Raw genomic sequence first — 57,671 nt, 5'->3', positions numbered from 1 at the left:
AATTAATTTTTAGATACTTTTTAATTAATTACAGTGTTTTTGGTTAGATGATTAACTAATTGTAAACTTCTTGGTCTACAGTACTTTTATTATAAGCTTTAAAAGCAAAAAATATAAATATTAGCGTAATAACACTACCAACAATAAGACTATTTGTAGCTCCTAAAGACTCAGAAATAGATATGAGTATTCTTTTTAAACCTCTTCTAGAGCCAGATACAGTTACATTTTCGCCAGCTTCTATTTTTAATGCACTATCATATAAAGCAAAAGTTAATAATGCAGCTACCAAACTGTATAAAGCAGGTTTAATCCAGGTTTTTGTTTTTTTCTGAACTTTGTTTTTAGAAAAGCTTGTTTTAGATACAAGTGTATTTAATACACTTTGGTATTGTTCTTCTGAGCTAAAATCTAAGTACGCTTTTTCATTTTTACCCTTTTCCGTAAAAAATACCTGAAAACCTAAATCTTCCTTAAACGGAACAATTTTTTGAATAGCAGTATAGTTAAAAGTATGCTGTGTATTAAGTAATCCTTTTTTATCAGAATCTAACTCGGTATTAAAAGCCTCAAGCGTTTTATAATCCTCATCAGACAGTCTAACTTTAGCGTCTGTTAAAAGGATGTTTTTAATGTATGTAGCCTTTGTATTAATTATAAACTGTTGCATTAACCTAAATTTTCAATTTAAGTTAAAGGTATTGTTTACTACCTACTAACAATAGTACCAGTATATATTTGGAGGGTTTTAATATATATATGTAATTATTTTAAAGCAATTTTTACGTTTTCCTTTTCTAAAGAATCTAAAAAATCTTCTACTTTAAAGTTAGACGACTCAAACGTGTTACTTCTTTTAAAAGCTTGTTCTTTACGTCTTATACTACGTGCAAACCTACGTATGCCTTGTTTGTCTTCTACTAATAAGCCAGGTACAACAAGACTTTTTCCGTGTGTATCTTTAGCAACCATTGTAAAGTATGATGAGTTACAATGTTTTTTTACACCAGTAGTAATATTTTCGGACTCTACTCTAACACCAACTACCATAGATGTTCTACCTGTATAGTTTATAGATGCTTTTAAGGTTACTAGTTCACCAACTTCTATAGGGTTTAAAAAGTCTACCCTGTTTACAGATGCAGTTACACAGTAGCTTCTAGAGTGTTTAGATGCGCAAGCAAATGCAATTTGGTCCATAAGGTTTAAAATATAACCACCGTGTACTTTACCACCAAAGTTAGAATGTGCCGGTAGCATTAATTCTGTAATAGAAACTTTAGATTCGTTTACTGTTTTAAATTCGCTCATACTTTTAATTTCTAACGTGTGGAGATTGTTCTTTAGTTACTTCTGTAATAAAATATTTAGTATCTCCTAACCATGCAAAAGTAGCGTAACGCTCTACATAAGTAACTTTTACATAGTTCCCTTGATAATCTTTAAGTTTTTCTATAATATCTTTATCCTTGTCTAATACGGAGAAAGTAAATATTTGAGCTCCAGAAATACCTTGACTAATTTCTCCTTCCCACGTTTTTACTACAACGCCTTTATGGCTAAACTTAATAAGTTCTCCAGATCTATAACCCTCACTAATTGGAACATAGTAAATAAACGCGTAAATAGCGGCAAACACGGCTACAATTATTAATAAGGTAATTGCTAAAGCTTTTTTCATTAGGTATAATTATAATGGTTATTTATTATTAATTGTCTTTGTGGTTATCTATAGCACGTTTTAAAATTGGCTCTGGAATAGATTTTTTTGCTTTTGCCCCCATTTTTTTCAGTTTTTCTATAGATGTAATAATGTTTCCGCGCCCTTCTACCAGCTTGTTCATAGCGCCTTTGTATTCATTTTTAGCTTCGTCCATTTTTTTGCCAACCTTGGTTAAGTCGCCAACAAAACCTTCAAACTTGTCATACAAAGCACCAGCTTGTCTAGCAATTTCTATGGCATTACGTTGTTGTTTTTCATTGTTCCACATTGTATCTATAGTACGTAGTGTAGCCAATAGCGTAGCAGGAGTAACAATTACAATGTTTTGCTCAAAGGCCTTATTGTAAAGGTTGTTGTCGTTATTAATAGCAACGGCAAAAGCAGGCTCTATTGGTACAAAAAGCAATACAAAATCTGGACTTTCCATTTCGTACAAATCTTCATACTTTTTGGCAGATAATTGGTCTACGTGCTTACGTAAAGATAGGATGTGTTCTTTTAAAAACTTCTCTTTTTCTGTTTCGTCATCAGCATTTACAAAACGCTCATAGGCAGTTAATGATACTTTAGAATCTACCACCATTTTTTTGTTATCTGGTAAATTTATAATAACATCTGGTAGTACTCTAGAGCCATCCTCTCTGGTAAAACTTTGTTGTACGGTGTATTCTCTGTCTTTTTCTAATCCAGATTTTTCTAATACACGTTCTAGTACCAATTCTCCCCAATTACCTTGCATTTTACTATCACCCTTTAAGGCTTTAGTTAAGTTTTCTGCTTCTTGGGTAATTTTAAGGTTCTGACTTTGTAAGTTTAATAATTGTTCTTTTAAGGCAGAATGTATACTAATGTTTTCTTTTTGACTTTCATCCACTTTTTTCTCAAACAACAGAATTTTTTCTTGCAACGGATGCAAAATATTTTTAATGTTTATTTGATTTTGTTCTGTAAACTTAGTGCTTTTTTCATCTAAAATTTTATTTGCTAAGTTTTCAAATTCTTTAGTAAATTTTTCCTGAAGCTGTTCTACCTCTTGCTTTTGCTCTGTGTTTTTAAGCTGAAGATTTTCTATGTCTGCTTGGTACCTAGTAATTTGGTTTCCTAAATGTTCTTTTTCTTCTCGTAAAACATTTTTTTCGTCTTCTAAAGACAAAATTTTATTTTCTAAAGTACTCAGGTTTTGGTTTAAAATAGATTCTCTTTCTAATATAGCACTTTGGCTAGATTTAGTTTTTAGGTTCTGAATGTAATTTCCTAAAAAGTAACCAGCAACTAGGCATATTACAGCAACTAAAAAGTAAATTAAAAAATCGGTCATAATGTATATAATGTCTATAAAAAAGTAAAGATAAACGTTTTGTTTGTTGTTTTCTTTGTTCGTATTTAGAAGTAATTAACATCTAATAGTAAAAACGTTATTTAAGGTTTTATAAATTATTATTTTATATCTATACAACCTTAAAACTAGCGGTATTTTCATCAAAAACAATAGTGTCTTTAGGAAACAGCGCATTAAATTTTTTAGCAGCTATTAAATCTGTTGGTGTTCCAAAATGATTAGTATTTTTATCCAGAATTAAAATTTTATCGCATAGTTGCAAAGCAACTTCAATTTCGTGCGTTGTAAATAATATTGTCTTTTTGGTTTTGTGCGCTATATTTTTTAATAGTTTTAAAATAGTTGCTTTGTGGTACAAATCTAGGTGAGATGTTGGTTCATCTAACAAAATAATAGAAGTGTCTTGCGCCAAAGCCCTTGCAATCATTACTTTTTGCAGTTGCCCATCACTAAGTTCATAACACTTTTTATGTTGTAACTCTTCAATTTGCACCAAAGAAATGGCTTCTGTAATTTTATCTTTATCTGTAGTTGTAAGCGTACCAATCCAATTGGTATATGGCTGTCTTCCTAAAGCAATAATTTCTATTACAGTTAAGTTTTTAGAAGCTATTTTTTCTGTTAACACCACACTTATTTTAGAGGCAAGTTCTGTTGGTTTATAGTTTTCTAAAATAATATTATCAACAGCAATAGTTCCGTTTAATTTAGCTTGTACGTTAGCTAGCGTGCGTAATAAAGTAGATTTGCCAATACCGTTTGTACCAACTATAGCAGATAACTCTCCTTCTTTTAACGCAAAATTAATATCCTTGCAAATAATATTTTGCTGTTTTTTAGAGCTGTAACCAACACTTAAATTTGTTACTTGTAGGGCTATATGTTGTTTTTCTTTTTTGATGCGTTTTGTTTTTATTTTTTTAAAATACCATTTTCTTTTTACGTACCAATAACCATATTACCACAGGCGCACCAATTATAGATGTTATGGCATTTATAGGCAAAACATAAGCGCTAGATGGTAATTGAGCAATAGTATCGCACAAGAGCATTAAAATAGCACCATATAAAAGTACGGCGGGTATTAATATTTTATGATTTGTTGTGTTAAAAATTTGCTTGGTTAAATGAGGTACAGCCAAACCTATAAAGGCAATAGGACCTGCAAAAGCAGTAACGCCACCCGCTAACAAACCTGTAGCTAAAATAATTAAAAAGCGTTGTTTTTTTATGTGCACTCCTAAACTAAGTGCATAGTTTTGGCCCAATAAAAAAGCATTTAAAGATTTTATGGTAAAGATGCTTATAAAAATTCCTGTACAAACTATAGCTCCTAGCAAACCTAATTGTGACCAGGATAAGTTGCCAAGACTACCAAAAGACCAATAAATATACTGCTGTAATTGCTCTGCATCTGTAAAGTATGACAACACACTAACAATAGCAGCAGTAATGCTCCCAAACATTAAACCAATAATTAAAAGTGCCATAGTGTCTTTTACTTTAGCGGCAACAACCATTACGGCTAATAAAACAAGAAAACTGCCTGTGCTAGACGCTATGGCTAAAGTTACATTATTTACAACGCCAAATGTAAAAATACCAGAGAGTAAGGAAGCTCCCATAATTAAAATAGCAGCACCTAAACTAGCACCAGAGCTTATACCCAAAACAAAAGGCCCAGCAAGCGGATTTCTAAACAATGTTTGCATTAACAAACCACTTAAAGCTAAACTACCGCCGGTTAATATTGCTGTTATTGCTTTTGGTATTCTGTAGTTTTTTATAATATAACCCCAAGATTCTTTTTGTAATTCGCCTCCAAAAATAGCACTCATAGTATCTGTAAAAGGTATGGTAACAGACCCAAAACTAATGCTAATGCAAAAACATATTACAAGTAAAACAAGTAATAGTATAAATGCTAATGTGTATTTTTTTTGATGCAACACCTTATTGTAGTGGTTTAAAAAATGTAGTCTTATATTGGGGTAAAACGTCTGGATGAAAAATAGAAATTAGGTCTTTTAAAACCAAGTCTGGCCTATTAGGAGCAAGTTCAAAAAATAACACGCCACCAGTTTCTCCTTTAACCAAAGTAATGGTGTATATTTTTTTATTCTTATAGGCATCAAACTGGGTGTAATGTTCGCTAGATTCTGCTACTTGTTTGTAACTAGAGTTACTAGATGGTGATATCCAAAAATCGGCTTTGCCAGCTTTATCAAAAACACTTTCTATACTTAAGCCTACACCGCCAGTTTCCTGCAAATCACTCCATAAATAATTAGCGTTTGCATCCTTTAAAAACTGAGCCATCCAACTTTTTCCTCCAGCTACGTGCCATAAATCTTTATACAAGCCACCAGTTAAAACACTTGGTCTGTTAGTTGCTTTTTTTGCTAGTGCTTTAGCATCATTATAGTTGGTTTCAATAGTTTTAAAAATTGAATCGGCTTTAGCCTCTGCATTAAAAAACGGAGCAAAAAACTTAATCCATTCTGCTTTGCCTAATGGAGTTTCTTCTGTCCAATCGCCATTAAAAACAACGGGTATATTAGAGCGTTGTAAAGTACTGTATGTTTTATTATTGTTATCTATACCAAAACCAACAACTACATCTGGGTTTAATGCAATTACCATTTCTGTGTTTAAAGATTGGTTAACACCTAATTCTTCAATTTTACCTTGTGTTATTAGTGTTCTAGCAGCAGTAGAAGAGATGTAATCTGTATTAGGAAATCCAACTAATTTATCTAAGACACCTAATGACTCTAACGCAGGTATGTGCGTAGTAGATGTTACTACTAATTTTTGTACCGGAACAGTTACAATAGCATCATAATCATCTTTATTCAAGGTAATTGTGGCTGCTTTATCTTTAGGAATTAAGGCATATGTAAAAGCAGATTTTGCTTTTGGCCAAGGGGAGGTAATTTTTAAAATAGTAACACCATTTGCCTGCTTTTCTATAGTAAAACCTTTTGCGTAACTAAGGTCTACTTTACTAGGTTGTACAATAGTTGTAGGTAATGGTTGCTGTGTTTTTTCTTTGCAAGAAGCAAGTATAAAAAAACAACTTAAAAGAACAATTTTAAAAATTTTCATTGGTAGCGAATTAAAGTCCAAAAGTAGTGTAATTTAAATTTGAATGAAAAAATTGAGTAAAAAGGATTACTTTTGCGCCGAATTTTGGTTCTACTATATAGCGTAGTAAGATTAAAAGGGAATTTGGTGAAAATCCAAAACTGTTCCCGCAACTGTAAGCTTAGTTTACCAAGGGTAAATGCTTTTTGTAACTACAGATCCACTGTCTTGTATTTTATTAAGATGGGAAGGAGAGCAAAAAGACGCAAGTCAGGAGACCTGCCATATTCAAAACAACTAATGTTAAACTTTCGGGATAAAAGTTTACGTATGGGTACAGACATACGCAGAAATTAATATAATTTCTACTCCCGTTTTTATTAATGAAACACAAAATGAACAAAAAAATTATTGGTTTATGTGCGGCTATATTGGCTAGTGCAACTGTTGTAGCACAACAAGAACAAGAAGAAGTAAAGGTTCAAAAATTAGAGGAAGTTGTAGTAAGTGATTCTCGTTTTGAATTGAAAAGAGAAAACTCTGGTAAAACAGTCATAAAAATTACTGCAGAAGAGTTAAAAAGAAATCAAGGTAAAACGGTAGCCGAAATTATAAATACAAAAAGTGGATTTTCTATTGCAGGTAGTACAAGTAGGCAAGGTACTGTTTTAGGTGTATTTGCACGTGGTGGTAGAGGAAGACAAGTATTGGTTATTGTAGATGGTGTTAGGGTGTCAGACCCATCTTCTGTAGGGCAAGAGTACGATTTAAGATTGCTTACCGCTGCAAATATAGAGTCTATAGAAATTATTAAAGGAGCGGCAAGTACACTTTACGGTACAAATGCGGCAACTGCAGTAATTAATATTACTACTAAAAAAGCTGCTAAAGATGCTATTTCTGGTAATTTTCAGGCAAGTGTTGGTACAAACCAAACAGCAGCAGACCAAAATTTTGATGTTAATGATTTTGCCAATAGTGCGCGTATAAGTGGTACTTTGGATAAGTTTACATATAAAGTTGGTTTTTCTAATAGGTATTCTGATGGTTTATCTGCTATAGTTACTCCAGAAAATGAAAAAGATGATTTCTCTAACTACAGCACAGATGTAAATTTAGGATATGCTTTTTCTGATAAATTTTCTGTGAATGTTTATGGTAACCAAACAAAAAATAGTGGTGAGTATGATGAGTCTTTTGGGATGTTAGATGCTCCTTATTCTTTTATTAGCGATCAAAAAAGAGCAGGCTTATCATCAACTTATAAATACAATAAAGGTTCTGTTGTTGTTAATGGAGCTTACAGTGAGTATAGTTCAGAAAACCAATCTGCTTTTCCTAGTGCTTATGAAGGTAAAAACATAGTAGTAGACGTATATAACAAGTACAATTTTAATGATTCTTTTTATACAGTTTTAGGATTAAATTATATTAATGATGAAACTGAATATGCAGAGGTACAAGATTTTTCTATTGTAGACCCTTATGCTAATGTGGTATATGTATCAGATTTTGGATTAAACTTAAATGTAGGTGCTCGTTTAAATAACCATTCTGAGTATGGTTCTAATTTTGTTTACAACGTTAACCCATCTTATGTTATTAAAAATGAAAATGGTTATGTTAAATTGATGGGGTCTTACGCAACATCTTATATAACTCCAAGCTTAAACCAGTTATTTGGTAACTTTGGAGCTAATCCAGATTTAGATCCAGAAGAAGACCGTACAATTGAGGGTGGTTTAGAATATGCAGTAAACGGCAAATTAAGAGTTAGTGCTTTATATTTTAATAGAAATGAAGAAAATTTTGTTTTTTACGGTGCAACAGGTTATGACAATGCAGAAAATAAAATTGAAGCAAAAGGGGTAGAAGTAGAGTTAGACTATACACCAGTTAACGCCTTAAACATTGGAGCAAATTATACATTTACAGAAAGAGAAGGTGATGCAGGCATACGTTTACCAAAGCATAAGGTAAATGCTTTTGCAAACTACAATTTTTCAGACCGTACAAACGCATCTTTAAATTACACAATGGTAGGTAATAGATCAGATTCTGATTTTGCAACTTTCCCAGCTACAAATGTAAACCTACACGCTTACACGCTTTTAGATTTATATATTTCGCATACACTTATAAATAATAAATTAACTGTATTTGCTAATGCAAGTAACTTGTTAAATGAGGAGTATACAGAGATATTAGGTTTTACAACAAAAGGAGCTAACGTTAGATTAGGGTTAAACCTTACTTTATAAATTAGATGTAATACAATATAAAAAAGGCTCACTATTTAGTGAGCCTTTTTGTTTTTAATACCGAGTTAGCAAACCTAAGTTATTTACTAGTAGGCTTAATATCATTTGGCATTATATACATTTCTGAGCTAAACTTAGGATATGTAACACCTTTTGTAACTTTAGCTGCGTCTGTATCTTTCTGTAAATCAAATTTACCAGCAGTACCAAGCATATCATCTAAAGCAGCACGTAATAAAGGGTCTGTAGTATCACCGTATGGTTTAAGGTTTTTGTAATACTGAAATTCTACAACTTCTACGTCCGGTACAAAACCATCACCATAATCATTTTCTCCTAATTTGTTAAATATCTGAAAAACAATCGGCTGCATACCAACAGTGTGTTTTGTACTTCTGTTATCGGTATCTGTGTATGGTTCTGTGTTAGAATTACCTGGTGCATCTACAACAGTAATAGATCCTTCATTTTTACCAGTTGTTTTTTCTCCAATAACCTTAACAGGTATGTATGGTCTTAATCCGTTTATAATCATTTCACTAGCAGAAGCTGTTCTTTCTGTGCCAATAACATAAAGTCTGGTAATGCCTGTTAACCTATTCATATCAGTTGCTCCAGAATATGCTCCTGTTGTTTTATCATATAAAAAAACATCTTCAAAAAATGGGTAAGTACTACTATTAGCAGCATCTCTTTTAGTATTGTATTTTAACTCTGCAAAAATTTCGCCGCTTACGGTATTTGTTTCTGCAGTTGCCTCACCATATATCATACTAGCCAATAAAGCAGAAGATAAAACAGAGCCACCACCATTGTATCTAAAATCTAAAATAAGTTCATTAACGCCAGCTGTTTTTAATTCTCCAAAAGCATCGTTTAATTCGCCATTATATGTACCACGGAAACCTTCGTAAACAATATATCCAATTTTACGTCCACCTTCTTCTATAATACTTGTATGTAGTACAGGGTTTATAGATAGGGTTGCAGCAGTAATTGCTTTTTCTTCGGTCTGTGTTAACTCATCATTCTCAGAAACAGTAGCTAAACCTAATGTTACATTTTCTTGGGTGTATAGTTTGTTAATAATTAGGTAATTGTCAATAGTCATAACCTCACCATCAACTTTAGAAATAATATCACCTCTTTTTAGCCCTGCAGTTTCTGCAGGTGAATCAGCTGCAACAGAACCTATAACTTGTACAACATTGTCTGTTGAACCAACTCTTACTAAAGGCCCTCTAGTAATACCGTAAGTAGTACTAATACCATTAAAACTCGCTAATTGCTCATCTACATCTTCAATATACCATGAAAAATCATCTTTTTCCTCGTATTTTAAAGCCTTAAATAAATCTTCAGGAGTGCTATAGCTATTCAAATATGTATAAAAAGCATCTTGGTCATCATCTTTAGTATCTGCTAAGTTAGTCACATCTGGTTGCCAATAGTACCAATGGTTTAATCCTTTCCAAATAAATTCGTTTATTTCATTGTTAAGTGTAACTGCTTGTGGTGTTTCTCCGCCGCCATCATCATCGTTTTTATCACAGGATGCTATAAATAAAAACAACCCAGATAATAGTAATACTGTTTTTTTCATAATAGTTATTTATTTAGTGTAAGAACATAGTTGGTTGCAACTATTGTTCCATAATTTTACACATATATTAAGTATATGTTACATACGTTATATATAGTGTGTCGGTTTACAATGCTGTAAATTACTGACAACTTTTACAAAAAAAAATTTTTTTGTAACAAAAATCATTCTATGTCGTCTTGCTTATATAAACCTAGTAATAGTGTTTGTAACAACAACCAAACTAAAAAATGAAACAATCAGAATTTCTAAATGTGGTAATGCCTTTTAAGGATAAACTGTATAGACTAGCCAAAAGATTACTAGTCTCTACAGAGGAGGCAGAGGATGCCACCCAAGAAATACTGCTAAAATTATGGTCTAAAAACGACCGGATGAAACAGTATGCTAGTGTAGAAGCATTTGCTATGACAATGACCAAAAACTTTTGTTTAGACCGTTTAAAATCTAAACAAGCAAACAATTTAAAATTGGTGCATAGTAATTATACAGATAGTAATGCATCTTTACAACGCCAAGTAGAAGCGCAAGACAGTGTTAATTGGGTAGAGAAAATAATGGAGAGTTTGCCAGAGCAGCAAAAAATGGCACTGCAGTTAAGAGATGTAGAGCAGTACAGTTTTGAAGAAATTGGAAAAATGTTAGAAATGACACCAGCAGCAGTTAGAGTTGCGTTGTCTAGAGCAAGAAAAACAGTAAGACAAAAATTAATGGAAAAACATAATTATGGAATTGCATAATATAGAAAAATTATTAGAAAAGTATTTTGAAGCTACCACTACGGTTGCCGAAGAAGAAGCAATAAAAGCCTATTTTTTAAAGGGTGATGTTGCTCCGCATTTACAAGAGTACACAACAATGTTTACATATTTTTCTAACGCCAAAGAAGAAACTTATACCAAGCAGGTACCATTAAAACCTAGAAAAAGAAATTATAAATGGTTATCCGTAGCAGCAGTAGCAGTTTTAGTATTAGGCATATATTTTGGTAACGATTACCGTGAGCAAAAAGAGGCAGAATACGTTTTGCAAGAAACTGAAAAAGCATTTAGCCTTATAGCTCAAAACTTAAACAAAGGCACCGAAAAATTGGTTTACCTTAACAAATTTGAAGAAGCAACAAACAAGATTTACAAAACAAATTAAAATTAAATTATGAAAAAATTATTAATTATAGCAGTACTTACTGCACTACCATTTACAGGATTTTCACAGTCAATTTTTGACAAGTTTGAGGATTTAGATAACGTATCATCTGTTATTGTAAATAAAAGTATGTTTAACCTATTAACAAAAATAGATGTAAATGTGGATGATAAAGAAACGCAAGATTTTATAGATATAGGGAAAAGTATAAGTAGCCTAAAAGTGTTTATTACAGAAGATAAAGCTATTGGTGCAGATATGCTTACCACAATGAAATCTTATTTAAAAACAGCATCTTTAGAAGAGTTAATGCGTGTAAAAGATAAAGATGCAAACATTAAGTTTTATATAAAAAGTGGTAAAGATGAAGATCACGTAAGTGAACTTTTAATGTTTGTAAGTGATGTAAAAGGGGCTAAAATAGATAATCGTAAAATAGAAACTGTTTTAGTATCTATAACAGGAGATATAGATTTAAATAAAATAGGCTCACTAACAAGTAAAATGGGCTTGCCAGAGCAATTAAACGAAGTTAAATAATAAAAAATAAGACAATCATCAAGGTTAAAAAATAACCTTGATGATTTTAACAACTAAACATCAATCAATATGAAAAACAGTATTAAATATTTAGCAGTAGCATTAACTTTGTTAATTACTTTAGGGTCTTGCTCTTCTAACCAAAGTTTACAAGAATATTATGTAGATAGTAATGAAAATGAAAATTTCATTTCTTTTGATATTCCTAGGAGTATTTTAAATATAGCATCGGCAGATTTATCTCCTGAAGAGAAAAAAGCAGTAGAGTCTATTAAAAAAGTAAATGTTTTAGCATTTAATAAAACCACAGATAATGTTGCGTCATATAAAGTAGAGAAAACTAAAGTGAATGCAATTTTATCTAATAAAAAATACACTCAGTTAATGAAAATTAACTCTAAAATGGCAAAAGGTGTAGTTAAGTTTACCGGAGAAGAAGATGCCATAGATGAGGTAATTGTTTATGGTTATAAAGATGATAAAGGTTTTGCTTTAATACGCTTAGTAGGAGATAAAATGAATCCTGCTTACTTGGGTAAATTTATTAGTGCTATGGAAAAGTCTAATTTAGATGAAGGGGCATTTAAAGACCTAGGGAAATTGCTTAAAAGTTAATTTTTAACACTTTTTATTTGTTACAGACCTGCTTAATTATGTTAAGCAGGTTTTTTTTGTTATAAAATGGTAAAATGTTAACAACTGTTAATGTGTTTAATTTTTTTTTAGAATACATTTTATATCTTGTACCCAACATTAACTATTTAAACATTAACAATTATGGAGAATCCAGAAAAATGGATGAATTTAGCAATCGAGAAAGTAATGGATTATGGCCCAAAAATTATTATGGCTATAATTATTTATCTTGTTGGTTCCTGGCTTATTAAAAAACTAGTAGGTGTTGCTAGAAAAGTAATGTCCAAAGGCAATTACGATGAATCTTTACAAAAGTTTTTACTAAACCTAGTAAGTTGGGGATTAAAAATCTTTTTAATCATTACCGTTATTTCTACATTAGGAGTAGAAACTACAAGTTTAGCAGCAGTTATTGCAGCAGCAGGTTTAGCTATTGGTTTAGCATTACAAGGCTCTTTAGGTAATTTTGCTGGAGGCGTTTTAATAATGATTTTTAAACCTTACAAAATTGGAGATTTGGTAGAGGCACAAGGCGTATTAGGTTCTGTAAAAGAAATTGAAATTTTTACTACCAAGCTAATTACACCACAAAACAAATTAGCAATAGTACCTAATGGTGCAATGGCAAATGGTAACATTATTAATTATACTGCGGAAGGTAAAATGAGGGTAGATACTACCGTTGGTATTGGTTATGGCGAAGATATGAAAAAGGCAAAACAGGTGCTTTTAGAAATGTTACAAGCTAACCCAAAAGTATTAAAAGACCCAGCACCATCTGTAAATGTAGAAGAATTAGCAGACAGTTCTGTAAATTTAGCAGTGCGACCTTACTGTAAGCCAGAAGATTACTGGGATGTATTTTTTGCTACAGTAGAGGGTTCTAAAGTAGCATTAGATAATGCTAAAATTGAAATTCCTTACCCACACGAAGTACAAATTAATAAATAAGACAATTTGTTTTTTAATATATAAAGACCGCTATATGCGGTCTTTTTTTTTGCTGTTTAAGCACGTTAATATTAACAATAAATGTTATTAACAAAAACACTAATCGTTAATAATAAGTTAATATTAGAGCACTTTCTTTGGTTTTATTTAGTAGTAATTTTACGGCCGACAAACCTATATAAATTATGATGAAAAATTACCTTAAAGTATTCATTTACATTGGAATGCTGCTAGTGGCCGTATTGGGTTATAGCCAAGTACCAGCATATTACAACGGAACAGATGTTACCCAAACAGGGAGTAACTTAAAAAACAATTTAGCAAACTTAGTAACAACTACACAAACAACCGTACTAAGTTATACACCAGGCGTTTGGGACGCTTTAAAACAAACAGATTTAGATCCGGCAAACTCTAATAATGTATTGTTAGTTTATGGTTATAATGATACAGATGGTAACACAACAACAGACCGTACAAGAAGTAAAAATAACAATGGCGGCGGCGTTGGAGATTGGAATAGAGAGCACGTTTTTCCAAAATCGTTAGGTAACCCTAATTTAGGAACATCTGGTCCAGGATCAGATGCGCACCATTTAAGATCTTCAGATGTACAGTTTAACTCGTTACGTAATAACCATCCTTTTGGTGCTGGTAGTGGTAATGCTGGTTTAATGAGTGGTAATGTTTGGTATCCTGGAGATGAGTGGAAAGGAGATGTTGCCAGAATGATATTGTATATGTACGTACGTTATGGCAACCAATGTTTGCCTACAGCAGTAGGTACAGGGGCAACTACCTATAGTACAGATGTTCCAGATATTTTTTTAGAATGGAATGCACAAGATCCAGTTTCTCAAGTAGAAATTAATAGAAATGTATTGTTAGAAGGAATTCAAGGAAATAGAAACCCTTTTATAGATAATCCTGCTTTTGCAACTGCTATTTGGGGAGGACCACAAGCAGAAAACAAATTTAACAATACAAGTTCAGATACAGAAGCTCCAACAGCACCTTTAAATTTGGTTGCAGCAAATACAACAGAAACAGAGACACTATTAAGTTGGGATGCTGCTACAGATAATGTAGGTGTTACAGCGTATCAAATTTTTAATGGTACTACTTTAGCAGGTGTTGTTAGCGGAACATCATACCAAGTAACAAACTTAACAGCTAACACAACTTATACGTTTACGGTAAAAGCAATAGACGCTGCAAGTAACACATCTGTAAATAGTAATACAGCTTCTGTTACAACTCTAGAGGGTGCGGTAGTAACGCCTCCAACAGGAGATTATATTGTTTTTCAAGGATATGAGAGCACTGCTACAGATAACTGGAACTATATAGCATCACCAAGCAATTGTAATGATGGAGGTAGTGATGTTTGGGATGTAGTTACTAGCGTAGGATCTATAAATACAGCAAATACAGGAACAAGTTTCTTTGGAATTAGAGATTTAGAAGGTAATTGTGGTTCAGCAGATGGTGGAACATTAACTTTTGACGCTGTAGATATATCTACCTATACAGATGTGAGTTTATCATTTGCAGTAAATGTTGTTGGTTATGATGTTACCAACGGGGATACAATTAGTTATGAAATTTTTCACGATGGTACTTCTCAAGGAATACAAGTTATAACAGTTGGTAGTCCGTATAGCACTACAGACTGGGAACAAATTACAGCTTCAGTTCCTAACACGGTTTCTTCAATAAGTTTAAAGTTATTTGTAAAACAAAACGGAGGTAGTGATTATGCTGGTTTTGATGATGTTCGATTAGAAGGAACTTCTTCTACACCAGTAACTCCTTCAATATTAATAAATGAAATAGATGCTGATACACCTGGTACAGATACACAAGAATTTGTAGAATTGTTTGATGGAGGAAGTGGTAATACATCACTAGATGGTTTAGTAATGGTGCTTTATAATGGGTCTAACAATTTAAGCTATGCGGCGTATGATTTGGATGGCTACACAACAAATGCAAACGGTTATTTTGTAATTGGTAATGTAGATGTGCCAAATGTAAGTTTAGTGATACCAAGTAATGGTTTACAAAACGGTGCAGATGCTGTTGCTATATACACTGGTGATGCTTCAGATTTTCCTAACGGTTCTGAAATCTCAACAGACAATATTGTTGACGCTGTTGTATATGATACTAACGATAGTGATGATGCAGAATTATTGGTTTTGTTAAATGCTGGAGAAGCTCAGGTTAATGAAGGCGGAGCAGGAGATAAGGACAACCATTCTTCTCAGCGTATACTAAACGGAGCAGGAGGAGCTCAAAACACCTCTACATTTGCACAAGAAACACCTACGCCAGGTACTGCAAACGGACAAGTTGTGGTTGTACCACCAACAGAAGCATCAATATTAATTAATGAGTTAGATGCAGATACAGTAGGTACAGATACACAAGAATTTGTAGAGCTGTTTGATGGTGGAGCGGGAAATACTTCTTTAGATGGTAAAGTGCTAGTTTTTTATAATGGATCTAATAACCTAAGTTATGCTGCTTATGATTTAGACGGATACACAACTAATGAAGAAGGGTATTTTGTAATAGGAAATGTAGATGTACCAAATGTAAATATTGTAATACCAAGTAACGGATTACAAAACGGAGCAGATGCTGTTGCTTTGTATACAGGAGATGCTACAGATTTTCCTAACAACTCTACCATAAGTACTGCAAACCTTTTAGATGCTTTAGTATATGACACTAATGATAGTGATGATGCTGAGTTATTGGTATTGTTAAATGCAGGAGAAGCACAAATGAACGAAGGTGGAGCAGGTGATAAAGATGCACATTCTTTACAGCGTTACACGAATGGTTCTGGTGCAGCTTTAAGCACTGTTACTTATGTACAGGCATTACCAACACCAGGAACTTCTAATACAAATGCAACCGAGCCAATTACTTTAGTTATTAACGAGCTAGATGCAGATACAGCGGGCACAGATACACAAGAGTTTGTAGAGTTGTTTGATGGTGGTAAAGGAAATACAGCCTTAGATGGTTTTGTTTTGGTACACTACAACGGTTCTAACAACCAAAGCTATGCAGCGTATGATTTAGATGGATACACAACTAATGCAGAAGGTTATTTTGTAATGGGTAATGCAGATGTACCAAATGTAAGCTTAGTAATACCAAGTAATGGTTTACAAAACGGAGCAGATGCAGTGGCTTTATATACAGGTAATGCTTCAGATTTTCAGAATGTAGCGGTAACTACCAATGGTTTAATAGATGCTTTGGTGTATGACACTAATGATAGCGATGCTACTGAATTGTTAGCTCTTTTAAATCCAGGTGAAGCTCAAATTAATGAGGATGAATTAGGAAATAAAGACGGACATTCTTTACAGCGTATTCCAAACGGACAAGGAGGAGCAAGAAACACATCTAATTACACACAAGCAATACCAACACCAGGAACAGAAAATGGAGCTGTTATACCACCACCAGCAACTATTAGTATTGCAGAGGCAAGAAATGTAGCAGACGGAGAAGTGGTTACTGTAACAGGGGTGTTAACCGTTGCAGATGCTTTTGCTGGTTCTGCTTATATACAAGATGCTACAGGAGCAATTGCTATTTTTGATGAGTTGGTACACGGAGAAGGTGTTTTTATGGTAGGTGATTCTATTACTGTAACAGGAACAAGATCTGCTTTTAATGATCAATTACAAATAGCAACAGTAACCAATGTTGAAAACAATGGTATACCTAAAAATGCAATAGAGCCAGTAACTATTACTTTGGCTGAGTTGGCTAATCATCCAGCAGAACTAGTAACAGTTATTAATCCTACTTTTCCTAAACCAGGAGATATATTGTTTGGAAATTCTAATTACAATATAACAGATGCCTCGGGCAACGGATCTTTAAGAATAGATAACGATGTAGAAGCTATAGTCGGTTTAGGTCAGCCTACTATTTGTTCGGAAATTACAGGTGTAGTTGGTCGTTTTTATGAAAATTACCAGTTACTACCACGATCTGCAGAAGATATGCCTTGTGCAGGAGAATATGTACCACCAACAATTCCTGTACAAATAGGTAAAGACAAAACATTAGATGTTGTAGCTTGGAATATAGAGTGGTTTGGAGATGAAGCAAACTCGCCAGCAACAGGTAACCCAATGTCTGATGCAATACAAAAAGACAGTACAAAAGCTATAATTACAAAGTTAGATGCAGATATTTATGCTGTAGAAGAAATTGCAGACGAAGTTTTATTTGCTCAAATGGTAAGTGAACTTCCTGGTTACGATTATGTACTTTCTCCGGCAGTTTCTAGACCTAACGACCCAGGTGTTAGTCAAAAATTAGGATTTATTTACAATACGTCAACTGTAAATGTGGTAGACACAAAAGTATTGTTACAAACTATTCACCCATTATACAATGGTGGAGATGATTCTGCTTTGGTAAATTATCCAAGTACAACAGATCGTTTTTATGCAAGTGGGCGTTTACCATTTTTAATGACAGCAGACGTAACCATTAATGGTACTACAGAGCAAATAAATGTGGTAGCATTGCACGCAAGAGCTAACAGTGGTACAGATGCACAAGGTAGGTATGATATGCGTAAGTATGATGTTGAGGTATTAAAAGATACTTTAGATGTACAATATGCAGATAAAAAACTTATTCTATTAGGTGATTATAATGATGATGTAGATACAACGGTTGCAGATATTACAACAACTACAACATCTAGTTTTAATGCTTATGCAACAGATGAGGTTAATTATAATATAGTTTCAAAAACATTAAGTAATCAAGATTTTAGATCGTATGTTTTTAGAGAAAATATGATAGATCATATTACTATTACAAACGAGTTAAATGATAACTATATAGCAGAATCTGTGCGTGTACATTATGAGTTTTATGATAGTGACTATCCAAGTACAGTATCAGATCACTTTCCGGTGTCTGCGCGTTTTCAGTTAAAGGGCCTAGAACTAGTAAGTATATCTACAACAAATGTTACTTGTGGTTCTGCTACAGATGGTACAGCTACAGTAGTTGTAGAAGGTGGCGCAAAACCATATGCTTATGAATGGAGTACTGGCGATACAACAGAAACTGCTATAAACTTAGGAGCAGGTACGCACATTGTTATTGTTACAGATGCTTTAGGAAATGAGGTTACTGAAGATTTTAGTATTACAGCACCAGAGGCAATAAACATTTCTGTTTCTGATGATACAAAGGTTTATTTGGGGTTTGATTCTTGTACAACCTTAAGTGTAACAGCAATAGAAGGTGGTGTTGCTCCTTACAGTTATGAGTGGAGTAATGGTGAAACTACACAAGACATTAAAGCGTGTCCAGAGGCTACAACAACATATACAGTTACTGTAACAGATGCTAATGGTTGTACTACAACTGCAGATGTTACCGTAGAGGTAGAAGATGTAAGGTGTGGTAATGCATACAGACCAGGAGTAGAGGTTTGCTACAGAGGAAAATCATACTGTATGTCTAAATGGGCAGCAGCAGTTTTTGTAAAGTATTACGGAGCAACACTAGGTGCTTGTGATGCAGTAGAGCAGGTATCTATTACAAATTTAAGACTGTATCCAAATCCGTTTAGAAATTATTTAAATATTCAATTAAATAGTAATATAGAAACTAGAGCAGACTTTGTTATCTATAATTTTTATGGTAGAAAAGTGTTTAGTTCACAAGAAAAGCTTAGAGCAGGTAAATCTAACTTAACCTACAACTTAAGTTATTTAAGACGCGGAAAATACTTTTTAAAAGTAAGAGTAAATGGTGTAACCCAAAAAGCAAGGTTGCTTATTAAGCGTTAAGCAAATAGTTAAGAAATATAAAAACCCATCAATTTAAATATTGATGGGTTTTTGCTTTATATAAGTTATTAAATGAACGGCTACTAGATGCCAGTATAATTACTTGGTGTAATAGCTTTTAATTCTGTTTTAATAGCATCAGAAACTTCTAAAGTATCAATAAAATTAGCTATAGATTTCTGATTAATTTTTTCGTTTGTCCTAGTTAAGCCTTTTAATGCTTCATAAGGGTTAGGATAAGCCTCACGACGTAAAATAGTTTGTATAGCCTCTGCAACAACAGCCCAATTGTTTTCTAAATCTTGTTCAAACTTTTCCTTGTTAAGTAATAATTTATTTAATCCTTTTAAGGTAGAACTAAAAGCAATTATGGTATGTGCAAAAGGTACACCAGCGTTTCTAAGTACAGTACTATCTGTTAAATCTCTCTGTAGTCTAGAAATTGGTAATTTAGCAGATAAATGCTCAAAAATAGCGTTAGCAATACCTAAGTTACCTTCAGAGTTTTCAAAATCTATAGGGTTAACTTTATGTGGCATAGCAGAAGAGCCAACTTCGCCAGCTTTAATTTTTTGTTTAAAGTAATCCATAGACACGTATGTCCAAAAATCCCTGTCTAAATCAATAATAATAGTATTTATACGCTTAAGTGTATCAAACAAAGCAGCCATATGGTCATAATGCTCAATTTGTGTAGTTGGGAAAGAATGTTGTAAGTCTAACTTTTCTTGTACAAATTTTTGTCCAAAAGCTTTCCAATCAATATTAGGGTAAGCAACTTTATGTGCATTAAAATTACCAGTTGCACCACCAAATTTAGCAGCACTTGGTATATCGTTTAGCAAATTAAATTGTTCTTTTAAACGAACCACAAAAACATCTATTTCTTTACCTAAACGCGTAGGAGAAGCAGGTTGTCCGTGAGTTCTGGCAAGCATAGATACTTCTGCCCACTCTGTAACCAATTCTTCTAATTTTTCAACAACATCAAAATACATAGGAACGTAAACCTCGTTCATAGCTTCTTTTATAGAAAGAGGTATAGCAGTGTTGTTAATGTCTTGCGATGTTAAGCCAAAGTGTATAAACTCTTTGTATTCTTCTAAACCAAGCTTATCAAATTCTTTTTTAATAAAGTACTCAACAGCTTTAACATCGTGGTTTGTAACTTTTTCTATTTCTTTAATTGCTTGCGCATCTTCAGTAGTAAAGTTTTGGTAAATAGTACGTAAGTTTTCAAACAATGCAGTATCAAAATCTTGTAATTGCGGTAACGGAATTTCGCATAAAGCAATAAAATATTCAATTTCAACTCTAACTCTGTATTTTATCAAAGCTTCTTCAGAAAAAAAAGAACCTAGAGCATCTACTTTGTTTCTGTATCTACCATCAATAGGAGAAATGGCATTTAATTGGTTTAAAGACATCTGTTTTTGTGTTGATTTTTAAAAGCTGCAAAGGTAGTTAAAACTATGTTTATATGCCTATTAGTTAGCTTGTTTTATGTGCTGTTATTTTAATAAATAGAATTAATAAAATGCACAGTTACTATTTTATTTTGGCTAATGTTAACCGTGCTCTTGCTTTATACGCAGCTGTTCCGTTTAGGTAGTTTTTTTCTAAAATACTCCGTAGTTCTGGGTGTATCCAATCATACTTTTTTCCTAATAGAAAAAGGCTTGTCATTGAGTATGCTTGTGTAGCAACTTTGTGGTCACCAATTAACCAGTTAAAACAAGCAGAAGTAATTAGTTCTAGATGTTTAGTTTTAAGTGTTTGTTGAATGGGGTTTTCTTTTTTTGAGAAATATTGCAACATTAAAATTTCACAAATTTTTGCACAAGGTCTAATGCTAGACTCTAATTTTAAAGATTTTAATCCGTTTAAAAATGTAGTAATTACCGGAAAAATAAGACTATTATTCTCTTTAAAAGCAAACTCTAATACCCAGGCAGCTTTACAAGAAATAGGATCGTTTACATTTAAAACAATGCTAAGTAAATCTGTAACCAAGCTAGGCTCTTTTAAAATAACACCAGAAATTTGTTGTCTTTTTTCTCTAGAGTGATTGATATCGCTTTTTAACCAAGAATATAATTCTGTTTTAGTCACAAAAAATTGTATTTTGCTTGTTATAAATTTTAGATTGATGAAATTACTAAAAAAAATATTATTTGTTTTACTAGTTATTTTAATTGCAATGCAATTTTATAGACCAGAAAAAAATAACGCAGAAACCGACTTAAAAACTGCCTTTTTAACAGAAACAAACCCGTCTAAGGAAGTACAAAAAATATTAGAGACCAGTTGTTATGACTGTCATAGTAACACAACTGCGTATCCTTGGTATAACAATATTGCACCAGTTTCTTATTGGTTGGCAGACCACGTTAAAGATGGTAAAAAACATTTAAATTTCTCTGAATGGGAAAAATACTCCATAAAGAAAAAAGACCATAAGTTAGATGAGGTTATGGAAACTATAGAAAGTGGAGAAATGCCATTAAATGAGTATACTTGGACACACACCGAAGCAAATTTAAATAGTGCCCAAAAACAAGCTGTAATAGAATGGGTAAAAAATACTAGAGCTCTGTATCAATTAAATCTTTCACAAGAGTAGGTAATCCATTTACGGCTGTTTTACTTATAATTGTTAAGTTATTAAAATCTGTTTGTTTTATACTTGGGTTGGGATCTATAAAATAAATAGGAGTACCATTATTTGCATAATTCACTAAACTAGCAGCTGGGTATACTTGCATAGAGGTACCTATTATAATAAGTATGTCTGCGGTTTCAGTTATTTCTGCCGCTTTTTGTAATAGTGGCACTTCTTCCCCAAACCAAACAATATGTGGGCGTAATTGTTTGTTGCTAGAAGATAAATCTCCTAAAACTAAGTCTTTTTTCCAGTCCAAAACATCATTATTGTTATGTGTGCACCTTACTTTTAAAAGTTCTCCGTGTAAATGCACCACATTTTTGTTGCCTGCACGCTCGTGTAAATCATCTACATTTTGCGTTATAACCGTAACATTAAAGTAGTTTTGTAATTCTGTAATGGCTAAATGTGCTTTGTTAGGTGTAACAGTTAACAACTGTTTTCTTCTTTGGTTGTAAAAATCTAAAACCAACTTAGGATTGGTAGCAAAACCTTGTGGAGAAGCTACTTGCATAACATCATGGCCTTCCCACAGACCATCAGCATCTCTAAATGTTTTTATACCACTTTCTGCACTAATACCGGCTCCTGTTAACAAAACAATGTTTTTCATTTGTAGTAGTTTTTTATAAAATTAAACTTTTCTTTTTATATTGGTGTTTATGACAGACACTAAACTATTAACGTATTTAGAAAACATAATAAGCGAAGAACGTAAAGCACGTTTTTTGGATATTTTAAAAGAAAGAACCAATTACATAACCGTTGCCATTGAAGACGTTTTTCAAATGCATAATACAAGCGCAGTTATTAGAAGTTGCGATGCCTTTGGAGTGCAAACCGCACACTTAATAGAAAGTAAATACAGTGAGCGTTTAGATAAAAATATAGCTATGGGAGCTCAACAATGGGTAAGCACGCCAAGATATAATACAACTGCAGAATGTATAAATACACTTCGTAAAAATGGTTATAAAATTATAGCTACTTCTCCGCATACAGATTCTTATTTGCTAGATGATTTTAAAATTGATGATAAAATAGCTTTGTTTTTTGGTACAGAAAAAAGTGGATTAAGTAAAGAAGTTCTAGATAAGGCAGATGGGTATGTAAAAATACCAATGGTAGGTTTTAGTGAGAGTTTAAATATATCCGTTTCTGCAGCAATAATATTACAACATTTAACTACAGAACTAAAAAAAACAACTAAAAATTGGCAACTTACAGCCGAAGAAAAAGTAGCTATTAGACTAGATTGGACTAAAAAATCTATTAAAAGCATAGACGATATTTTAGAACGATATTATAAGGAAAACACATAGGTGTAACAGGAGTATTACTTACATAAAGTTTTATTATTTTTTTGTAAATTTAAGAACCAACCAAACCCCATACAAAATGATGATAGCTGTTTATATACTTGTAGGCTTAGTAGCTCTTGTAGTGTTATTAGGACTATTAGCACCCAAAAAATTTAATGTTTACAGATCTATAGATATTAACAAACCAAAAAACGATGTTTTTAATTACCTTTTACTTGTAAAAAACCAAGAAATATGGTCTCCTTGGGCAAAAAAAGATCCCAAAATGGCACGTAAATACACGGGTGCCGATGGTAAAATAGGATTTGTTAGTTACTGGAACGGAAATAAAGAAGTGGGTGAAGGAGAACAAGAAATTACTAATATTGTTGCAGGAGAACGTATAGAAGGTGAATTACGTTTTTTTAAACCTTTTAAATCAACGTCTAATTGTTATTTTAAATTTTATGATACAGATAGTAATACCACAAAAGTTACTTGGGGCTTCTCAGGAAAAAATACTTTCCCTGTAAACATTATGATGCTTTTTATAAATATGGATAAATCCGTTGGTAAGGATTTTGAAGAAGGTTTGCGAGCATTAAAGACCGAGTTAGAGCGCTAATTTTACTTAGACTTTGCACAATCTTCAAGTTTTTTCATTGTTTTTTTAGCAATTTCTATACTTCTTAAGTGATAGTATTTTTTAGCTTCAGTTAAGGATTCATCCATAAGTTTAAGTTCATTTTTCTCATAAATAGCCTTAGCTGTTGCATAAGCTTCTTTACAATTATCTTTTTCTACAGTCATTGCTAACATAGACTTTTCTAACGGTATTAAAATACTATCTACAGTAGCATAAACTTTTGCATTTTCTGCGCTGCTTTTTTCCGTATTAGTAGTTTTTCTTTTTTTGCTATAGGTAGCAATTTTATTTATGCCAGAGCTTATATTTTTTTTAGCATCCTCTAGCATTAACTTTGCTGTAGATAAAGATGCACTATGTGTTATTTCTTTAAGTAAATTTAAACCCTCTGTAATTTCTTTGTTAGCAGTAGAGCAGCCACAATCTTTTAATTGCTTGTCTAGCTTTTGTAAAGTTTTAATGGCTTTATAAGTATGGAATTTAACAGTGTTTATGTCTTGCGCGTTCTCCGCATCATTTGTTTGCTTTAATGCAAATCCTAAATTAGAATTTACCAAATCACAGGCAGTGTTAGAAACAAAAGAAAACAACAATAAAGCTGTTAATAGTAGGTATGTGTTTTTAAATTTTCGTATCATTTTTAAGGTTTTGGGGCACCCTTAAGTACAGATTCGCTTGCAATATAGTTAGTAATGTTATCATAACCTTTTATTATCGTTAAAGCGACAATAAATCCTATTGATGTGTTATAAAACAAGGAAACATCAATAAAATATAGTATATTCAAGCTCTTAAAAAAATAAAATAAAATAAAGTGCGTAACGTAGATATAAAAAAATATAAGGTAACCAAAGAAGTAAAACTTTCTAGTAAACCTACATTAGAAACTTTTAATGAATCTGATAAAAAGTTAAAGAAAGAATTAGAAGAAATTAGAGAAGAATTAGGTGATTTTCAAGATACATTATATGCTCACGGTAAATATAGCGTTTTAATATGCTTGCAAGGTATGGATACCGCAGGTAAAGACAGTCTAATTCGTGAAATTTTTAAAGACTTTAATGCTCGCGGGGTAGTGGTACATAGCTTTAAAGTGCCAACAGAGTTAGAGCGTAAACATGATTATTTATGGAGGCATTATATAGCCTTACCAGCTAAAGGTAAATTTGGAGTGTTTAACAGAACACATTATGAAAATGTTTTGGTAACACGTGTACACCCCGAATATATTATGGGAGAGCATATACCAGGTATACATAGTGTAGAAGATATAGATGATGCCTTTTGGGTAAAAAGATTTGAGCAGATTAATAATTTTGAAAAGCATACTGCAGAAAATGGAACTTTAGTGTATAAATTTTATTTGCATTTGTCCAAAGAAGAACAGCGCCAAAGGTTATTACGTAGACTAGATTTAAAAGAAAAAAACTGGAAATTTTCCCCTGGAGATTTAAAAGAACGTAAACTTTGGGATACTTACCAAGAGTGTTACGAGGATGCTATTAACAAAACGTCTAAAAAACACGCTCCGTGGTATGTTGTGCCTGCAGATAGTAAAAAAGGAGCTAGAGTTATAGTGGCATCAATTTTATTGCAAGAACTTAAAAAGTATAAAGATATTAAGGAGCCAGAATTAGATGATAAAATTAAGGCAAACCTAGAAATGTATAAAAACCAATTAGAATCAGAATAAAAATGAAAAGACTTACCCTAATATTCCTATTTGTTTGTACAACTATTTTAGCACAAACTGATGACGAAAAACAACTAAGAGCAATTTATGATGCAGCACTAACAGATGGTATGGCTTACAATTGGTTAGATCATTTGTCTAATCAAATAGGAGGAAGATTGTCTGGATCTGTACAAGCACAACAAGCAGTAGATTACACTAAAAAAGAACTAGAAAATTTAGGTGTAGACCGTGTTTATTTACAGCCTGTAATGGTTCCTAAGTGGGTACGTGGTTTACCAGAGTACGCAAATATACTGTCTGAAGATGGTAGTGCTACAAGTGTGCCAATTTGTGCTTTAGGTGGTTCGGTTGCTACATCGGGCTTAGGGTTAAAAGCTGGTGTTATAGAAGTAAAAGGTATTAAAGAGTTACAAGAATTGGGTAAAGAAAAAATAGAGGGTAAAATTGTTTTTTTTAATAGACCAATGAACCCTAAAGATATTGTAACTTTTACGGCTTATGGTGGTTGTGTAGACCAGCGTTATTCTGGAGCGGCGGAAGCAGGAAAGTTTGGTGCCGTTGGTGTAATTGTAAGGTCTGTTAATTTACGTTTAGATGATTACCCGCATACAGGCTCTATGAGTTACGGTAATACTCCTGTAAAAAACAGAATTCCTGCTGCGGCAATTAGTACAAATGGAGCTGAGTTGTTATCTACTGCATTAAAATTAAACCCAAACACAAAATTCTTTTTTAAACAAAATTGTAAGCAGTATAACGATGTTCAGTCTTACAATGTTATAGCAGAAATAAAAGGTAGCACTTACCCAAATGAGATAATAGTAGTTGGTGGCCATTTAGATTCTTGGGATTTGGGAGATGGTTCTCATGATGATGGTGCTGGTGTAGTGCAAAGTATGGATGTACTTCGTTTAATAAAAGCATCTGGTTACAAACCAAAACGTACAATAAGAGCTGTTTTGTTTATGAATGAAGAAAATGGTTTAAGAGGAGGTAATAAATATGCAGAAGTGGCAAAAAATAAAGGAGAAAACCACATTTTTGCATTAGAGAGTGATGCCGGTGGTTTTTCTCCAAGAGGCTTTTCTTTTGATTGTTCTACCGAAAATTTTGAACAAGTAGATAGTTGGAGAAATTTGTTTAAACCATATTTAATTCATTTGTTTGAAAAAGGTGGTAGTGGAGCAGATGTTGGTCCGTTAAAAAAAGATAATATTGTTTTGGCAGGTTTACGCCCAGATTCTCAACGTTATTTTGACCATCACCACGCTGCTAATGATACTTTTGAGCACGTAAACAAAAGAGAATTAGAGTTAGGTGCAGCAACAATGACAAGTTTGGTGTATTTGTTTGATAAATACGGCATTGTAACCTCAAAAAAGATAAAAGGATAATAACAAATTCTTAAACGCATTGGTGTTTTGTGAACAAAAAACAATGACTATCTTTGCGGCTCATAAAAAATAAGCGATATGCAAGACGGAATTTACGCAAAATTCAATACTACTAAAGGAGAAATTTTAGTAAAACTAACGCACGATAAAACACCAGGTACAGTTGGTAACTTTGTTGCCTTGGCAGAAGGTAATTTAGAGAACTCTGTAAAACCACAAGGAACACCATATTATAACGGATTAAAATTTCATAGAGTTATTCCAGATTTTATGATTCAGGGTGGATGTCCTTTAGGAACTGGTACAGGTGATGCTGGTTATAAGTTTGATGATGAGTTTCATCCAGAATTAACACATTCTGGCCCTGGAGTGTTATCTATGGCAAACGCTGGTCCTGGTACAAACGGGAGCCAGTTTTTTATAACACACATTGCTACACCTTGGTTAGACAATAAGCACACGGTATTTGGACACGTAGAGAGTGGACAAGATGTTGTTGATGCTGTAGCACAAGGAGACACCATTGAAACTTTAGAGATAGTAAGAGTTGGTGAAGAGGCAGAAAAATGGAATGCAGTTGAAGCTTTTAGAACTTTTGAAGGATCTAGAGAAAAAAGATTAGCAGAAGAAAAAGCACAAGCAGAAGCACAAATGGAAAAATTAGCTGCTGGTTTTGATGCTACAGAGTCTGGTTTACGTTACAAAATTATTCAAAAAGGTAATGGTGCTAAAGCAGAAAGCGGTAAAACAGTTTCTGTACATTATGAAGGATCATTGGTAACCGGTCAGATTTTTGATTCATCTTACAAAAGAAATCAACCTATAGATTTTCAATTAGGAGTAGGGCAAGTTATTCCAGGTTGGGATGAAGGTATTGCTTTATTGCAAATAGGAGATAAAGCTCGTTTTGTTATACCATCTCACTTAGCATATGGTAGTGCAGGAGCTGGTGGTGTTATACCACCAAATGCAACACTAATTTTTGATGTAGAATTAATGGATGTTAAATAGTTTTAAAAACTACTACGCATAATTTTTTTTAAGACCTCTCTTTTCTAAGGAGAGGTTTTTTCGTTTAGAGAAAAAACTACCATTTACACTTACAGTAAGTAAAATAATATTTACAGCAATTAGTACAGATAAAATAAGAAAAAAAGTAATCATATTTATGTGGGTTAAATGTGTTTAAAATTAGGTTTCTACTTACATAACAACTATGTTAACAAAAACCCTACCAAATTTCTTCATATAACTTTGGGGGCGTTAATTATATGTACTTATTTAAATAGATTCATATTTGTTAAAAGGGTTGCGTAAAAAGTTAATTAAATTATAATTTTTATGTATTTTAGTGTTTAACTGTAAGTAAATTAGATATTTAATAGCCCGTTAGTTGGTATGAAAAGTAGTACATTAAAATCATTACAATATCCTATAGGTGTTTTTAGTTGCCCAAAGGATATTACAAAAGAGCAAATAAAAAAATGGATAAAAACTTTAGAATCATTCCCTGTAAAACTCACAAATATTGTTTTAAATTTAAATAATGAGCAATTAAATACGCCTTATAGACCAAATGGTTGGACGGTAATACAATTGGTGCACCACATTGCAGATAGTCACCATAATAGCTATACACGTTTTAAATGGGCGTTAACAGAAGATGCTCCTTTAATAAAAGCTTACGAAGAAAAGGATTGGGCTAATTTAGTAGATGCATCTACATCTCCTGTAATATTATCTTTAAATTATATAACCGCACTTCATGCCAAGTTGGTATTTTTATTAAAAGGCTTATCGGATAGCCAGTTAAACAGGTATTTTATACATCCTTCTGGAGAAACAAAAATTTCAGTTGCAGAAAATATAGGTAGTTACGCTTGGCATAGTAAGCACCATTATGCGCATATAAAAAATTTATGTGTAAGAGAGGGTTGGCTGTAATTTACTTCCATTTAATGTTGCAACCAATACTAGGTTTTTGGTTTTTATCTATACTTTTTCCTAATTCTATAGCGTCTAAAGCATTTCTTAAGTCGTTTCCGGTAACTGGTATGCCATTTCCTGGTCTAGAATCGTCTAGTTGGCCGCGGTAAACAAGTTTTAAATCAGAATTAAATACGTAAAAATCTGGTGTGCAAGCTGCGTCATATGCCTTTGCTACTTCTTGTGTCTCATCAAATAAATAAGGAAAACTATAGTTATTTTCTATAGCAACTTTAGTCATTAACTCAGGTGCATCTTGTGGGTAGTTAACAACATCGTTACTAGAAATTGCAATAAAAGAAAAGCCTTTACTTTTATAATTATTTGCAATTTTAACCAACTCTTTGTTTATATGTATAACAAAAGGGCAGTGGTTGCAAATAAAAGCTATTACAGTACCTTTTTCTCCTTTGCAGTTGTCTAAAGAAATAAATGTATTTGTTGTAGTGTTTAAAAGATTAAAATTAGGAGCAAGTGTTCCTAAAGCTAACATATTACTTGGTGTACGTGCCATTTTATTTTGTTTAAACGTAGTTGTTATATTAACTATATTTGAATGGTAAAGGTAAAAATAATAGATATGAAAGAGCAAATTACTTGGTCAGATTTTTGTAAGATAGATATGCGCGTAGGAACAATTATTGAAGTAAACGATTTTCCGGAAGCACGTAATCCAGCGTATCAATTAAAAATAAATTTTGGTGAAGAAATTGGTGTTTTAAAAACATCTGCGCAGATTACATTACGTTACACTAAAGACCAGTTGCTAGACAGGCAAATTATGGCAGTTGTAAACTTCCCTAAAAAGCAGATAGCTAATTTTATGAGTGAGTGTTTAGTAATGGGCGCTGTAGAAGGTAAAGATGTTATATTACTAAGCCCCGATGCTAAGGTACCTAACGGATTAAAAATAGGGTAACCATAAAACAAAAAATCTCGGGTTATTAGTCCGAGATTTTTTGTTGCAATTATATTTTTTTACATCATTTTTCCAAAGTATATAGCATTCATTAATAATTTGTTTGTTCCAAACCAGAAGGCTCTAAAATTGGTATTGTCTGTAAATAAAATAACTTGCCCTTTACCATAGCCACTTGTTTTAAACGGTACACTATTTTTTAATACAGCTAAATTTTCTTCAGAAATATATCCGCTTAACAGTGGGTTGCTAGTATATTGTATAGGGTTGTTGTAGCTGTTTTTGTCTGGCGTTATATAAATATTAGTGTTTCTAAACAATGGTAATGTATTGTTTTTATAACCGTAATTTATAGGATGAGAACGATCTAATTTTGCTTCAAAAATGGCACCACCGGTAACTTGTGCACCTCTAAAATCTCTACGTTTGTCAAAAGGAATATTTTTAGCAACAATTGCAGAATCTTTTTTAAAGTTTATTTTCATAATTTCATTAGAGTTTAGCCAGTAAGCTGCATTTCTGTATGCAATTAAAGTACCACCAGCTTTAACCCAATCTTTAATTTTTGCAACAGCATTTTTATCTAAAGCATTACCGTAAATACTAGGCACAATTAGTGCAGTATATCTACTTAAATCTACTCTAGAAAAGTAGTCTGTGTCTAACTTAGTAATTTTCATATTGTAGCGCTGGTCAAATAAATGCCAAATTTCACCAGCATCCGCATAGGTTACTCCATTACCTACTAGTAAGCCTACTTGTTGCTTTTTTATAGGATCAAACTCATTACTACCCAAATCTATACCTTTAGTTAAACCAGTACCAACTGCAGTTATTTTTAGGTTGTTATCTTGGGCTATTTTAAGCATAAATTGTTGTAACTCTTGTTTGTTAAGCCTTTGGTTTTGTACAGGAACCATAATAGTACCATAATCATAACTTTTACCCTCTACCGTAAAAGGCTCTTTACCAACTTTAGCTCTTAAACCAGCTTCCAAAATGGTATTTAATGCACGTGGGCTGTAATATTCATTCCACTCAAATAAATAAGCGTAATTACTATTACCTGTTAGACTACCAATTAGTGGTTTTAACTCTTTAACTTCTTCTCCTAAATTACTTAGGCTACTAGTTTCTGTATAATCTAAATTAAACGCAAGAGGGAATGTCCATGCAGAAATGTCATAAAATAAGCTATCTGTAAAAGTTGTTCTTTTTTCGAACATTGCATTAATAAGTTGATAGTTTTTTTGGTTCATAGGAACAACATAACTAGCATCTTTTTTGTATTCCTTTCCGTTTAAATTAACATCATTTTTAAGCTTGTTAAATTTAATTTTATGTCTGTTTAAAATTTCGGCTAAATGCCAAGTTTTAGCTGCATCTTTACTGTCACCAAAAATAATTGCTTTAGTTTTGTTTTTTGCAGCCTCATTTTTTGCGTTATTATAAAAATCTTTTTGATAGTTTAAAATTTTAGAACGCATATTGTTTGCAGCTTCTATAGTAGATAATGCAGCTGTAAATTGGTTTCTTATTGTAAAAGGAAATGTGAGTATACCATTTTCACTTTCTTGTACGTGACCACGAGAACTACCTTGTTCAAACAAAATGCCAATGCTACCATTAACATCTGGGAAAGTAGAACCTTTACCATAGTAATAATCGTCATAATTTTCTTCAGAATAATATAAAGATCCAATTTCATCAAAAGCCTTAGCATGATAGGTTCCTATTTCTGCTGTAAGTTTTTGGTTTAGGCTTGGTGTTAATGGATGAACTCTTGTAGGTTCTCCTGGCTGAAAAAAGAAAGTTGAGTTTGTACCCATTTCATGATGGTCTGTTAATATATTTGGTAACCATTTATGAAACGTATTAATTCTTGCTTTGCTTTCTGGTAATTGCACAGGCAGCCAATCTCTATTCATATCAAACCAATAATGATTTGTACGCCCGTTTGGCCAAGTTTCATGATATTCTCTGTCATTACCATCTGGATTTAAGTTTTTACTTTTATTACTATTTGCCCAATGAGCAAAACGTTGGATACCATCTGGATTAAATGCAGGATCCATTAATATTACCATATTATCTAAAAGTGTTTCTATTTCTGCACCTTGAGCCGCAGCCAAATAGTAGGCGTATGCTAAACCGGCATTTGCTCCGCTAGGCTCATTACCGTGTATAGAAAAACCTTGGTACACTACTATTGGTTGGTTAGTAATGTCTGTATTTTTGGTAGTATTTACTACATGTGTTTGTCTAATGTTTTCTATATTGGCTTGGTTTTTAGGAGATGTAATAGTAAGTAGTAATAAAGGTCTGCCTTCATAAGTTTCTCCTCTGTTTTCTATAGATATACGGTCACTAGCATTTGCTAATGCTTTCATATAAAATTGAAGTTTGTCATGAGATACGTGCCATTCACCAACCTCATGACCTATAATATCTATTGGTTTAGGAATGTTTGGGTTGTACGTTACGTTTTGAGGTAAATAATAATTTAAGTCTAACTTTTTTTGTGCTGATAGTATTTGAAGCATTAAAAAAGCGAGTAGAAAAAATCTTTTTTTCATAGGTAAGTTAGTTTTTGGATATAAAAAAAGCGACTCTTTTTAGAGTCGCTTAAAGATACATTTTTTTTATAATTTAAATGTCGTCAAAGCTTACGTTAGTAAAGCTATTTGTTGTTGTAGTTTCTTGTACAGCGTTAGTACGTTCTTCCTTTTTAAAGTCTTTTTGATGTCTGTCAGAAATAACTTCCTCACCTTTTTCTTCAATAATGTAGTCCATCATTTCATTTAAAAGCTCTTTAAAAGGTGTAAAATCTTCTTTGTATAAGTAGATTTTATGCTTTTTGTAATGGAAAGATCCATCATCATGCGTAAATTTTTTACTCTCAGTAACTGTTAAATAATAGTCTCCTGCCTTAGTACTCCTCACATCAAAAAAATAAGTCCGTCTACCGGCTCTTAGTACTTTTGAATAAATCTCTTCCTGATCCATTAGTTCTTTTTCACTCATTGTTATAGTTATCTCGTTAGTGTAATGTTATCATAGTATTCCTCAAAAATGAAAAAAAAATAACTAATTGGCAACATTTTTCTAACTTTCTTTGTCAGAGAGTTGACTATTATAAAGAGCTTTGTAATAGCCATCTATCTCAAATAATGAGTTATGTGTACCTTGTTGTACCACTTTACCGTGATCTAAAATAATAATTTTGTCTGCATTTTTAGCAGAAGACACCCTGTGACTAACAATAAGGGTAGTTTTGTTTTTAGAAGCAGTTTTTAAATTGTTTAGTATTTTTTCTTCAGTTTCTGTATCTACAGCAGAAAGGCAATCATCAAACAAGTAAATTTTAGGGTCTTTAAGTAGTGCTCTAGCAATAGATACACGTTGTTTTTGTCCTCCACTTAACGTAATGCCTCTTTCTCCTAAAACAGTGTCATATTTTTCTTTAAAGTTCATAATATTTTTATGAACTACTGCTTTTTTAGCAACCGCAATTATTTCTTCATCAGATGCATTTTCTTTTCCAAACTTTATATTGTCTTTAATAGAGTCCGAAAATAAAAAAGCATCTTGTGGTACAGCACCAATATTTTGTCTTAAACAATCTAAATTAACTTCTTTAATAGGAGTGTCATCAATTAGTATATTTCCACTAGACACATCATACAACCTAGCAATTAAATCTAAAATAGTAGATTTTCCGCTTCCAGTTTTACCAATAATAGCAATTGTTTCTCCAGGGTTAATAGTAAAGGATACATTGTGTAAAGCGGTTATGTTAGTATCATCATAGGTAAAACTTACGTTTTTAAACTCTATTTTACCAGTTATTTCCATAGGGGTGATAACGGTATTTTCTATTTCAGGTTTTTCTTTTAAAAATTCATTAATACGCTCTTGTGATGCTTCTGCTCTTTGTATTATAGAGGTTAGCCAGCCTACGATTGCAACAGGCCATGTTAGCATATTTACATAAATTATAAATTCAGCTATAAGTCCAATATTCTCTATTTGTCCGTTTATATATTGTTTGCCTCCAACATATATTACAATTATGTTACTTATACCAATTAGTAATACCATTAAGGGAAAAAACCAAGCATTTATTCTTACCAAAGACATACTTTTAGCTTTTCCTTCGATGGCTAAAGATACCAATTCATCATTAGTACGGTTTTCTATACCATATGCTTTTATTACAGATATACCAGAGAAAGACTCTTGTGCAAACGTAGATAACTCACTTAAAAATTGCTGTACTACTGTACTGCGTTTGTGTATTAGTTTACTAATTTGATATATTAGGACAGATAATATAGGCAGTGGAATAAGTGTATATAAAGCTAGAGTAGGAGCTTTAGAGTACATTATTGGAATTATACATGCAAATAACGTAAAAGTGTTCATACCATACATTAATGCTGGTCCGCAGTACATTCTAACCTGACTCACATCTTCGCTTATCCTGTTCATTAAATCGCCAGTACGGTTTTTTTTATAAAAGTTAAGACTTAACTTTTGGTAATGATCGTATACTTCATTTTTTAAATCGTACTCTATATGTCTAGAAACATTTATAATAGTCTGTCTCATTAAAAATGTAAAAAAACCAGATAAAAGTGCAGCTCCTAAAATAATAAGAATATAATCTAACAAATAGCCTTTAACCAGCTCTTTAGAAATATCATCTTGACTAAAAAACTCTTTAACAATGTTTATAGATTTGTTAACGTATGGAGGCATTACTAATGAGAATACACGCGCAACAACAGTTATAATAATACCTACGGTAAGTTTAAGCCAATATTTTTTAAAGTACTTGTTTATATGTTTTAACTCTTTCATTTACTTTTTAAGGATAGTGGTGTTGTACTAAGTTAGCAAAGATAGGTTTTTGAAGCATAACCATATGTTATCATTATCATAAGATAAAAACTTGCCACAATTAGTACTTTTGAAAAATATAATAGTACTTTTGCAAAATATAATTTTTTAACAAATTAAAAGTTCTTTTTCAATGCTAACAAGAAGGCATATTAGGGTTAAAGTAATGCAGTGCATATACGCCCTTACCCATTCACAAGATGATACACTAGAAAAACAAGTAAAGTTTTTAAAGTACAGTGTAGATAGTATGTACACATTGTACTTATTAATGTTAAGTTTGTTGGTAGAACTGCAGAAAAGAGCAGAGGAGCAGGCAGACATTGCTGCAAAAAGTTATTTAGGTAATGTTTCTGATGCCTATCCAAATCGTAAAAAATTTGTAAATAACAGAGTGTTGTTACAAATAGCAGACAACAAATTACTACTAGAAGAGTTGTCTAGCAGAAAATTAAATAACTGGTATTTAAACGAAGAATACATTAGGTTAATATACAAAGAAGTTACAGAAAGTGAATATTATACTACTTATATGACTAGTGAAACCAGTAGTTATGAAGAAGATAAAAATTTACTTGCAGACCTTTATAAAAATGTAATTGCACCTAACGAGAAAATTTACGACTATTTTGAAGACGATAAATTAACCTGGGTAGATGATATTCCTATAATAAACACTTTTGTTCTAAAGCTAATTAAAAAAGCGAAACCAGATGTAATAGAGTCTTACTTTTTGCCAGAACTGTTAAAAGAAGACGATGATATGGTTTATGCAAAACAATTACTAACTAAAACATTGTTAAATGACGCGGCATATGTTAAAGAAATTGTTGGTAAAACACCTAATTGGGATAAAGATCGTATAGCTGATATAGATGGTATTTTGCTTAAAATGGCAATTTGTGAACTTTTAAATTTCCCATCAATACCAGAGAAAGTTACTATAAATGAGTTTCTTGAGATAGCAAAAGAATACTCTACACCAAAAAGTAGCATTTTTATAAACGGTATTTTAGATAAACTTGTACGAGAGTATAAAAGTGAAGGAAAGTTAAAAAAAATAGGTAGAGGATTATTATAAAAAATATTCATTAATTTTGTGTGAAACAAATTAAAAATAACAATTATGAAAAAAATTATTTTACTATTTGGAGCTGCAGTTTTTGCAATGTCTTTTACAGCTTGTAAAGACAACGCTTCTAATAAAATAATTATGGCTAATGTAGATAGCGCAGCAGAAAGAGACAACAATGCCAAAGACTTGCCAGTTATGACTTTTGATAGAACTGAGTTTGATTTTGGTACTATTGAGCAAGGAACACCACAACAAACAGTTTTTACATTTACAAATACAGGAAAAGCACCATTAATTATTACTGATGCAAAAAGTACTTGCGGATGTACGATACCAGAATACCCAAAAAACAAAGCAATTGCTCCAGGAGAATCTGGTGAGTTGTTAGTTAAATTTAATGGTTCTGGACAAAACCAAGTAACAAAAGCAGTAACAGTAACAGCAAATACAGCTAAAGGAAGAGAAACTTTACGTATTAAGGCATTTGTAAATCCTAAAAATGGTGCAGCAGCATCAGTACCTTTAAAATAATAAAATGCAACAAATATTAGATCAGTACTCATTTCTACCAATGGTAGGAATATTTATAGTAGCATATTTTTTTATGATACGACCGCAAATGAAACGTTCTAAAGACGAAAAGAAATTTGCAGAAGAATTAAAAAAAGGAGATAAGGTTATTACCAAAAGCGGTATGCACGGTAAAATCTTTGATTTAAATGATAAAGATATGTCTTGTGTAATTGAGACAATGGCTGGTAAAATTAAGTTTTCTAGATCTGCCATTTCTATGGAAATGAGTAAAAAATTAAACGAACCAGCATCTGATAAAAAGTAAACTCTTAGAGTTACTCGCATAAAAAAGCATCAATTTACAAATTGATGCTTTTTTTATTTTCTATACTTATCATGTAAACCTATGCCATCCTGTATTAGTGTAATACATTTTGTTAACCTGTTAAGCTTTGTAGCATCTCTTTTAGCCTCATTTATATAAGTTATAAATTCCTTTTGTTTGTAGGGTGTAAAGGAATTAAACTTACGCTTAAGTTCTATGCTTTTATCTAATGCACCAATTAATATTTCAGGTAATTTTATATCTGTATTTTTAGTAAAATTAACTTTAATACCTTTTTTCTGATTCTCTATAGCTTCTAAAATATAATCTGTAACGGTTTCTTTGTTTATATCATTTACAGCTAAAAATTTCCAATGCCGCATAGCTTTAGTTTTTCCTTCCTGGGCATTTAATAATACTTTTTTAGGGTCTTTAAGCAAAGCACCATTATAGAACCAAATTCCAAAATGATGCTTAAAAGCCAATATACCAATAACATTTTTGTTGTTTATAGTATAAACTGGGGCTCCCCATTTACAAGTTTCTTTGAGTTCTGTGCTTAAAGCAATTTCTCTTAAAAAGGCAATACCTTGCTTAAAAGGCTGCTCTTTATTAAAATAAGCATCAATTTTTATTTTAGCATCTGTATTGTTAGAACTCATTTATAGTCTATTTAGTAGCAGTAAGTTCACAAATTTTTACTATTACTTCTACTGCTTTTTCCATACTTTCTACAGGTACATACTCATATTTTCCGTGAAAATTATGTCCGCCAGCAAAAATATTAGGACAGGGTAAGCCCATATAACTTAGTTGTGAGCCATCTGTGCCACCACGTATAGGTTTTATAATAGGAGTTATATTTAATGCCTCCATTGCTTCTTTTGCGGTTTCTACAATATGGTAAACAGGCATTACTTTTTCTTTCATATTAAAGTACTGGTCTTTAATAGACAGCTCAATGCAGTTATTGTATTTTTCATTTAACCTAAAAACTATAGTTTCTAAGGTTTTTTTTCGGTCTTCAAAAGAGCTTCTTTCATGATCACGAATAATTAGGTCTAATTCTGCATTTTCTATCTCTCCTTTAATAGTATGTATATGGTAAAAACCTTCTCTACCAGATGTATGTTCAGGAACCTCTTTGTTAGGTAAAGCAGCCATAATTTCTTGCGCAATACCAATAGCATTAATCATTTTTCCTTTAGCATAACCCGGGTGTACACTTTTTCCTTGTATTTTAATACTTGCACCAGCTGCATTAAAGTTTTCGTATTCTAGCTCACCAATTTGGCTACCATCCATAGTGTAAGCCCATTCTGCACCAAATTTTTCTACATCAAATTTATGAGCACCACGTCCTATTTCTTCATCTGGTGTAAATCCAATTCTAATTTTGCCGTGTTTAATTTCTGGGTGCGCAATTAAAAATTCCATTGCAGAAACAATTTCAGTTATACCAGCTTTGTCATCTGCACCTAAAAGTGTTGTACCATCTGTGGTCACAAGTGTCTGACCTTTGTATTGTAATAAGTCTTCAAAATAGTCTGGAGATAAAATAATGTTTTTATCTGCGTTTAAAACAATGTCTTTGCCATTATAATTTCTAATTATTTGCGGATTTACATGGGTTCCAGAAAAATCTGGAGTAGTATCAAAATGAGCTATAAAGCCAATTGTTGGTACCTCTTTATCAATATTACTTGGTAATGTAGCCATAATGTATGCATTGTCATCAATGGTAACATCTTGCATACCTATTTCTTTAAGTTCTGTTACTAGTTTGTTAGCCAAATCCCACTGCTTGGCAGTGCTTGGTGTGGTATTAGAGCTGGCATCACTTTGGGTGTCAATTTTTACGTAACCTAAAAATCTATCTAAAATATCTTGCATAAGTATATAATTTACTCAAAAATACTGTTTATTTAGATTTTTTAAGACAATTGGCTCTTAGTATTTAGTTATAAAAATTGTAAAAACTGTTAATAAAAACCAATGGTAAAATAGTTCTACATCTAGGTAGTTTGTATTTTTGCCAAAATTTTAAAATTGTATGTACAAAGCTATTATTAGGCCGTTGTTTTTTTTGATGGATCCAGAAAAGGTACACCATTTATCGTTTTCTTTAATCAAGTTTTTTTCTAAAATAGGTTTTGGAGGTTTATTTAGAGCAATGTATGTAGTAAATGACAAGCGTTTAGAGAAAGAAGTTTTTGGCTTAAAATTTAAAAATCCTGTTGGTTTAGCTGCTGGTTTTGATAAGGATGCTAAACTTTTTAAGGAGTTATCTAACTTTGGATTTGGCTTTATAGAAATAGGTACATTAACTCCTAAACCACAAGCAGGTAATCCTAAAAAACGATTGTTTAGGTTAAAAGCAGACAGTGCTGTTGTTAATCGTATGGGATTTAATAATGGTGGAGTTTTAGAAGCAGTAGAGCGCTTAAAAGCACAACATAATGTGCTAATTGGTGGTAATATTGGTAAAAATAAAATTACACCTAATGATGGTGCTGTAGATGATTATTTAATTTGTTTTGAAGCGTTATACCCACACGTAGATTATTTTGTGGTTAATGTTAGTTCCCCTAATACACCAGGTTTAAGAGAATTGCAAGATAAAGAGCCTTTAACCAATTTACTAAATGCTTTAGTTGCAGAAAATAAAAAGTATGTAACCCAAAAAGGAGTTAAAGCTAAGCCTATTTTACTTAAAATTGCTCCAGACTTAACAAATGAACAGTTGTTAGATATTATAGATATTGTAGCAATAACAAAAATAAACGGAGTTATAGCAACTAACACTACTATAGAACGCAACAACTTAAAATCACCAGAAAGTATTACTAAAGAAAACGGAGGTTTAAGTGGTAAACCATTAACTAATAGGAGTACTGAGGTTATTAAATTTTTAGCAGAAAAAAGTAATAAAGCGTTTCCTATTATTGGAGTAGGAGGTATACACTCTGAAAAAGATGCTTTAGAAAAGTTGAATGCTGGCGCAGATTTAATACAGATTTACACCGGTTTTATATATGAAGGTCCTAGACTAATAAAAAGAATAAATAAAGCAATTTTAGCTAACACTTAATTGCTCCAATAGTCCAATACAAATACGTCTTCTAACACAGGTGTAAGTAAAGATACAAACGCTTTATGGTCTGGGTGCGGTAAGTAAATGGCGCGGTCTTCTTCATTTTTAAAAGTGACAAAAAAACAGTGGGTAAAGCCTTTACTTAAACCTTCTGGACTATTGTTTAAACCCCACTCATAATCCATTATTTGTGCTATTTTAGAGGGTAACGCACTAAATGCTTCTTCAATAGCAGTAATTTGCTGTTTTGTTGCATCTGCTTTAAATTTAAAAATTACCACGTGTCTTAATACGCTATCCTTAAGTTTGGTCATAGTAGTTTTACTGTTTTTGTTAATGTTTGCATAACTAGTTAAACATAAACACATAAAAAGTAACAAAATTATGTTTTTCATAAGTATTGTTTTGCTTAAAGATAGTTATTAGGTAGATAACAACTTTTTAAATTTGTATTTTTCAATACTAAAATAATTATTTTGAATTACGATATACTTTTAGCTTTTATTTCTGCAACTACTTTACTAGCCTTTTTTCCTGGTCCAGATAATATTTATGTATTAACGCAAAGCCTTGTTAATGGTAAAAAGTATGGTTTAGCTACTGTTGTTGGTTTAATTACGGGGTGTTTAGTACATACAACGCTTTTAGCTTTTGGAGTATCTGCTTTAATTAAAGCTAATTATAGTTTATTTTTAGTAATTAAACTATTTGGATCACTATATTTATTTTACATTGCTTACAAAGTTTTTAGGAGCAATGCAAGCCTTATTTTAGGGGGAGATAATGCACCAAAAAAAAGTATGTTATCGCTTTTTAAGCAGGGGTTTATAATGAATGTCTTAAACCCAAAAGTAGCCTTGTTTTTTTTAGCTTTTTTTCCTGGTTTTCTATTTAGCAGAACACTTAATACAATAGTACAGTTCTATGTTTTAGGGTTTATTTTTATGGTTGTTTCCTTTTTGGTATTTAGTATTATTGCCATTTTAGCTGGTTCAATATCTGGTTATGTAACTAAAAATGAAAAGGTTGGTAAAATTTTTAAATGGCTACAAATTGTAGTTTTTGTAGGCTTAGGAATTTATATTCTTTTATCGGATAAATAGTAGTAATTTTGAAAAAGTCAACAAATAATTATGTCTGCTAAAGTAAAAATTACGGAGTGCCCAAGAGATGCAATGCAAGGGATAAAAGAGTTTATCCCAACAGAGTTAAAGGTAAAATACATACAATCTTTATTAGATTGTGGGTTTGACACTATAGACTTTGGAAGTTTTGTTTCACCAAAAGCAATACCGCAAATGGTAGATACGGCAGAGGTTTTAGCAAACTTAGATTTGTCTAGAACACAAAGTAAATTGTTATCTATAGTTGCTAATGTACGTGGTGCACAAGATGCAAGTAAGCATAAAGAGATAAATTACTTAGGCTATCCTTTTTCAATATCAGAAAACTTTCAGATGCGTAATACGCATAAAACAATAGCCCAGTCTGTAGAAACACTTAAGGAGATTTTAGATATTGCAAATAAGGCAGATAAAGAGGTTGTTACATACATATCTATGGGTTTTGGTAACCCCTACGGAGATCCTTGGAATGTAGAGATAGTAGGTGAATGGACAGAGAAATTGGCAAAAATGGGTGTTAATATTATTTCATTGTCAGATACAGTTGGCTCATCTACACCAGATGTTATAGATTATTTGTTTTCTAATTTAATTCCAAAATATCCAGATGTTAAATTTGGAGCACACTTACATACTACGCCCACCAAATGGCAAGAGAAAGTTGCAGCCGCTTATAACGCCGGTTGTATAAGGTTTGATGGTGCAATACAAGGTTTTGGTGGCTGCCCTATGGCTAAGGACGATTTAACAGGTAATATGCCTACCGAAAAAATGTTGTCTTATTTTACTGCAGAAAAGGTAAATACCAATGTAAATTGGATGGTTTTTGAAGCTGCCTACAATAAAGCTACCGAATTGTTTTCTAAATATCATTAATTAACTAAATTATAACCAACTGTTAATTAATAATTTAACGTTATTATCTTTATTTGTTCTAAATAAATATTGTTTTATATGTTTCTATTAAAGATATTTGCAAAAAAATATTTTAATAATAGTACTTATGAAAGTAAATAAATTATTTGCGGGCTTATTTTTAACTAGTTTAGTTTTTACTTCTTGTTCATCTGATGATAATGGTGATGGTGGTGAAGTTAATAATGTTGTTGCTCCATCAACTTATGTATTTGAACACAATAATGAAAGTTCTGTAAACTTTGGAGGTCAAACTACAAGAATAAAAATGGCAGAAGAATTTATATCTGCTTTATTGGATAACACAAGAACAGAAGAAGAATTAGATGCTATGTTTGCTCATGAAGAGGGAGCATTAGATTTTTCGGATGCAGATTTAAATAATTCAGACAAAAGTATACGCAGCAAAATAGCAGCATCTTCAGATTATTTTTCTACTAATACTACAGCTTCTATTGTAATAAAAGAAAATTTTGACAATTGGATTAATGCACAAGTAACTGAAGTTTTTCCTAAATGGGATGACGATGCTGTTGCAGGTAGCGCAGGTAAAATACAACAAGCTGGAGGTGGCTCTACAAGATATGTGAATGGTAAAGGTTTAGAATATAACCAGGCAATTGCAAAATCTATAATTGGAGGTTTAATGGTAGACCAAATGTTAAACAATTATTTAAGTACTGCTGTTTTAGATGAAGGTACTAATGTAGCAGATAATGATGCAGGTATTTTAGTAGACGGTAAAAACTACACAAATATGGAGCATAAGTGGGATGAAGCTTATGGGTACTTATATGGGAATGAAGATAATCCTGCTCTTCCAGAATTAGGTAAAGATAGCTTTTTAAATAAATATGTAGCAAGTGTTGAAGCCGATTCAGATTTTACAGGAATTGCTAACGACATATACGAAGCATTTAAATTAGGTAGAGCTGCAATTGTAGCAAAAGATTATGCGGTTAGAGATGAGCAGGCAGAAATTATAAGAGAAAAAGTTTCTACTGTAATAGCTGTTCGTAGTGTTTATTATTTACAATCTGGAAAAGAAACTTTAGAAAGTGATAAAGCAGCTGCTTTTCACGGTTTGTCAGAGGCCATAGGATTTATAAACAGTTTACGTTTTACAAGAGATAATATTACAAATTCTTCTGTAATAGATGCTACTACAATTGATGGTTATTTGGAGACATTAATGGCAAATAACGGTTTTTGGGATGTTACCCCAGCAACTTTAGATCAAATTTCTGATGAAATTGCTGCAGCATTTGGTTTTACAAAAGAACAAGCTGCAAACTAAAATGTTATAACCTAAGAGCTTATTTTAAAAAAGTAGTTGTAAATGGTTATTTTATGACTACTTTTTTTTATTTTTGCCTTTTATTTAGAATAAATAAAATTAAGGATAAATGAAGAGAGTAATTTTTGTTTTTGTAGCTGCATTAACAGTTTATGCCTGTAGCTCATCAGATGATAGCACTGGTACAACTAATAATGGTAAAGACGACTTTAACAGGGGAGAGCTGTTGGCTAATATTGCAGATAATATAATTATTCCTGCTTATGAAGATTTATCTACTAAGCTTAATAATTTAGAAGATGAAAAAAATATATTTATTGCTTCGCCATCAGAAACTAACTTAGTTACCTTAAGAGAAAAATGGTTATCTGCATACAAGGTTTGGCAATCTGTAGAAATGTATAACATAGGTAAAGCAGAAGAAATTAACTATGGTTTTCAAATGAACATCTATCCAACTACGGTAGAGGATATTGAAAGCAATGTTAGCTCTGGGACTTATGATTTAACGCATCCTAATAATAATGATGCAGTTGGTTTTCCTGCTTTAGATTATTTATTAAATGGATTAGCAAATACCGATACTGAAATTGTAGAAAAATATACAAATACTACTTCTGGTGATGGTTATAAAAATTATATGTCAGATGTGGTAAACCAAATGAATACATTAACCAATACCGTATTAAATGATTGGAAAAATGGGTTTAGAGACACATTTGTTGCAAGTACAGAAAATACGGCAACAAGCTCATTTAACAAGTTGGCTAATGATTTTGTTTATTATTTTGAAAAAGGATTAAGAGCTAATAAAGTAGGGATACCTGCGGGAGTTTTTTCTACGGAACCATTACCAACAAAAGTAGAGGCTTTTTACAGTAACGAAAATTCAAAAGATTTGTTAGTTGCTGCACTAGAAAATATTAAGAACTTTATTAATGGCAAAGCTTATAACTCTACTGCTACAGGAGTAGGTTTTGCAGACTATTTAGATTATTTAAATAATATTACACAGGGAGAAGATTTAAACGTTGCCATTAATAATAAAATTGATGATGCAAGCGCTAAGGTTTTAACTTTAGATGCTAGCTTATCTAACCAAGTAGAGACAGATAATGTAAAAATGACAGAAGCTTATGATGCTTTACAAAAAGTTGTTGTTTTAATAAAAGTAGATATGTTGCAAGCTTTTAGTGTAAGTGTAGACTATACAGATGCAGATGGAGATTAATACACTAAAAAACTAATATTTAAAGATTCTCTAAAACATTAGAGAATCTTTTTTTGTATAAAAATGATAGCTAATTTAAAAACATACTTAGACAAAACAAGCCATATAGCCCCTTTGGCAGTATTTAGAGTTTGTTTTGGTGCCTTACTATTTTTAAGTATTATTAGGTTTTGGGCTAAAGGATGGATTTATGACCTTTACATTCAGCCTAAATTTCATTTTACGTATTATAATTTTGAATGGGTAACTCCTTTAGGTAGCTACACCTACATTTTATTTGTTATTTGCGCAATAACAGCAATATTAGTAGCCATTGGTTATAAATATAGGTTAGCTATTATTCTATTTTTTTTAAGCTTTACTTACATAGAGTTAATGGATAAAACTACTTATTTAAATCATTACTATTTTGTAAGTGTACTAAGTTTTTTAATGATTTTTTTACCGGCAAACGCATATTTTTCTGTAGACTCTTACATAAAAAAAAGAGCATACAATTATGTGCCTAGCTATGCTATAGACAGTATAAAATTGCTGTTAGCCATAGTATATTTTTATGCAGGATTAGCAAAAATAAATTCAGATTGGCTTTTTAGAGCTATGCCTTTAAAAATATGGTTGCCGTCTAAGTATGATGTGCCTTTTATAGGAAATTCTATTTTGCAACAAGAGTGGGTTCATTATTTTATGAGTTGGTCTGGTATGTTGTACGACCTTTTGATACCTTTTTTGCTATTTTATAAGAGAACCAGACTTTTAGCATTTGTTGCTGTAGTTATTTTTCATTTACTAACTAGGGTTTTGTTTCCAATTGGTATGTTTCCTTATATAATGATAGTAAGTAGTCTTATTTTTTTTAGTGACAACTTTCACATCAAGATTATTAATTATGTAAAAAAAGTAATTTTTAAGTTACCCGTTACCATAGGTAAAAATGTAACTATTATAAAAGATCAAAATATATTCTCAAGAAGTAAAAAGAAATTAACATTAGGAGTTTTAGCTGTGTTTTTTATTATTCAGTTGTTATTTCCTTTTAGGTATTTACTATATCCCGGAGAACTTTTTTGGACAGAGGAGGGATACCGTTTTTCTTGGCGTGTAATGCTTATGGAAAAAATGGGCTATGCTAATTTTAAAATTGTAGATAGCGTTTCTAAAAAACAATTTTATGTGAACAATGCAGATTTTTTAACTCCATTTCAGGAAAAGCAAATGAGTACCCAGCCTGATTTTATTGTGCAATATGCACATTATTTAGGTGATCATTTTAAAGAACAAAACCATAAAAATATACAGGTTTATGTAGAGAGTTATGTAGCACTTAACGGCAGGTTAAGTAAACCCTACATAAACCCAAGTGTAGACCTTTACCAACAAAAAGATTTATTTAAGCACAAAACGTGGATTTTACCATTTAACGATGAAATTAAAGGATTTTAAAATAGTAGTACTACTTATATTTTGTAACGCATCTCTTTATGCTCAGTATAAAGTTTCGGGAACCGTTACATCTAAAGAAAATAACGTACCTATAGGTGGTGTAGAAATTTATAATAAAGCCAAGGGTAAGGTTTCTGTTACCAATAATAAAGGCTACTATGAGTTTATTACAGACGAGAAACAATTAGAAATTGTATTTTTTTCTTATGAGTATAACATAGAGGAAGAAATTGTAAATGTAGTAGGTAGTACTATATTAAATAAACAATTATCTGCTGTAGAAATAGAACTAACAGAAGTAGAAGTTGTAGCCAGGAAAGCTCAAATTTTTAATTTAAAACGGTTAGAAGATGTTGTAGGTACATCTATATATGCAGGTAAAAAAACAGAGGTTGTTTTGGTAAATGAGTCTGTAGCAAATTTAGCCTCTAATAATGCTAGGCAAATATATAGTCAAGTTGTTGGTTTAAATATTTTTCAGAATGATGATGCTGGCTTACAGTTAAACATTGGAGGTAGGGGATTAGATCCAAATAGAACATCTAACTTTAATACAAGGCAAAATGGTTATGATATTAGCGCAGATGTTTTAGGTTATCCAGAGAGTTATTATACACCACCAGCAGAGTCTTTAGAAGAAATACAAATTATTAGAGGAGCAGCGTCTTTACAGTACGGAACCCAGTTTGGCGGACTGGTTAATTTTGTTACTAAAAAGCCAAATTCAACTAAAGAAATAGAAGTTTTAACAAGAAACACTGTTGGCAGTAATAATTTGTATACTAATTATACAAGTGTAAGTGGTACAAAAAATAAGGTTAGTTATTATGCTAGTTTTAATTTTAAGCAAGGAGACGGTTTTAGACCAAATTCTTACTTTAACTCTAAAAATGCATTTGCACATATGGGTTATCAATTATCTGATAAAACAAAATTAGAGGCAGAAATAACGTATTTAAATTATTTAGCACAACAGGCAGGTGGCTTAACTGATGCTATGTTTGCAGAAAATCCATACCAAAGTAATAGAGCAAGAAACTGGTTTGCTGTAAATTGGTTATTGTACAACGTAAAACTTAAGCATAATTTTACAGAAAACACAAGTTTATTATTTAACTTTTTTGGGTTAAATGCTTCTAGAGATGCATTGGGTTTTAGAACTAACAGAGTAAACCAAGTAGATACAAATGAAGAAAGAGATTTAATTACTGGAGATTTTAAAAACTTTGGTTTTGAGGCTAAGTTGTTAGACAAGTATACGTTTTTTGGAAAAAAAGCAACCTATTTAATAGGTACTAAATTTTATAAAGCAAATAATACATCGGTGCAAGGGCCAGGAAGTAATGGTAGTGATGCTAACTTTTCTTCTGCAATAAATGATTATCCAAATTACCCTTCGCAGTCTAATTATAAAAATCCTAATTTAAATATTGCCTTTTTTGGAGAAAATATATTTTACTTAAGGGATAATTGGTCTCTAACACCTGGTTTAAGAGTAGAATATATAAAAACAGAGAGCGACGGTTTTTTTAAAAAAATAAATACTGATGCAGCAGGTAATGTTATTTTAAATGAAACGGTAGAGAGTAATGATAGTAATAAAAGATCATTTTTATTAGTTGGTTTAGGAACTAGCTACAAGCCTAATAGGTTTATAGAAGTTTATGGTAATGCTTCACAAAACTACAGATCAGTAACATTTTCAGATTTAAATATAGTGAACCCTTCTTTTAGAATAGGAGATTTATCCGATGAAAAAGGATATACTTTAGATCTTGGTCTTAGAGGTAATTATAAAAACTATATCTCTTACGATGCAGGTGTTTTTGGTCTTTTTTATAATGATAGAATAGGTTTAGTTACCAAGGCATTAGATGATGGTAGTGTAGTGCAAGAGAGAACAAATGTAGGAGATGCACGTATTGTAGGAGTAGAGTCATTGGTAGATTTTAACCTTAAAAAAATACTCAACTTAAATAGTAATTATAGTTTTAATTATTTTATAAATACATCTTTTATAAATTCTGAATACACAAAGTCTCAGCAAAATGGCATTAAAGGAAATAGAGTAGAGTTTGTTCCAGATTTAAATTTAAAAACGGGAGTAAAGTTTGGTTGGAAAAATTTACTAACCAGTATTCAATATACTAGTTTAACTCAGCAATACACAGATGCTACTAACTCCAATGAACCAAGTTTAAGTGGTGTAAATGGTATTATACCTAAATATAACATTTTAGACTTGTCTTTGTCTTATAGATATAAATTTTTAAAGCTAGAAACAGGTATAAATAATTTGCTTGATGAAGCCTATTTTACAAGAAGGGCAACTGGTTATCCAGGGCCTGGTATAATTCCTTCGGCTAACAGAAATTACTATGCTACATTAGAAATTAAATTTTAATAATGAAGTACAACGGATTACTAAGTACATTTCCATCAGAAATAAAATTATTTATAGGAACCTTTGTGGTTATTTTATCTATTGGTTATTATACAGGGCTACTATTTGTTAATGAAACTACAGATGCTAAACCATCTGGTATTACTGAAAACTATTTGGGTAATGAGGAAGATGAAGATGCAGAGGTAATGAAATTTAAAAAAAGTAGCCGAGAAATGCTTACTACCGTACATACGCATATATTGTCTATGTCTTTAATATTCTTTTTATTAGGAGGTTTAGTGTGGCTTACCAAACTGCCAAAAAAACTAAAGCTATTTTTAACTATAGAGCCGTTTTTGTCTGTATTGCTAACATTTGGAGGTATTTATTTGTTATGGTCTGGTTTATTTTGGATGAAATATGTGATTATGCTATCTGGTGCATTAATGACGCTTACGTTTACATTATCCGTTTTAATTGTTATTTCACAGCTATTTAATAAGTAAACTATATTTTAAATTATAGTTTTTAGTTTCAGAATTGTAAGATTAAAGTATTATAAATTTTCACTTCAATTTTTTTAGAATAGTTAATAGTTTTTAAAACCTGTAGTATGCTGTATTTTATGTGGTAGCTTATAAAAATTATAAAAAGGAGTAAGTAGGTCTTACTATAACTGCTTTAAAAACATTTTTTATTTAAGTGCAAGAGAGGTGTAACTATGCTATGTAAACGTTAAGAAAACATTGTGAAAACTCTTATTGGTAAATATGTGGCTGTTTACATTTATAAATTGTATATTTGCACGCAATTAATCCTTAATTGCTATGCAAGCTCACCTAAATAAAATTGTTGGAGAAGGTCTTACTTATGATGACGTACTCCTTGTTCCTGCTTTTTCAGAAGTACTTCCAAGAGAAGTAAGTATAAAAGCAAAATTTACCAGAAATATAACTATAAATGTACCAATTGTCTCTGCGGCAATGGATACTGTAACAGAATCTCGTATGGCTATTGCTATGGCGCAAGAAGGTGGTATTGGAGTGTTACATAAGAATATGACTATTGCAGAGCAAGCAGCAAAGGTTCGTAAAGTAAAGCGTGCCGAAAGTGGTATGATTATAGACCCAGTAACTTTACCTTTAAACTCTGTTGTACGCGATGCAAAAGCCAATATGAAAGAGTTTAGTATTGGAGGTATTCCTATAGTAGATGAAGAGGGAAAATTAATAGGTATTGTTACTAATAGAGATCTTCGTTTTGAAAAAAATAATGACAGGCCAATTTCTGAAGTAATGACTTCTAAAAACTTGGTAACTGTTAGTGAAGGTACTTCTTTAGCGCAAGCAGAAGATATTTTACAAGAAAATAAAATTGAAAAATTACCTGTTGTAGATAAAGACAACAAATTGGTTGGTTTAATTACTTTTAGAGATATTACAAAGCTTACGCTAAAACCAATTGCAAATAAAGATACGTATGGTAGATTAAGGGTTGCTGCTGCTTTAGGCGTTACAGCAGATGCTGTAGAGCGTGCAGAGGCACTAGTTAATGCAGGTGTAGATGCAGTAATTATAGATACAGCTCACGGTCATACTAAAGGTGTGGTTTCTGTTTTAAAAGAAGTAAAAAAGAAATTTCCAAATTTAGAGGTTGTAGTAGGTAATATTGCAACTGCAGAAGCGGCTAAATATTTAGTAGAAGCGGGTGCAGATGCTGTAAAAGTTGGTATAGGACCAGGATCTATATGTACAACCAGAGTTGTTGCTGGTGTTGGTTTTCCTCAATTTTCTGCTGTTTTAGAAGTTGCTGCCGCTATAAAGGGTAGTGGAGTTCCTGTAATTGCAGATGGCGGAATTAGATACACTGGTGATATACCTAAGGCTATTGCTGCAGGTGCAGATACTGTAATGTTAGGTTCTCTATTGGCGGGTACTAAGGAATCTCCAGGAGAAACTATTATTTACGAAGGAAGAAAATTTAAGTCTTACCGAGGAATGGGTTCTGTAGAAGCTATGAAACAAGGTAGTAAAGATCGTTATTTCCAAGATGTAGAAGATGATATTAAAAAGTTAGTACCAGAAGGTATTGTAGGACGCGTACCTTATAAAGGTGAGTTGTATGAGAGTATTCATCAATTTGTTGGTGGTTTACGTGCTGGTATGGGGTATTGTGGAGCTAAGGATATAGAGACTTTAAAGGATACAGGTAAATTTGTTAAAATTACCGCTAGCGGTATTAATGAAAGTCACCCTCATGATGTTACTATAACTAAAGAATCTCCTAATTATAGCAGATAATTTTTGATTATGATAATTTAAATGCAGCATAACTTTTTAGTTATGCTGCATTTTTTTTGGCGAATATTTGTATTTGTATTTATATTAATCGTAATATTGCAATAAACAAATTAAGTTATGGGTTTAGCAAAAACAGAAATATTTACAGGAGACCAAAACCAGATAGCAATTTATGCTAAAGCCTTTAGTCATCCTGCACGGGTGGCAATACTGCAGCATTTATTTAAAATAAATACATGTATTTGTGGAGATTTGGTAGATGTAATTGGTTTGGCACAACCTACAATTTCTCAGCATTTAAAAGAATTAAAGTTATTAGGACTTATAAAAGGTAATGTAGAGGGTACCAGTGTTTGTTATTGTATACACCCAGAAAATTGGACTAAGATGAAAACAGTAATGAACCAGTTTTTAGATCAAGATTTAGAAGGAAATAATAGTTGTTGTTAAGTTTAATTTAAAATAATATTTATATGAAATTATCAGAGGTTAAAGCAAATTTAAAAAGCTTAGAAAAAATAGCATTTCAATTACCAAACGGAGAATTAGTGCCTAGTCATTTTCATGTAACAGAAGTAGGTAAGGTAACTAAAAACTTTATTGATTGTGGTGGTACTGTAAGAAATGAAGAGGTTGTTAATTTTCAATTGTGGAATGAGCAAGATTACGATCATAGATTGCATCCGGAAAAATTAGTCAACATAATAGAATTGTCAGAAAACGTACTTGGTATTCCAGATTTAGAGGTAGAAGTAGAATATCAAGGAGATACTATTGGTAAATACGGATTAGATTTTGACGGAACTAACTTTTTACTTACATCAAAATTAACAGATTGTTTGGCAAAAGATAAATGTGGTATTCCAGAAAAAAAAGAAAAGGTAAAGCTTGCAAGTATACAAGCATCTGGTAATAGTTGTGCTCCTAATTCTGGTTGTTGTTAAAATGGAATTTATACCAATTTCTAAAGCTAATTACTCTAGTGTAGCCAAAATATATCAAGATGGTATAAGCACTGGTGTAGCAACTTTTGAAACTAAAGTTCCAACTTGGGATGTGTGGAGCAAAGCTCATTTACCATTTGGGTGTATTGCATTGTTTACTAATAAAGGTACTATGCAAGGTTGGGCTTCTTTAGCAGCAGTTTCATCTAGGTGTGTTTATGGTGGTGTAGCAGAAGTTAGTGTTTATGTGGCAGCTAATGCCAGAGGCAAAGGTTATGGTAAATTACTGCTAAAACAATTAATAACTATTAGTGAGGAAAATAATATTTGGACGTTACAAGCTGGTATTATGAGGGCTAATAAAGCTAGTTTGCACTTGCATAAAGAATGTGGTTTTAGAGAAATAGGTTACAGAGAAAAAATTGGTAGGCTTAACGGTAAGTGGCTAGACAATATAATTTTAGAGCGCAGAAGCGCAATTGTGGGAATTTAAAAAGTTTAAAAATGATTTTTGAAGAAATTAACTCCTTTATTGGTGATTTAAAAAAAGTAGAAGTTAGTAATGAGCGTAAAGCAATTTTACAACCATTGGCAGATTACATACAAGAAAAAGCAACTAAAAATGAAGACATACGTTTAAATTTTATTTGTACACATAATTCTAGAAGAAGTCACTTGTCTCAAGTATGGGCGCAAACAATGGCGGCTTATTTTAATCTTAATAATGTTACGTGTTATTCTGGTGGTACAGAGGCTACGGCTCTTTTTCCTATGGTAGCAACAACATTAACTAATGCTGGTTTTAAAATTGAAAAACTAGCGGATACTAAAAATCCTATTTACAGCATTAAATACGGTGTTAATGCAGCACCTATTATTGGCTTTTCTAAAAAGTATGATGCAGAATTTAATCCTGCTTCAGAATTTGCTGCAATTATGACTTGCTCGCAAGCAGATGGTGGTTGTCCGTTTATTGCAGGTGCAGAAAAACGTGTTCCTATAACTTTTGAAGATCCAAAAGCTTTTGATGGTACACCACAACAAGCAGAAAAATACCAAGAAAGAAGCACGCAAATTGCTGCAGAAATGTTTTATATCTTTTCAAATATTAAGAAATAATGGCGGGTAAAAAATTAAGTTTTTTAGATAGTTACTTAACATTGTGGATTTTTATTGCAATGTTACTAGGTGTAGGTATAGGTTATTTTGTACCAAGTTTTCCGGGGATTATAGATTCTTTTAGTAGTGGTACAACAAATATTCCAATAGCAATTGGGCTAATAGTAATGATGTACCCACCACTGGCAAAAGTAAATTATGCACTCCTACCAAAAGTGTTTAAAAACACAAAAATATTATCTATTTCTTTAATTCTTAACTGGATTATTGGACCTGTATTAATGTTTTTCTTGGCTATAATTTTTTTACAAGATTATCCAGAATATATGGTTGGACTTATTTTAATAGGTTTAGCGCGTTGTATAGCAATGGTTCTTGTATGGAATGATTTAGCAGAGGGTAGTAGTGAGTACGGAGCTGGTTTAGTGGCTTTAAATAGTATTTTTCAAGTTTTTGCATATAGTTTTTATGCGTGGTTGTTTATTACTGTTTTACCTCCTTATTTTGGTTTTAAAGGTGCTATTGTAGACATTTCGGTTGGAGCAATTGCAGAGAGTGTAGCTATTTACTTAGGAATTCCTTTTCTGCTTGGTATTTTAAGTAGATTAATACTAGTTAAATTAAAAGGAGAGGAATGGTACAATACTAAGTTTATACCAACAATTTCACCCTTAACCTTAATTGCATTACTGTTTACTATTGTGCTAATGTTCTCTTTAAAAGGAGAGTTAATAGTAGAAATACCTATGGATGTAGTAATTATTGCTATACCATTATTAATATACTTTACATTAATGTTTATAATTGGTTTTTTCTTTACAAAAGCAACAGGTGCTAGTTACGATAAAACTACAGCAGTTGCATTTACAGCTGCCGGTAATAATTTTGAGCTTGCTATTGCTGTTGCTATTGCTGTTTTTGGATTAAATTCTGGTCAGGCTTTTACTGGTGTAATTGGACCCTTGGTAGAAGTACCAGCATTAATTCTATTAGTTAGAGTATCTTTTTGGTTTAGAAAAAAGTATTTCGCTAAAGCGTAAACTAGATTATAAAACTATATTTTATGTAACTTAGTATTTAAATTAAGTATAAATGAAAAACGCTGTTTTAATTTTGGTTTTAGTATTAACTTTTGGTTCTTGTACAGAGTCAAAAGAAACTACAACAATAAGTACTATTAACTGGAACAAAAGAAGCGTAGGACATAAAGTATCTGATTCTTTAAAAACAGGAAAAACATATTTATCTGTTTATTCTCAAGTTTATAGTCAGTCAGAGCATACAACACATGACTTAACTGCAACAATAAATTTGCGTAACACAAGTGGTACAGATACATTGTATATCTTGCAAGCAGAGTATTTTAATACAGTGGGTAAATCTATACGTAATTATACTCCAAAACCAATATATATAGCTCCTATGGAGAGCTTAGCTATTGTTATAGATGAGCATAATAAAGATGGTGGCACAGGAGGGAACTTTATTTTTAATTGGAAAATAAACAACCAAACTAGTAATCCACTTTTTGAAGGTGTTTTTATCTCAACTAAAGGCCAACAAGGGCTATCCTTTGTTACTCAGGGTAAAACTTTAGAACAATAAAAATAATACATAAAAAAAGCGCTCTAATTTAGAGCGCTTTTCTATTTTTTTAAATATTGTTATTCTGTTTTAGTGTCGTACTCTGCCCATTTTTTGGTTTTGTGTATATCTTCACCAAAATACTTTGCTATTTTTAAAAACGGTTCTGGTTTTTGGTAGCCAGGTACAGGAGATAACATTTGTTGTTTTTCATCTAAAAATATTGTTGTAGGGTAGCTCATTTTTCCCTGCATTAAAGCAGCGGCAAACTCGTGATAACCACTTCTTCCAGATGCAACAAATTTGTAAGTTTGTCCTTTGTATTCTAATGGCTCTTTACGTTCACCATCTAACTTTACCATATAATAGTTTTTTGCCATATATTTTGCTACTTCTGGATTTTGGAATGTATCTGCATCCATTTTTTTACACCATCCGCACCAATCTGTGTAAACATCTATAAACATTTTTTTAGGCTCTTTATCTTTTGCAGCTAGCTCTATAGCTTCTTCCCAGCTAAGCCATTTTACTTCTTGAGCATTTATTGTAAAAGATGTAAATGCTAAAAAGAATATAGCACAAATTTGTAAAGCGTTTATAGATTTTAATTTCATAGTAAATATTTTAGTTTTTAGTCCATCAACCTTAACAAAGCTAACGAAAAATATAAAAAATTATTTTACAAATATACTATACTCCCTGTTTACCGTGATTGGTTTTTACTAAAACAAGGGTAGTGTAGGTGTTCTAATGCTTATAATTTTGCTGTATAAATAAAAAAAGTTAAGATGAATATACAAAAACTTTTTCCGTCTTTATTGGTAGAAACTCCAAGAGTTATTTTGGAAAAAATTGTAGAACATAATACAATTATTAATCAAAAAAGTAAAGCCGTTGTTTCTTTACATTTAACTACAGGTTTGTTTTTAGAAGGGAGTCCAATAAAAATAAATTTAGAAAATAGTATTGTGGTGCTGGTTTCTGGTGAAAAAATTAGTTATGTTCAAATTACAGATATAGCGTGTATTAGCATTGTAAATTTTGTACGTTTTGTTGATATTTTAACAGATAGTACATATTTTGAAGTTAAAGATGAATTGGTAACAACACCTTTAGAGCTAAAAAGAATGCAGAGGGAAATAGAAGACTATTTAAAAAATACTTTTAGTGTTACATTGGTAAATACAGCACTAGAAGAGGTAAAAGATTCTAAAATAGAAAAATTTCAGATGCAGCAATTTTTTTCTAGTTTACTACAAAGTCTTAAAAATGTTGGAAGTTATAAAGCGGGTAAAGAGGCACTAGAAACTGTTAGTGTATTGACAATTGCATCAACCATAAATAAATTAAATGTAAAGAAAAATGCAGAAGGTAATTTAGAGTTAGAGGTTAATTTTAAAGAAAAATTTGAATCTGATTTTAATAAACAATTAGAAAATAAGTTAGAAGAAAGTTTGTAAGTTTAGTTAGTTAAAGGCAAAAGCCACTGCTTACTTAGCAGTGGCTTTTTCTTTTTTCACTTCTTTTTTAGAAAATAAATTTTTTACATCTATTTGGTTTTTAATAAGATCATCAAAAGTTTCTCTTTCTCTTATTAAAATTGCCTCGCCATTGTGCCATAATACCTCTGGTGGTCTAAATCTAGAGTTGTAATTGCTAGCCATGGTAAAGCAATAAGCACCTGCGTTACGGAAACATAGGATATCTCCTTCAGATATTTCATTAATTCTACGGTTGCTAGCAAAAGTATCGGTTTCACAAATGTAACCTACAACAGAGTAGTAACGTTCTCTTCCTTCAGGATTAGAGATATTTAATATTTCATGAGAAGAGCCATAAAGCATAGGTCTAATTAAATGGTTAAAACCAGAGTCTATACTCGCAAATACGGTAGAAGTTGTTTGTTTAACTACATTTACTTTTGCTAAAAAGAAACCAGATTCACTCACTAAAAACTTACCAGGTTCAAAAGCTAAGGTTAATTCTTTACCATATTCTTTACAAAAATCGTTAAACTTTGCACTTAGTTTCTGTCCAAGTTCTTCAATGTTAGTTTCTATATCACCAGTTTTATAAGGAACTTTAAAACCACTACCAAAATCTATAAAATCTAGATTTTTAAAGTTTTTAGCAGTTTCAAAAAGTATTTCAGAAGCGTATAAGAAGACGTCAATATCTAAAATATCACTACCAGTATGCATATGTATACCATTAATATTCATTTTAGTTAGGTCTACAATGCGTAATAAATGTGGTATTTGATGAATACTAATTCCAAATTTAGAATCTATATGGCCTACAGATATATTAGAGTTTCCACCAGCCATAACGTGCGGGTTAATTCTAATACAAACAGGGATATTAGGGTGTTTGCTACCAAATTGTTCTAAAACAGATAAGTTATCTATATTAATACGTACACCTAAAGCAGCAGCTTTCTCAATTTCTTCTAATGAAACTCCGTTTGGCGTATAAATAATAGATTCTGGCTTAAAACCGGCCAAAAGACCTAACTCTACTTCTTGTATAGATACGGTGTCTAAACCACTACCTAAAGAATTCATTAGACGTAAAATAGATATATTAGACAATGCTTTAGCAGCATAGTTAAGTTTTAATTTTTTTACACCCTTAAATGCATTTGTTAATCTTTGGTATTGGGAAACTATTTTTTCCGAATCATAAACATAAACAGGATCACCGTATGTTTTTGCAATTTTTAATAAATCGGATGCTTGCATGTGTAAATTGTTTAAATATTATAAAGCAAAATTAATATAGTTATTGGTAGCTTCAAAAAATATAGTTGCAATATTATTAAAAAATAACAATTTGTTATAAATAAAACATTTTTAAGTGTTATTTACAATTATACACTATAATTATATAAAGCTAACTTAAAATTAATTAGAGAAATTGACCTTGGTTTCTTATTTTTGTACCAGAACAAAATATACCTAATATATATGAACCTTCACGAATATCAAGGAAAAGAGATTTTAGCAAGCTTTGGCGTACGTATACAACGTGGCATTGTTGCTCATAACGCACAAGAAGCTGTAACTGCTGCAAAGCAACTTACAGAAGAAACTGGCACTGGATGGCATGTAATTAAAGCACAGGTACATGCTGGTGGTAGAGGTAAAGGTGGGGGAGTTAAACTTGCCAAAAACTTAAACGAAGTAGAAGAAATTGCAGGTAACATTATTGGGATGAACCTAATTACACCGCAAACTTCTGCAGAGGGTAAAAAAGTTCACCAAGTTTTGGTAGCAGAAGATGTTTACTATCCTGGTGAGAGTGAAACATCAGAATTTTATATGTCTGTTTTATTAAACAGAGCTACTGGTAGAAATATGATTATGTATTCTACAGAAGGTGGTATGGATATAGAAGAAGTTGCAGAAAAAACTCCACACTTAATTTTTACAGAAGAAATAGATCCTGCAACAGGTTTACTAGGTTTTCAAGCGCGTAAAATTGCTTTTAACTTAGGTTTATCTGGTGTAGCTTTTAAAGAAATGACAAAATTTGTTGCTTCTTTATACAAAGCTTATGTAGAAAGTGATTCTAGTATGTTTGAAATTAACCCAGTGTTAAAAACATCAGACAATAAAATTATGGCTGTAGATGCTAAAGTATCTATAGATGATAATGCATTATACAGAAGAAAG

The 57,671-nt window shown here is 31.9% G+C and carries 57 protein-coding genes and 1 riboswitch (1 of these 58 only partly in view); of the genes, 35 read left to right on the top strand and 22 right to left on the bottom strand.

Going from position 1 to position 57,671, the window contains the following annotated elements:
- Window positions 1-55: 55 nt before the first annotated feature.
- From PBN93_RS00780 to PBN93_RS00750, 7 genes are all read right to left on the bottom strand, one after another.
- Window positions 56-670, bottom strand: a complete 615-nt coding sequence (locus PBN93_RS00780) for a hypothetical protein (RefSeq protein ID WP_271081189.1) — start codon at window positions 668-670, stop codon at window positions 56-58.
- Window positions 671-765: 95 nt separating this feature from the next.
- A complete protein-coding gene (locus PBN93_RS00775) occupies window positions 766-1,311 on the bottom strand; it encodes an acyl-CoA thioesterase (protein ID WP_077398508.1) in 546 nt (181 codons plus the stop codon).
- A 4-nt stretch (window positions 1,312-1,315) separates the two neighbouring features.
- On the bottom strand, window positions 1,316-1,681 hold the full coding sequence (locus tag PBN93_RS00770; RefSeq protein WP_077398506.1) for a 6-phosphogluconate dehydrogenase: 366 nt from the start codon (window positions 1,679-1,681) through the stop codon (window positions 1,316-1,318).
- A gap of 28 nt (window positions 1,682-1,709) precedes the next feature.
- Window positions 1,710-3,041, bottom strand: coding sequence for a DNA recombination protein RmuC (rmuC, locus tag PBN93_RS00765; protein ID WP_271081188.1), 1,332 nt, complete (start codon window positions 3,039-3,041; stop codon window positions 1,710-1,712).
- A 130-nt stretch (window positions 3,042-3,171) separates the two neighbouring features.
- Window positions 3,172-3,870: an ABC transporter ATP-binding protein gene (locus PBN93_RS00760; protein WP_333780848.1), complete on the bottom strand. Its 699-nt coding sequence runs from the start codon at window positions 3,868-3,870 to the stop codon at window positions 3,172-3,174.
- 112 nt (window positions 3,871-3,982) lie between these two features.
- Window positions 3,983-5,014: a FecCD family ABC transporter permease gene (locus PBN93_RS00755; RefSeq protein WP_077398500.1), complete on the bottom strand. Its 1,032-nt coding sequence runs from the start codon at window positions 5,012-5,014 to the stop codon at window positions 3,983-3,985.
- A 1-nt stretch (window position 5,015) separates the two neighbouring features.
- The gene (locus tag PBN93_RS00750) at window positions 5,016-6,170 is read right to left on the bottom strand and encodes an ABC transporter substrate-binding protein (RefSeq protein ID WP_271081187.1); all 1,155 of its coding nucleotides are present in this window, start codon (window positions 6,168-6,170) and stop codon (window positions 5,016-5,018) included.
- Between the two features lie 68 nt (window positions 6,171-6,238).
- A riboswitch (cobalamin riboswitch) is annotated at window positions 6,239-6,450 on the top strand.
- A 94-nt stretch (window positions 6,451-6,544) separates the two neighbouring features.
- On the opposite strand from PBN93_RS00750, the gene PBN93_RS00745 reads away from it, so the two are divergent.
- Entirely contained in the window at window positions 6,545-8,410 is a 1,866-nt protein-coding gene (locus tag PBN93_RS00745; RefSeq protein WP_271081186.1) for a TonB-dependent receptor plug domain-containing protein, read from the top strand.
- Between the two features lie 79 nt (window positions 8,411-8,489).
- Here PBN93_RS00745 and PBN93_RS00740 read toward each other — a convergent pair whose 3' ends face one another.
- Complete coding sequence (locus PBN93_RS00740) at window positions 8,490-10,013, bottom strand: S41 family peptidase (RefSeq protein WP_077398494.1); 1,524 nt, start codon at window positions 10,011-10,013, stop codon at window positions 8,490-8,492.
- A gap of 230 nt (window positions 10,014-10,243) precedes the next feature.
- On the opposite strand from PBN93_RS00740, the gene PBN93_RS00735 reads away from it, so the two are divergent.
- The 6 genes from PBN93_RS00735 (at window position 10,244) to PBN93_RS00710 (ending at window position 19,138) form a co-directional block, all read left to right on the top strand.
- Window positions 10,244-10,753, top strand: coding sequence for an RNA polymerase sigma factor (locus PBN93_RS00735; protein WP_077398492.1), 510 nt, complete (start codon window positions 10,244-10,246; stop codon window positions 10,751-10,753).
- Window positions 10,740-11,159, top strand: coding sequence for a hypothetical protein (locus tag PBN93_RS00730; protein ID WP_077398490.1), 420 nt, complete (start codon window positions 10,740-10,742; stop codon window positions 11,157-11,159). Before PBN93_RS00735 ends, PBN93_RS00730 begins: the two co-directional genes overlap by 14 nt.
- A 9-nt stretch (window positions 11,160-11,168) precedes the next feature.
- Window positions 11,169-11,699 (top strand): DUF4252 domain-containing protein, encoded by a 531-nt coding sequence (locus tag PBN93_RS00725; RefSeq protein WP_077398488.1) that lies wholly within the window; start codon window positions 11,169-11,171, stop codon window positions 11,697-11,699.
- 69 nt (window positions 11,700-11,768) lie between these two features.
- On the top strand, window positions 11,769-12,314 hold the full coding sequence (locus tag PBN93_RS00720; RefSeq protein WP_077398486.1) for a DUF4252 domain-containing protein: 546 nt from the start codon (window positions 11,769-11,771) through the stop codon (window positions 12,312-12,314).
- Between the two features lie 162 nt (window positions 12,315-12,476).
- Window positions 12,477-13,286 carry a mechanosensitive ion channel family protein gene (locus PBN93_RS00715; RefSeq protein WP_077398484.1) on the top strand — a complete coding sequence of 270 codons (810 nt, stop codon included), beginning with the start codon at window positions 12,477-12,479 and terminating at the stop codon, window positions 13,284-13,286.
- Window positions 13,287-13,471: 185 nt separating this feature from the next.
- Window positions 13,472-19,138, top strand: a complete 5,667-nt coding sequence (locus tag PBN93_RS00710; RefSeq protein ID WP_077398482.1) for an endonuclease — start codon at window positions 13,472-13,474, stop codon at window positions 19,136-19,138.
- A gap of 83 nt (window positions 19,139-19,221) precedes the next feature.
- Here the strand turns inward: PBN93_RS00710 and purB are convergent, their stop codons facing one another.
- A complete protein-coding gene (gene purB / locus PBN93_RS00705) occupies window positions 19,222-20,565 on the bottom strand; it encodes an adenylosuccinate lyase (RefSeq protein WP_077398480.1) in 1,344 nt (447 codons plus the stop codon).
- 121 nt (window positions 20,566-20,686) lie between these two features.
- Window positions 20,687-21,250 (bottom strand): adenylosuccinate lyase, encoded by a 564-nt coding sequence (locus PBN93_RS00700; RefSeq protein ID WP_077398478.1) that lies wholly within the window; start codon window positions 21,248-21,250, stop codon window positions 20,687-20,689.
- Window positions 21,251-21,287: 37 nt separating this feature from the next.
- Between PBN93_RS00700 and PBN93_RS00695 the strand changes: the two genes are divergently transcribed.
- Complete coding sequence (locus PBN93_RS00695) at window positions 21,288-21,761, top strand: heme-binding domain-containing protein (protein ID WP_271081185.1); 474 nt, start codon at window positions 21,288-21,290, stop codon at window positions 21,759-21,761.
- On the opposite strand, the gene PBN93_RS00690 is transcribed toward PBN93_RS00695, so the two are convergent.
- Window positions 21,724-22,416, bottom strand: coding sequence for an SIR2 family NAD-dependent protein deacylase (locus PBN93_RS00690; RefSeq protein ID WP_077398474.1), 693 nt, complete (start codon window positions 22,414-22,416; stop codon window positions 21,724-21,726). The two genes, PBN93_RS00695 and PBN93_RS00690, sit on opposite strands and share 38 nt — an antisense overlap.
- Before the next feature lie 49 nt (window positions 22,417-22,465).
- On the opposite strand from PBN93_RS00690, the gene PBN93_RS00685 reads away from it, so the two are divergent.
- On the top strand, window positions 22,466-23,125 hold the full coding sequence (locus tag PBN93_RS00685; RefSeq protein WP_077398472.1) for a TrmH family RNA methyltransferase: 660 nt from the start codon (window positions 22,466-22,468) through the stop codon (window positions 23,123-23,125).
- A gap of 79 nt (window positions 23,126-23,204) precedes the next feature.
- Complete coding sequence (locus PBN93_RS00680) at window positions 23,205-23,729, top strand: SRPBCC family protein (RefSeq protein WP_271081887.1); 525 nt, start codon at window positions 23,205-23,207, stop codon at window positions 23,727-23,729.
- Window positions 23,730-23,731: 2 nt separating this feature from the next.
- Here PBN93_RS00680 and PBN93_RS00675 read toward each other — a convergent pair whose 3' ends face one another.
- A complete protein-coding gene (locus PBN93_RS00675) occupies window positions 23,732-24,388 on the bottom strand; it encodes a hypothetical protein (protein ID WP_077398468.1) in 657 nt (218 codons plus the stop codon).
- Between the two features lie 176 nt (window positions 24,389-24,564).
- On the opposite strand from PBN93_RS00675, the gene PBN93_RS00670 reads away from it, so the two are divergent.
- The 3 genes from PBN93_RS00670 to PBN93_RS00660 all read left to right on the top strand — a co-directional run bounded on the left by PBN93_RS00670 (window position 24,565) and on the right by PBN93_RS00660 (window position 27,851).
- On the top strand, window positions 24,565-25,443 hold the full coding sequence (locus PBN93_RS00670) for a PPK2 family polyphosphate kinase (RefSeq protein ID WP_077398466.1): 879 nt from the start codon (window positions 24,565-24,567) through the stop codon (window positions 25,441-25,443).
- Window positions 25,444-25,445: 2 nt separating this feature from the next.
- Window positions 25,446-26,840, top strand: coding sequence for a M28 family peptidase (locus tag PBN93_RS00665; RefSeq protein ID WP_077398464.1), 1,395 nt, complete (start codon window positions 25,446-25,448; stop codon window positions 26,838-26,840).
- Between the two features lie 78 nt (window positions 26,841-26,918).
- Window positions 26,919-27,851 (top strand): peptidylprolyl isomerase, encoded by a 933-nt coding sequence (locus PBN93_RS00660; RefSeq protein ID WP_077398462.1) that lies wholly within the window; start codon window positions 26,919-26,921, stop codon window positions 27,849-27,851.
- 12 nt (window positions 27,852-27,863) lie between these two features.
- Here the strand turns inward: PBN93_RS00660 and PBN93_RS00655 are convergent, their stop codons facing one another.
- A complete protein-coding gene (locus PBN93_RS00655) occupies window positions 27,864-28,004 on the bottom strand; it encodes a hypothetical protein (protein WP_156099824.1) in 141 nt (46 codons plus the stop codon).
- Between the two features lie 234 nt (window positions 28,005-28,238).
- Here PBN93_RS00655 and PBN93_RS00650 point away from each other — a divergent pair, with 234 nt between their 5' ends.
- Window positions 28,239-28,784, top strand: coding sequence for a YfiT family bacillithiol transferase (locus tag PBN93_RS00650; protein ID WP_077398460.1), 546 nt, complete (start codon window positions 28,239-28,241; stop codon window positions 28,782-28,784).
- 1 nt (window position 28,785) lies between these two features.
- Here the strand turns inward: PBN93_RS00650 and PBN93_RS00645 are convergent, their stop codons facing one another.
- Complete coding sequence (locus PBN93_RS00645) at window positions 28,786-29,340, bottom strand: thioredoxin family protein (RefSeq protein ID WP_077398458.1); 555 nt, start codon at window positions 29,338-29,340, stop codon at window positions 28,786-28,788.
- Window positions 29,341-29,406: 66 nt separating this feature from the next.
- On the opposite strand from PBN93_RS00645, the gene PBN93_RS00640 reads away from it, so the two are divergent.
- A complete protein-coding gene (locus tag PBN93_RS00640) occupies window positions 29,407-29,745 on the top strand; it encodes a tRNA-binding protein (protein ID WP_077398769.1) in 339 nt (112 codons plus the stop codon).
- Window positions 29,746-29,804: 59 nt separating this feature from the next.
- Here the strand turns inward: PBN93_RS00640 and PBN93_RS00635 are convergent, their stop codons facing one another.
- The 3 genes from PBN93_RS00635 to PBN93_RS00625 all read right to left on the bottom strand — a co-directional run bounded on the left by PBN93_RS00635 (window position 29,805) and on the right by PBN93_RS00625 (window position 34,608).
- Window positions 29,805-32,321, bottom strand: coding sequence for a M14 family metallopeptidase (locus PBN93_RS00635; protein WP_077398456.1), 2,517 nt, complete (start codon window positions 32,319-32,321; stop codon window positions 29,805-29,807).
- Window positions 32,322-32,394: 73 nt separating this feature from the next.
- On the bottom strand, window positions 32,395-32,769 hold the full coding sequence (locus tag PBN93_RS00630) for a PUR family DNA/RNA-binding protein (RefSeq protein WP_077398454.1): 375 nt from the start codon (window positions 32,767-32,769) through the stop codon (window positions 32,395-32,397).
- A gap of 81 nt (window positions 32,770-32,850) precedes the next feature.
- Window positions 32,851-34,608 (bottom strand): ABC transporter ATP-binding protein, encoded by a 1,758-nt coding sequence (locus tag PBN93_RS00625; protein WP_077398452.1) that lies wholly within the window; start codon window positions 34,606-34,608, stop codon window positions 32,851-32,853.
- A 172-nt stretch (window positions 34,609-34,780) separates the two neighbouring features.
- Between PBN93_RS00625 and nusB the strand changes: the two genes are divergently transcribed.
- From nusB to yajC, 3 genes are read left to right on the top strand one after another with little or no spacing between them, the layout of a single operon-like run.
- Window positions 34,781-35,728, top strand: a complete 948-nt coding sequence (nusB, locus tag PBN93_RS00620; RefSeq protein ID WP_077398450.1) for a transcription antitermination factor NusB — start codon at window positions 34,781-34,783, stop codon at window positions 35,726-35,728.
- Window positions 35,729-35,773: 45 nt separating this feature from the next.
- Entirely contained in the window at window positions 35,774-36,253 is a 480-nt protein-coding gene (locus tag PBN93_RS00615) for a DUF1573 domain-containing protein (protein WP_013619711.1), read from the top strand.
- A gap of 4 nt (window positions 36,254-36,257) precedes the next feature.
- Window positions 36,258-36,560 (top strand): preprotein translocase subunit YajC, encoded by a 303-nt coding sequence (gene yajC, locus PBN93_RS00610; RefSeq protein WP_271081184.1) that lies wholly within the window; start codon window positions 36,258-36,260, stop codon window positions 36,558-36,560.
- Window positions 36,561-36,613: 53 nt separating this feature from the next.
- Here the strand turns inward: yajC and PBN93_RS00605 are convergent, their stop codons facing one another.
- Complete coding sequence (locus PBN93_RS00605; protein ID WP_271081183.1) at window positions 36,614-37,222, bottom strand: YdeI/OmpD-associated family protein; 609 nt, start codon at window positions 37,220-37,222, stop codon at window positions 36,614-36,616.
- A 7-nt stretch (window positions 37,223-37,229) separates the two neighbouring features.
- Window positions 37,230-38,453: a peptidase T gene (pepT, locus tag PBN93_RS00600; RefSeq protein WP_077398444.1), complete on the bottom strand. Its 1,224-nt coding sequence runs from the start codon at window positions 38,451-38,453 to the stop codon at window positions 37,230-37,232.
- Window positions 38,454-38,613: 160 nt separating this feature from the next.
- On the opposite strand from pepT, the gene PBN93_RS00595 reads away from it, so the two are divergent.
- Window positions 38,614-39,651, top strand: a complete 1,038-nt coding sequence (locus PBN93_RS00595; protein ID WP_077398442.1) for a quinone-dependent dihydroorotate dehydrogenase — start codon at window positions 38,614-38,616, stop codon at window positions 39,649-39,651.
- On the opposite strand, the gene PBN93_RS00590 is transcribed toward PBN93_RS00595, so the two are convergent.
- On the bottom strand, window positions 39,648-40,049 hold the full coding sequence (locus PBN93_RS00590) for a Dabb family protein (protein ID WP_077398440.1): 402 nt from the start codon (window positions 40,047-40,049) through the stop codon (window positions 39,648-39,650). The genes PBN93_RS00595 and PBN93_RS00590 overlap by 4 nt on opposite strands.
- Window positions 40,050-40,130: 81 nt before the next feature.
- On the opposite strand from PBN93_RS00590, the gene PBN93_RS00585 reads away from it, so the two are divergent.
- The 14 genes from PBN93_RS00585 to PBN93_RS00520 all read left to right on the top strand — a co-directional run bounded on the left by PBN93_RS00585 (window position 40,131) and on the right by PBN93_RS00520 (window position 54,018).
- The gene (locus tag PBN93_RS00585) at window positions 40,131-40,757 is read left to right on the top strand and encodes a LysE family translocator (RefSeq protein ID WP_077398438.1); all 627 of its coding nucleotides are present in this window, start codon (window positions 40,131-40,133) and stop codon (window positions 40,755-40,757) included.
- A gap of 30 nt (window positions 40,758-40,787) precedes the next feature.
- Window positions 40,788-41,654 carry a hydroxymethylglutaryl-CoA lyase gene (locus tag PBN93_RS00580; RefSeq protein WP_271081182.1) on the top strand — a complete coding sequence of 289 codons (867 nt, stop codon included), beginning with the start codon at window positions 40,788-40,790 and terminating at the stop codon, window positions 41,652-41,654.
- 127 nt (window positions 41,655-41,781) lie between these two features.
- On the top strand, window positions 41,782-42,990 hold the full coding sequence (locus PBN93_RS00575) for a DUF4856 domain-containing protein (RefSeq protein WP_271081181.1): 1,209 nt from the start codon (window positions 41,782-41,784) through the stop codon (window positions 42,988-42,990).
- A 109-nt stretch (window positions 42,991-43,099) separates the two neighbouring features.
- Window positions 43,100-44,221, top strand: coding sequence for an imelysin family protein (locus PBN93_RS00570; protein ID WP_271081180.1), 1,122 nt, complete (start codon window positions 43,100-43,102; stop codon window positions 44,219-44,221).
- A 63-nt stretch (window positions 44,222-44,284) separates the two neighbouring features.
- The gene (locus PBN93_RS00565) at window positions 44,285-45,664 is read left to right on the top strand and encodes an HTTM domain-containing protein (RefSeq protein WP_271081179.1); all 1,380 of its coding nucleotides are present in this window, start codon (window positions 44,285-44,287) and stop codon (window positions 45,662-45,664) included.
- Window positions 45,645-48,068, top strand: a complete 2,424-nt coding sequence (locus PBN93_RS00560; RefSeq protein WP_271081178.1) for a TonB-dependent receptor domain-containing protein — start codon at window positions 45,645-45,647, stop codon at window positions 48,066-48,068. Before PBN93_RS00565 ends, PBN93_RS00560 begins: the two co-directional genes overlap by 20 nt.
- Before the next feature lie 2 nt (window positions 48,069-48,070).
- A complete protein-coding gene (locus tag PBN93_RS00555; protein ID WP_077398426.1) occupies window positions 48,071-48,556 on the top strand; it encodes a hypothetical protein in 486 nt (161 codons plus the stop codon).
- A 321-nt stretch (window positions 48,557-48,877) separates the two neighbouring features.
- On the top strand, window positions 48,878-50,350 hold the full coding sequence (guaB, locus tag PBN93_RS00550) for an IMP dehydrogenase (protein ID WP_271081177.1): 1,473 nt from the start codon (window positions 48,878-48,880) through the stop codon (window positions 50,348-50,350).
- A 117-nt stretch (window positions 50,351-50,467) separates the two neighbouring features.
- On the top strand, window positions 50,468-50,800 hold the full coding sequence (locus tag PBN93_RS00545; RefSeq protein ID WP_271081176.1) for an ArsR/SmtB family transcription factor: 333 nt from the start codon (window positions 50,468-50,470) through the stop codon (window positions 50,798-50,800).
- A 23-nt stretch (window positions 50,801-50,823) separates the two neighbouring features.
- Window positions 50,824-51,294 (top strand): DUF6428 family protein, encoded by a 471-nt coding sequence (locus tag PBN93_RS00540; RefSeq protein WP_077398420.1) that lies wholly within the window; start codon window positions 50,824-50,826, stop codon window positions 51,292-51,294.
- A 1-nt stretch (window position 51,295) separates the two neighbouring features.
- Window positions 51,296-51,787, top strand: a complete 492-nt coding sequence (locus PBN93_RS00535; RefSeq protein WP_077398418.1) for a GNAT family N-acetyltransferase — start codon at window positions 51,296-51,298, stop codon at window positions 51,785-51,787.
- 11 nt (window positions 51,788-51,798) lie between these two features.
- Window positions 51,799-52,413, top strand: a complete 615-nt coding sequence (locus tag PBN93_RS00530; protein WP_077398416.1) for an arsenate-mycothiol transferase ArsC — start codon at window positions 51,799-51,801, stop codon at window positions 52,411-52,413.
- Window positions 52,413-53,453: an ACR3 family arsenite efflux transporter gene (gene arsB / locus PBN93_RS00525; protein ID WP_077398414.1), complete on the top strand. Its 1,041-nt coding sequence runs from the start codon at window positions 52,413-52,415 to the stop codon at window positions 53,451-53,453. The genes PBN93_RS00530 and arsB overlap by 1 nt, the downstream gene beginning before the upstream one ends.
- Window positions 53,454-53,505: 52 nt before the next feature.
- Window positions 53,506-54,018 carry a DUF3124 domain-containing protein gene (locus PBN93_RS00520; protein WP_077398412.1) on the top strand — a complete coding sequence of 171 codons (513 nt, stop codon included), beginning with the start codon at window positions 53,506-53,508 and terminating at the stop codon, window positions 54,016-54,018.
- A 59-nt stretch (window positions 54,019-54,077) separates the two neighbouring features.
- On the opposite strand, the gene PBN93_RS00515 is transcribed toward PBN93_RS00520, so the two are convergent.
- Complete coding sequence (locus PBN93_RS00515; RefSeq protein WP_077398410.1) at window positions 54,078-54,611, bottom strand: thioredoxin family protein; 534 nt, start codon at window positions 54,609-54,611, stop codon at window positions 54,078-54,080.
- A 174-nt stretch (window positions 54,612-54,785) separates the two neighbouring features.
- On the opposite strand from PBN93_RS00515, the gene PBN93_RS00510 reads away from it, so the two are divergent.
- Window positions 54,786-55,457, top strand: a complete 672-nt coding sequence (locus PBN93_RS00510; RefSeq protein ID WP_077398408.1) for a hypothetical protein — start codon at window positions 54,786-54,788, stop codon at window positions 55,455-55,457.
- 30 nt (window positions 55,458-55,487) lie between these two features.
- Here PBN93_RS00510 and lysA read toward each other — a convergent pair whose 3' ends face one another.
- A complete protein-coding gene (gene lysA / locus PBN93_RS00505; protein WP_077398406.1) occupies window positions 55,488-56,738 on the bottom strand; it encodes a diaminopimelate decarboxylase in 1,251 nt (416 codons plus the stop codon).
- A gap of 225 nt (window positions 56,739-56,963) precedes the next feature.
- On the opposite strand from lysA, the gene sucC reads away from it, so the two are divergent.
- Window positions 56,964-57,671, top strand: the 5' portion of a protein-coding gene (sucC, locus tag PBN93_RS00500) for an ADP-forming succinate--CoA ligase subunit beta (RefSeq protein ID WP_077398404.1). Its footprint extends 483 nt past the window's final position; only the first 708 of its 1,191 coding nucleotides appear in the window; the start codon lies at window positions 56,964-56,966; the stop codon falls past the right edge of the window.

This window comes from Cellulophaga omnivescoria, assembly GCF_027915275.1.
Taxonomy (GTDB): Bacteria; Bacteroidota; Bacteroidia; order Flavobacteriales; family Flavobacteriaceae; genus Cellulophaga; species Cellulophaga omnivescoria.
The sequence above is the reverse complement of the archived record's forward strand: the minus strand, read 5'-3'. Positions and strand labels throughout refer to the sequence as shown.

Bases quoted from the DNA above. Each gene is read 5' to 3' on its own strand.
- PBN93_RS00510 (WP_077398408.1), top strand. From the start codon at position 54,786: ATGAATATACAAAAACTTTTTCCGTCTTTATTGGTAGAAACTCCAAGA.
- PBN93_RS00650 (WP_077398460.1), top strand. From the start codon at position 28,239: ATGAAAAGTAGTACATTAAAATCATTACAATATCCTATAGGTGTTTTT.
- PBN93_RS00675 (WP_077398468.1), bottom strand. From the start codon at position 24,388: ATGATACGAAAATTTAAAAACACATACCTACTATTAACAGCTTTATTG.
- PBN93_RS00680 (WP_271081887.1), top strand. From the start codon at position 23,205: ATGATAGCTGTTTATATACTTGTAGGCTTAGTAGCTCTTGTAGTGTTA.
- yajC (WP_271081184.1), top strand. From the start codon at position 36,258: ATGCAACAAATATTAGATCAGTACTCATTTCTACCAATGGTAGGAATA.
- PBN93_RS00615 (WP_013619711.1), top strand. From the start codon at position 35,774: ATGAAAAAAATTATTTTACTATTTGGAGCTGCAGTTTTTGCAATGTCT.
- PBN93_RS00605 (WP_271081183.1), bottom strand. From the start codon at position 37,222: ATGAGTTCTAACAATACAGATGCTAAAATAAAAATTGATGCTTATTTT.
- PBN93_RS00580 (WP_271081182.1), top strand. From the start codon at position 40,788: ATGTCTGCTAAAGTAAAAATTACGGAGTGCCCAAGAGATGCAATGCAA.
- PBN93_RS00515 (WP_077398410.1), bottom strand. From the start codon at position 54,611: ATGAAATTAAAATCTATAAACGCTTTACAAATTTGTGCTATATTCTTT.
- PBN93_RS00775 (WP_077398508.1), bottom strand. From the start codon at position 1,311: ATGAGCGAATTTAAAACAGTAAACGAATCTAAAGTTTCTATTACAGAA.
- PBN93_RS00770 (WP_077398506.1), bottom strand. From the start codon at position 1,681: ATGAAAAAAGCTTTAGCAATTACCTTATTAATAATTGTAGCCGTGTTT.
- PBN93_RS00595 (WP_077398442.1), top strand. From the start codon at position 38,614: ATGTACAAAGCTATTATTAGGCCGTTGTTTTTTTTGATGGATCCAGAA.
- PBN93_RS00710 (WP_077398482.1), top strand. From the start codon at position 13,472: ATGATGAAAAATTACCTTAAAGTATTCATTTACATTGGAATGCTGCTA.
- PBN93_RS00740 (WP_077398494.1), bottom strand. From the start codon at position 10,013: ATGAAAAAAACAGTATTACTATTATCTGGGTTGTTTTTATTTATAGCA.
- PBN93_RS00535 (WP_077398418.1), top strand. From the start codon at position 51,296: ATGGAATTTATACCAATTTCTAAAGCTAATTACTCTAGTGTAGCCAAA.
- purB (WP_077398480.1), bottom strand. From the start codon at position 20,565: ATGTCTTTAAACCAATTAAATGCCATTTCTCCTATTGATGGTAGATAC.
- PBN93_RS00530 (WP_077398416.1), top strand. From the start codon at position 51,799: ATGATTTTTGAAGAAATTAACTCCTTTATTGGTGATTTAAAAAAAGTA.
- pepT (WP_077398444.1), bottom strand. From the start codon at position 38,453: ATGCAAGATATTTTAGATAGATTTTTAGGTTACGTAAAAATTGACACC.
- PBN93_RS00540 (WP_077398420.1), top strand. From the start codon at position 50,824: ATGAAATTATCAGAGGTTAAAGCAAATTTAAAAAGCTTAGAAAAAATA.
- PBN93_RS00635 (WP_077398456.1), bottom strand. From the start codon at position 32,321: ATGAAAAAAAGATTTTTTCTACTCGCTTTTTTAATGCTTCAAATACTA.
- PBN93_RS00720 (WP_077398486.1), top strand. From the start codon at position 11,769: ATGAAAAACAGTATTAAATATTTAGCAGTAGCATTAACTTTGTTAATT.
- PBN93_RS00695 (WP_271081185.1), top strand. From the start codon at position 21,288: ATGAAATTACTAAAAAAAATATTATTTGTTTTACTAGTTATTTTAATT.
- PBN93_RS00660 (WP_077398462.1), top strand. From the start codon at position 26,919: ATGCAAGACGGAATTTACGCAAAATTCAATACTACTAAAGGAGAAATT.
- guaB (WP_271081177.1), top strand. From the start codon at position 48,878: ATGCAAGCTCACCTAAATAAAATTGTTGGAGAAGGTCTTACTTATGAT.
- PBN93_RS00730 (WP_077398490.1), top strand. From the start codon at position 10,740: ATGGAATTGCATAATATAGAAAAATTATTAGAAAAGTATTTTGAAGCT.
- PBN93_RS00690 (WP_077398474.1), bottom strand. From the start codon at position 22,416: ATGAAAAACATTGTTTTGTTAACAGGAGCCGGTATTAGTGCAGAAAGT.
- PBN93_RS00725 (WP_077398488.1), top strand. From the start codon at position 11,169: ATGAAAAAATTATTAATTATAGCAGTACTTACTGCACTACCATTTACA.
- PBN93_RS00665 (WP_077398464.1), top strand. From the start codon at position 25,446: ATGAAAAGACTTACCCTAATATTCCTATTTGTTTGTACAACTATTTTA.
- PBN93_RS00545 (WP_271081176.1), top strand. From the start codon at position 50,468: ATGGGTTTAGCAAAAACAGAAATATTTACAGGAGACCAAAACCAGATA.
- PBN93_RS00625 (WP_077398452.1), bottom strand. From the start codon at position 34,608: ATGAAAGAGTTAAAACATATAAACAAGTACTTTAAAAAATATTGGCTT.
- PBN93_RS00570 (WP_271081180.1), top strand. From the start codon at position 43,100: ATGAAGAGAGTAATTTTTGTTTTTGTAGCTGCATTAACAGTTTATGCC.
- lysA (WP_077398406.1), bottom strand. From the start codon at position 56,738: ATGCAAGCATCCGATTTATTAAAAATTGCAAAAACATACGGTGATCCT.
- PBN93_RS00715 (WP_077398484.1), top strand. From the start codon at position 12,477: ATGGAGAATCCAGAAAAATGGATGAATTTAGCAATCGAGAAAGTAATG.
- rmuC (WP_271081188.1), bottom strand. From the start codon at position 3,041: ATGACCGATTTTTTAATTTACTTTTTAGTTGCTGTAATATGCCTAGTT.
- PBN93_RS00565 (WP_271081179.1), top strand. From the start codon at position 44,285: ATGATAGCTAATTTAAAAACATACTTAGACAAAACAAGCCATATAGCC.
- PBN93_RS00685 (WP_077398472.1), top strand. From the start codon at position 22,466: ATGACAGACACTAAACTATTAACGTATTTAGAAAACATAATAAGCGAA.
- PBN93_RS00745 (WP_271081186.1), top strand. From the start codon at position 6,545: ATGAACAAAAAAATTATTGGTTTATGTGCGGCTATATTGGCTAGTGCA.
- arsB (WP_077398414.1), top strand. From the start codon at position 52,413: ATGGCGGGTAAAAAATTAAGTTTTTTAGATAGTTACTTAACATTGTGG.
- PBN93_RS00520 (WP_077398412.1), top strand. From the start codon at position 53,506: ATGAAAAACGCTGTTTTAATTTTGGTTTTAGTATTAACTTTTGGTTCT.
- PBN93_RS00590 (WP_077398440.1), bottom strand. From the start codon at position 40,049: ATGAAAAACATAATTTTGTTACTTTTTATGTGTTTATGTTTAACTAGT.
- PBN93_RS00655 (WP_156099824.1), bottom strand. From the start codon at position 28,004: ATGATTACTTTTTTTCTTATTTTATCTGTACTAATTGCTGTAAATATT.
- nusB (WP_077398450.1), top strand. From the start codon at position 34,781: ATGCTAACAAGAAGGCATATTAGGGTTAAAGTAATGCAGTGCATATAC.
- PBN93_RS00735 (WP_077398492.1), top strand. From the start codon at position 10,244: ATGAAACAATCAGAATTTCTAAATGTGGTAATGCCTTTTAAGGATAAA.
- PBN93_RS00560 (WP_271081178.1), top strand. From the start codon at position 45,645: ATGAAATTAAAGGATTTTAAAATAGTAGTACTACTTATATTTTGTAAC.
- PBN93_RS00555 (WP_077398426.1), top strand. From the start codon at position 48,071: ATGAAGTACAACGGATTACTAAGTACATTTCCATCAGAAATAAAATTA.
- PBN93_RS00630 (WP_077398454.1), bottom strand. From the start codon at position 32,769: ATGAGTGAAAAAGAACTAATGGATCAGGAAGAGATTTATTCAAAAGTA.
- PBN93_RS00645 (WP_077398458.1), bottom strand. From the start codon at position 29,340: ATGGCACGTACACCAAGTAATATGTTAGCTTTAGGAACACTTGCTCCT.
- PBN93_RS00575 (WP_271081181.1), top strand. From the start codon at position 41,782: ATGAAAGTAAATAAATTATTTGCGGGCTTATTTTTAACTAGTTTAGTT.
- PBN93_RS00780 (WP_271081189.1), bottom strand. From the start codon at position 670: ATGCAACAGTTTATAATTAATACAAAGGCTACATACATTAAAAACATC.
- PBN93_RS00750 (WP_271081187.1), bottom strand. From the start codon at position 6,170: ATGAAAATTTTTAAAATTGTTCTTTTAAGTTGTTTTTTTATACTTGCT.
- PBN93_RS00640 (WP_077398769.1), top strand. From the start codon at position 29,407: ATGAAAGAGCAAATTACTTGGTCAGATTTTTGTAAGATAGATATGCGC.